Genomic DNA, 57,671 nt, shown 5'->3' with positions numbered 1-57,671 from the left:
AATTTAAAGGGCAAAGGCTTCGAACCTTGGGGCAGACCCGAACAAGTCACTGAAGTAGATCATAATGAGAAGAAGGGTAACCTCCCGGATGGTACTGTTCAGGCCGAGTATACTGTTGATCACACCTTGACCTTGCGAGGTACGTTTAAAGCCTATGCCGGTCACACCATTCCAATTGATATCAATGGCCCTTCACCAGAAGTACTGCCTATTCAGACCGAAAACGTAACGCTGGATGCAGACGGAAGCTTCAAACTGACGGTCAAGATAAATGAACAAAACACCAAACACCTCAATCTTTACTTGAATGTAAAAGAAGATTACTCCTACTTTATTCGTGTAGAGGAAGGAAAAATGGCAGTTAACGAATACACAGAGAGTTAAGAAATGTTAAAACAAGAGACATCGGATGATAATTCATCCGGTTTTTTTTGCGAAAACATAGTTGTAGATATTTAATAGAAAGGAATGAAGGGTTGTGAATTTCCAATCTATTCTTTTTTGCTGCGTTTTTTCTCCAGAGCATTCCCTACATTTTCTTCTACCCTGAATTCAACAATCTGGCGAATCAGCTCCTCCGGCAAGGGCTCATCCAGTGGAAACTGCACGGAGCCCTTTGCTCCCTTAAATCTGGAGAGCTGTTCCTTGAACGCCAGAATACCGCTGGGTGCGGGATAGAACCCGATATGTTTTGTGTATGCGGCAAAATGAACCAGATTCCCATGCTGCGCATAGGTAGGCATTTTGTAACTAATCTTTTCCTCAGCGAGCGGAGCCGCTTCACGAATAATCTGTCTTAACCTCTGTAACTTCAACTGCACATCCACTGGAAATGCTGCAATATATTCATTCACTAGCTCCGAGTACTGTATGTTTTGATCCATCTTACGCTCCTTCCGCCATACTTGTCTGAACAAGCAACATAGCGCATTTTTATTCACATTGACTCTATAAAGTCATAGCCCTTCCATTACGCATCAGATAATCTTCTTTTTCCTTGTAATCCGGCATAATGCTACCTAAACGCCTCCAGAACGAGCGGTCATGATTCATATGATGAATATGGCACAGCTCATGGATAATGACGTAATCAATGACCTCCAGTGGCGCCATGGCAAGGCGGTAATTAAACGTCAGCTTTTTATCCCAGCTACAACTGCCCCATTTCGTAGGAGACTCCACGATATCGATCGATTTCGGCTTCACCTTCAGCTCCTGCTGATAACGTGTAATGCGCTGACCTACCATGCGTTTGCATTCGGCAAAATAAAACTTTTTCAGATTCGCACGCAGCTCCTCTTCGGTAAATCCCTCTACCGGGATTAAATCTTGCAGGGCGTGAGCCTTTCCAAAGAGCAGGAATGATCCCTTGCCCTCTTTCTCGTATTCCTTGGCCTGGGGACCGTCCAGCACCTGCTGCATCCGGGCTGATTTTTGTATAATCTCGGCTCCATGCTGCATAACCAGTTGCTGAATCACTTCCTCACTCGTGCCGTTTGGTGCTTTAATGGTGACCATATAGGGAAGATCCATAGTGATGGACGCCTTTTTTCGTTTGCCGAATTCGATATGACATGTAACAATGTGCCCCTGGATCTCAATGGTAATCATGTTTGTGGTACTCCATTTCTACAAATTGAGCTGTTTGTCGATGCTTGCTTACAGCTGTGATTGTTCTTGTTTATCTATGATGAAGTGTTATTGTTTTTTTTCACGCTGTCTAGAGATTGTATACCAATATTCAGATCTTTGACATACGAATGGCCCTAATTGAATTTTTATTCAATTATATGTATTATTATTTAATTAATCATTACATCGTTAACGTATCTTACCGGGAGGTGAACAGAATGAAAGCAATACAGGATAACCATCGTCACATTGAAGAACTAACACTCAACCACTGGCAACCTTTATCCACCTCTCTATATGACGGCTGGGTGCTGCGTTTTGCCAGGGGATATACGAAACGTGCCAACTCCGTTCAAGCGATCTATCCTTCTACTCTGGATGTGTATGAAAAGATCATGGAATGTGAGCGAATCTATACGTCCAACCAGTTAAATACGATTTTCAAAATTACACCATTTGTCCAGCCAGCAGAGTTGGATCAGCTTTTGCAGGATAAAGGTTATGTCGTCGTGGATCGAACCCTCGTACAGCTTCGCAATTTAGAGAATCTGAAAGTGCCTGAGCTTTTGGAGGTCCACATTGAAGAGCAGCTAACAGACGAATGGTTGGAACATTTCTGCCGTTTGAACGCGGTCCACGAAGATTCTCAAGATACGATGACACAGATGCTCTTCAACGTTCGCGCAAAAACGGGATTCATCACGCTGTCTGTGGATGGGCTTGTGGCAGCCTGCGGGCTTGGTGTAGTTGAGCGAGGATACATTGGACTGCATGACATCATTACAGATCCATCCTATCGTAATCGTGGCCTGGCGGAACAGATGATCCTGCATCTGCTGCACTGGGGAAAACGCTATGGGGCTATTTCAAGTTATCTGCAAGTCGTCGAAAACAACGCACCCGCACGGCGGCTATATTCAAAATTAGGTTTTACCAATGCCTATTCGTATTGGTACCGGGTTAAAGAATATACCCGTTCATGTTCTAACGTCATATAAAAAAGAGCAAAGCAAAGCGCATTGCTTTGCTTTGCTCTTTTTTATATGAACCTGATGGAGGGTTACAAGCCCATAACGATACGCTCGCCATAAGTGGATCTCTGGATTATGGACTAACCGTACCACCATTAGCATTTAACGTCTCTCCGCTCACATAGCTGGATTCCTGGCTCGCCAGAAATACGTACGCCGGAGCCATCTCGGCAGGTTGTCCTGCACGTCCAAGCGGAGTATTGCTGCCGAATTCGGCCAACTTCTCAACGGGCTGCCCACCAACAATCTGAAGCGGTGTCCAGACTGGCCCTGGCGCAACAACGTTCACACGAATGCCTTTGCTGCCAACCTGTTGGGCGAGCGCTTTACTAAAGGTATTAATTGAAGCCTTCGTAGTCGCATAGTCCAGCAAAATCGGAGACGGTTTATACGCCTGAATCGACGAAGTATTGATGATCGAACCGCCGGCTTTCATATGTTTGACTGCCGCTTTGTTGAGCCAGAACATGGAATAGACATTTGTTTTGAATGTGGCATCAAACTGTTCTGTCGTTAGATCTTCAATCTGCTCGACAAACTGCTGTTTCCCGGCTACATTAGCTAAAATATCGATGCCGCCGAGTTCTTTGACCGCAGTTTCGATTAACTGCTCACAGTATTTCTCGTCCCTCAGATCCCCGGGAACGGCTATGGCTTTCCGTCCTGCTTCCTCGATTAACTGCACAACTTCCTTCGCATCCGCTTCTTCCTCTGGTAGATAGGAGAGTACAACGTCTGCCCCTTCACGTGCATAGGCTATTGCCGCCGCACGGCCAATTCCGCTATCCGCACCGGTAACGACCGCTTTACGTCCCATAAGTCGGCCGCTGCCTTTATAACTTTTTTCACCACAATCCGGAACCGGAGTCATCTCACGCTGCAATCCTGGCTCATCCTGCTGCTGTTTCCACTCCTTCGTTGCCTTCGGATATTGTGTCGTTGGATCTTGAATCGAATGCTGATCTTGCGTCGCCATAATTCATTCCTCCTCAGTTGGTATTTATGTGTTGTGAATTTTCGTTTGTGTAAAGGTTCACTCTTTCCTTTGTAACCGAGATGCCTGTCATTTAAACTGCAAAAAAACACTCCACGCACATATTGGACTCTTCACAGGTCACCCAATATGTTCAAGGAGTGCTTTATTGTCGCCACACAGGCGACTGTATCATTTGGTTAAACGTAATAACGGATCACACTACAGATGTAATTATTGTTTATTTGGGATCATTTACTTCGGATTGCCGGCTACCTGTGCCAAATACATAATATCCTACCACCACAATCGCCATAAACGTCGCCCCCACAATCAGCGGCAGACGTGTATCCGGATTGAAGGCCATACCGATAATGACCAGAATCAGATACACAATGATGATGTAATTGCTGATCGGGAACCACTTGGACTTGAAATTATGCTCCGCGAGTTCCTTCCCCCAGCGCTTTCTGAATCTGAATTGACTGAAAGCCAGCGCGAACCAAGGCACCATTCCCGGGAGTACACTTGCACTGTAGATGTAAAGGAACAGCTTCGAATCCGGCATCAGATAGTTGAGCACAACCCCAATCAGAAGCAGGGAAATAGTCACCACGATACTGTTGCGGGGAACCCCGCCTTTGGATAACTTTTTGAAAAACGCAGGTGCCTGCCCATTCTCGGCAAGCGTGTATAACATGCGTCCTGCGCTGTAGATCCCACTGTTACATCCTGACATCGCCGCTGTCAGCACCACGAAGTTAATAATACCCGCAGCTGCAACAATGCCGACTTTGGCAAAGGTCAGCACGAATGGACTTCCCGTCTCCCCTACCTCGTTCCACGGATACAATGTGACGATCACAAATATTGCACCTACGTAGAAAATGAGAATTCGCCACACAATATTTTTGATCGCTTTGCGCAGCGTATGTTTCGGATTTTCGGCTTCGCCAGCCGTAATTCCAACCATCTCCACACCCTGATAGGCTGCTGTTACAATACAAAGCGCAAAGAGGAATCCTTTGATGCCTCCAGGGAAGAAGCCCCCATGACTAATCAGATTAGACAGACCGATCGGTTGCCCTCCATTGCCCCATCCGAAGAAAATAAGACCTGTTCCGATGATAATCATAGCCACAATCGCGGTCACCTTAATCATCGCAAACCAAAATTCGAATTCACCATAGAACTTGACCGCTGCCAGATTGGCTGCCGCAATAATGAATACCCCGACCAGCGCTGGAATCCACTGGGGGATATCCGGGAACCAATATCCTACATAAATCCCGATTGCCGTAACTTCGGCCATGCCCACCGTAACCCACAAGAACCAGTAACTCCAGGCCGTGAGGAATCCCGCGAGGGGGCTGATATATTTGTGAGCAAATGTCGCAAATGAACCGGTCACCGGCTCCTGGATCAACATCTCCCCCATAATACGCATGACAAAAAAGATAATGATCCCGGCCAGTAAATAGGCCAGCAGTACAGAGGGCCCAGCCCATTTGATCGTGCTTGCCGATCCCATGAACAACCCGACGCCAATCGTACCGCCGAGCGCAATCAGCTCAACATGGCGGGGTTTCAGCCCTCTCGATAGTCCTTTTGATTCCAAGTGATTCTCCCCTTTTCTTAAATCCAGCTTCCAATTGTCATTCCATCCATCTGCTCACATTAACGCAATGCAGAATTACTTCATCAAATTGTACGAGATGTGAAGCAGAAATACAATATGGATTATGAGGAAGTAAGCACTCACAGGTACATATGTCAAAAATTGCTCAAATCTTCAATCATTTCTTTGTGATATGAGTAGCGCTTTTGTTCATGTTACCGGAACTTTTCCAGTAGAAGTCACGTATGATTTTTAATGCCCTTTACCAGCCGATCCATGAAAATTAAAATAGGAGGATAAAGATGCCAAACTTGTTATTGATCTTATTTCTGTTCAACCTTTCCCTGTTTCTACTGCATGAAATGGATGCGATCCGACGGTCCGAATGGAAATTGTTTATCGTGTTAAAAGATATGGAAGCAGAAAAAGCATATACATATTTCACCTGGATTCATCTTCCACTGTATACGATCATCTTCTCACTTCTTTTCAGTTCCTATCAGACCATAACATTCTGGGTACTAGATGTATTTTTTATCATACATACCGTGTTACACTTCTTTTTCGAAAAGCATCCTCAGAACGAATTTAAAAATAGGTTCTCCAGATCGTTGATCTATCCCATGGGATGCATTGCGCTGATTCATTTAATATTCCTTATGTTGAATTAACCATACTAATCATTAGGAGGGTTGCACATGCAACCAAAACTGCTGGAAAAAGCCGAATTATTCGTTTCTAACACCCTGATTCTCAAGAAACCATTCAAATGGCAGAACCCCATCATGCGCCGTTTGGCGGCGTTGCTATATGTAGTGGAGAATAAAAGTATAGATCCAGAAGCCATTCAGCAAAGCAACGACTTGATGAAGCAGCATACCAAACGTTTCTCTGCATTTAGGGGCCCTTCTTCCTTTCATTTTGCAGCTATGCTTTCTCTGACAACGGATCAACTTACAAGACTGCAACATACGATTCAAGTCCATGATTTGACGAAAGAAATCAAGTTCCGCAACTCCGATTACCTGGTGATGGCGGCCTATCAGATCGCTGCTCGAGTGCCGCCTGATCAATTTCAGCATACCGTGGAACGTGCCAAATCATTCTATGACCGTATGAAAAAAGAGCATCCCTTCCTTACGGGACATGATGACTATATTTTCACAGCGATGTTAGCCCTCTCGGATCTGGAAGTGGACACCGCTATCGCGCATATGGAGCAGCTTTATCGGGAGTTAAAACCTCATTTTTCCGCAAAAAACAGCGTGCAGACCTTAACACACATTCTCGTTATCGGGGATGGCGGGTCTCAGGTCAGTGAACGTTTGCTGGCTTTAAGCGAGGCTTTCCGTTCAAGGAATCTTCGGATGGATAAGACGTACACATTGCCTTCACTCGCACTATTCGCACTATTGCCAGCAGAGATCGATTTGCTGGTAGATCAGGTTATTGAGACATATGACTGGTTAAGAACTAAAAATGGTTTTGGGGCATGGTCCATAAACAAACAGGAATTGCTGCTGTTCTCATCTGCATTGACTGCACTTCAACATGTGGAGAGTCTACAGAATGACATACTCACATCTTCCATGTCCACAACGATTACCAACATTATCGTCGCTCAGCAAGCCGCCATGTCGGCAGCAGCCGCTGCAGCAGCAGCGACCGCTGCCTCTTCCGCGCAATCGTAGATGATATAGGTAGCGCAAAAATGAATATCGCTATAATAATTGATCATATCAAGCACCAACAGGTAAATAAAAAACGATTATGCGAGTAAACCCGCATAATCGTTTTTTAAGGACAGTTACTTTTTATTTCATATGAATTAGTTCACTACACAATACCCGTCTCACGAAACTCCTCAATAAAGTCATTCAGCCAATCCTCGCCGTAATCCAGCGCGCCCATATCACTATCAATAAAGGCCACATCCAGACCCATCACCCAGAACCTGCGAGCGATAATAAACAGGTCGACCGCCTGTTCATCTGCATCTGTAAAGTTCCGAACGGATCTGTATCCTTTCATCAACGCATTCCATAACTGCTGCTTCTTCTCCGAATCACCCGACTGCCGTTTCCGAATCTTCACTTGAGCCAGATCATACGCACGCCATCCCGGAGCAGCCCATTCGAAATCATAATGGATGAAGCGTTCTTGCTGCTCAAACACATTGTTGTTTCCATGCATATCGCCATGACACAAACCATAATCCAGCCCGGTACTGGAGACGGTAAAAATCTTTTCTTTTAACACGTTAGCAAACGTTTGCAGAAATGTTGCTTCCTCACCATCCTCTCCAATGTAACGCAGAATTCGTTCAAGAGGCTCATCGATGAGAAATTTCGTATTCAGCTCGAACCTTTCGCTACTCCGTTCCGGCTTCGACTTCGTGTCCGACTCTGACGCCGGTTCTCGCCCCTGTTCCAACTTCATTCGATCCATAGCCTGGTGCAGTTCAGCAGCAGATCGGCCAAAAGCGTAGCAGGAATTCTCATCCTCCAGATTATTTTCTGTTCCCTCAATATAGTGAAAGAGCACAGCTGCCCGCTTTCCTTCAGCCGCATCCAGCATCGTATACCCGGTCTGATCTTTCGTTGGGATAGAGCCTCCAACCTTTGTATGCGCACTCGAACCGAGACCTTCTTTTAGTGCGGTCAACACACCCAGTTCATAACGAACATCCGCTTCCACAACCTCGGTACGATATATTCGCAATATATAAATTCCTGTGCTTGTGCGTACCCGGTAAGTATCATTTAAACCTCGCAGCCAAAACCTGCATTCTTCCCACGTTCCGATATCATAACGTTCCTGTAATGCCCACTCCAGATATGCCGGACTGAGCACCGAACGCAAAGCTGTTGCATGATTAAACATAATCAAGTTCCTTCCTGTCTGATATGTAATGAATATAATTAATATATACCATTCAGGAATTTATTGGAACGGTTTTCAAGGAGCCGCTTTAGCGGTCACAACCTTCCATTTTTGCTGCTGCTCAGGCTTAGATTCCAATCCACAACCGGACAAAGCCGCACACTCCCGAAACGCAAAATGTTTGCATCCCTTACACTTCTCTTCGTTCAGATGCCTTAGTGCATAGGTAATCGCTTCTCCCGTATGTTCAAACCGATGTGCCGAATCTAACCGTTCCAGCAAACCCGTTCGTTTCAGCATTTCGAGCGGCTGCGCCTGAAGGCCCGACAACAGTACGATCCCGCCCGAACGTTCAAAATGCTTGATTAAACTCGCCAGATTAGCCTCGCCTGTTGTATCGATAAAAGGAACTTTCCCCATGCGCAGCAATAACATGCCCGGACGCTCCGGAAGTGAATCCATAACCGATTTTTCAAACATATCCGCTGCACCAAAAAATAACGGTCCTTCGATCGTATACAGGCTGATCTGTGGACAATCATGTCCCTCCCGTACCATGTGAGCCATAACCTTCTCATGTTTATGATCCGGATCGGGCAGTACTTTGGCCACTTTCAGCATCTCGCTCATTCGTTTCACAAACAGAATGACCGCCAGAATCAAACCCACTTCCACCGCAGTCGTCAGGCTCGTAAATACAGTAAGAAGAAAGGTCAGCAGCAACACAAGCGAATCCCCTGTTCTGGTTCGCAATACGTAAGCAAAGGATTTTCGTTCACTCATGTTCCAGGCCACCAACATCAGAACCGGCGCCATGCTGGCAAGCGGAATATGGGATGCATACGGTGCAAACAGAACCAAAACAAGCAGAACAACAACACCATGAATAACACCTGACAATGGAGATACCGCACCCGATTTAATATTTGTTGCGGTACGAGCAATCGCTCCTGTCGCCGGGATACCACCGAACAGCGGTGTAACAAGGTTGGCAACCCCTTGCCCGATCAGTTCCCGGTTGCTGTTATGGCGACTGCCCGTCATGCCATCGGCGACAACCGCGGACAACAACGATTCAATACCACCGAGCATAGCAATCACAAAAGCAGGCTGCAGTAAATTTACGATACGTTCCCATGTGATCTCAGGCAGATGAAACCCAGGTAAAGTCCCCGGAATCTCTCCGAAGGATGAACCAATTGTAGCCACCTGATCTTTGAAGAAGACGGCTGCAACAACGGTCGAGCATATCAGACCCAGCAGCGAAGCAGGCACTTTGGGTGCAAACTTCGGTACAAGCAGAAGAACAGCCAGGCACACCCCCGCTGTCAGCAAACTGTATATATTAACCGTACTGATGTGCATCCCGATCTCTTTCATATTGGAGTAAAAGTCCTCGTGTTTTGTTACTCCCGTAAGTCCCAGCACATTCACGATCTGTCCACTAAAGATCAGCACGGCAATACCCGCCGTAAAACCAATCGTCACGGGTCTTGGAATGAATTTAATTAATGCCCCCAGCTTGAACACACCCATCACAATGAGCATCAGTCCGGCCATCATGCCAGCAATCAGCAAATTTTCGTAACCATACTGCATGACAATGGCAAAAAGGATTGGGATAAATGCCCCCGTTGGGCCACCAATCTGAAATTTTGAACCGCCTAACAGTGAAATCAAGATTCCCGCAATGATGGTTGTATACAATCCATATTCCGGCTTAACGCCTGAAGCGATGGCAAAAGCCATACCAAGCGGAATCGCTATAATACCTACAATCAGCCCCGATACCAGATCCTTGCGAAAATCAGCCAATCGATAACCCGCATATCTCCCGATGCCTTTCATGCTCCATAACCTTCTTTTCTTCATATATTTGAATATTTGAATATAAAGTGAACACTACTCCCTGATATATGCTGTGTCAATCGCAAATATCACAATTCTGGCGGATTGTGCTCGTATAAAATGAAACCAAAAAAACGAGAGCCCCGTACAAACGCATGGTTGCTCTCGTTTCCTGTGTCAGCTGTCTTTGCGTATATCCTCCAGCATCGAAATCGCATCGACCAGGTGGTTGTCAAAAATTTGTTTGGCAACCCCTAGTAGATCTTTAATCAGCGGGTCACGCAGTGAGTAGGTGACGGTTGTACCTTCTTTAATTCCCTGTACTACATTTTTGCTACGTAGAACAGCCAGCTGCTGGGATACCGCAGAACCTTCCAATCCAAGAATACTCTGCAGTTCATTGACGCTTTTGTCACCTTCACTCAGCAACTCCAAAATGCGAATGCGCATCGGATGTGCCAGCGCTTTGAAGAAATCGGCTTTGAACTGCTGCACGCTCTGATTCATACCCTTTGCTCCTTCAATCGAACTCATCAACATGCTCATATCATACCATAGAACGGGGTTCAGGCTTCCATTCACATGATATGATATGATGAAAAAGCAAGTACATTATACGGTGTAAGGGAGCGGTATGCATGTCCAAATCATCCGAATATTCACCCTCCGGTGTCCCTATCCTTCGTCATAAGGATACGAATCGTGAGTGGCAGTCCACTTCTTACGCAAAAGACGAATGGCTGGAGCGAATAGAGCACCACGCGGATACATATCTCGGCGAAGCCGAATCTGTGTTCCATGAGCTGGTGTCAGATAAAGTTCATATCGATGTCCATATCATTCGTCCAACACCAGAACGTAATTATTATACGTTGTATACCACAGGCATGAGTGCCTTGCCGATGAACACGCCTGAAGATGCAGAGGATTATAAGTATGCAGAACTGATGATTTGTCTGCCACCGGATTGGCCTCTATTAGAGGAGGAACTGAAGGAATCGGATAACTACTGGCCGATCCGTTGGTTGAAAACGATGGCTCGCCTGCCGCATGACTATGATACATGGCTAAGCTGGGGGCATACGGTGCCGAATGGTGATCCGGCAAAGCCACTTTCCAATAAAACAGACATGTGTGCCTTTATTGTGCTGCCTCCGCTTGAGGTCGATGAGGATTTCCTGACACTCGACATGGAAGATGGACAGACTGTGCACTTCTACGCAATTCTTCCCATTTACATGGAGGAGCTTGAGCACAAGCTAGAATATGGCTTGGACGCCCTGCTTGACCAATTCGAAGCACATGACGTGAACGAAATTTTAGACGTAAATCGGGCCAATACCTGCGAGGGTGCCTGATATTCATCATTCGTATGATCTTCATAACGAACATAAAAAAGCTCAATCCTTTGCGCATCTGCTGCTGGATTGAGCTTTCTTGTGTTGATATTTTGTTAATCCTCACACATTAATACGAGCCATATTCGAACCAGTCAAAGTCGGCTACCTGATCGGACGAATTGCCATTGCCGCTGCTAAACATGCCGATACAGCAACCAACAAAACCATCAGCTACTTCCGTGCTCAAGCTGGTCGTATCCACTCGGTCTGCAACCAGATGATACTCACTGCCATCAGTACTGTAATAAAAGCTAAGTCGCTGTCCAAGTGCAGCCATCTTGATGTACACACGCGGAATATCCCCATCTAACTTAACTTGAGCAACCCGTGACTCCTCACCACCAAACCATGTCATGACACGCAGTAGCTGTTGTTCTCCTTCAAGTGCACGTTCAATTCGCACATGATACTGGTCATTCTGTATAACCACCAGACCTGCCGTCTCATGCTCATGCTGCGGCATAAATTCCATCGCCGTTGCTGCTACATAATTCATATGTCTCTGACGTACACAGACAAAGCTGGAGTTCTCGAGTTCCTTCAATGTTTGCGGTTTCAGCTTCAAGCGCAGATAACCTTTACGTTCAGTCAAGGAATACAAATCCGCCTGAGGATTACGCAGGAACATCCACTGCAAGCCCAATTCATCATTGTCAAAGTTTTCACAGCGCAAATCCGGTGCCACTGGCGCTGCTGGCAGATTCAGCACACCTTGCTCCTCCAGCTTACCCAGCCCCCGATTGACGACTGGCCAGCCATCTTCCCATTCCACCGAAGCAATAAATGTCTCCCGGCCAAGATTACTGAACGCACCACCATAAGGTCTGGAAGCCAGCATCACCATGAACCATTCACCATTAGGAGCTTGTACCAGATCCGCATGTCCTACATTAATGACTGGATAATGCTTGCCCATGTGACGATGGGTAATAATCGGATTATTCGGATTCCCGACATAACCGCCGGTCAAACTGCTGCTGCGTGCAATCGTAACCGCATGGTTCAGACCTGTGCCACCTTCTGCAATCATCAGGTAATAATACTCGCCGATTTTATACAAATGCGGTCCTTCTGGCCAAATCACATCTACCATCGCCCCACGCCACAGAACATAGCTGTCTCCGACCAGCTTCATGCTGCCCAAATCCAGTTCACGAAGCCACACTTCCCAGTTTCCGTTGTAACGCACACCTTCAGAACAAGGACGTGTTCCCAAGTAATACGCCTTCCCGTCTTCATCGAAGAATATCGTTGGATCGATACCTTCCGCACCTTCAATAAAATAAGGATCAGACCATGGCCCAGCCGGATCGGTAGCGGTTACAACAAAGTTGCCACCATGAGATACATTCGTTGTAATCATATAAAAGAGCCCATCGTGATACCGAAGCGTCGGTGCAAAAATCCCTTGCGAATGCCCTGCGCCCTCCAGATTAAGCTGAGACTCACGATCCAGCACATTGCCGATCTGTTTCCAATGAACCAGATCACGGCTGTGAAAGATCGGAACGCCAGGAAAATAGGCAAACGTAGATGTGACCAGATAAAAGTCTTCCCCTACCCGGCAGACAGACGGATCTGGATAAAACCCGGGCATAATCGGATTATTAAACGTGCATTGCTCGCCTTGATTAACATTGTTCATTCTTTTACCCCTCCAATGGTGAGTCCAGTGACAAAGTATTTTTGCAAGAATGGATAAAGCACAACGATGGGCATGGCCGTCACAATGGTGATGGCTGCCCGAATGGACACGGGGGTGACCATATTGGTCACATTTTTGTATTGATCCACATTGACCGTTCCCCCTTGTGACGTTGCCGAGGATAACAGCTTCATCAGTTCATATTGCAGGGTGGTCAAATTGCGGTTACCTGCCGTATAGAGCATGGAGTCAAACCAGGAGTTCCACTGACCTACAGCAATAAAGAGAGCCACCGTAGCCAGCACCGGTTTAGAGAGCGGAAGCACAATACGCATAAAGATGCGGAAATCTCCTGCACCATCCATTTTTGCCGATTCAATCAGTCCCTCGGATAACCCCTGAATGTAGGTACGGATGACGATCATATTGAATACACCGATCAGACCGGGAATGATATAAACCCAGAAACTGTTCAGCAATCCCACTTGTTTGATCAACATATATCCGGGGATTAAACCTCCGCTGAAATACATTGTGATCACAAAGAGTGTAGTGACGAATTTGTTAAACATGTATTCCTTACGGCTCAGTACATAAGCCAGCATGGCTGTACAGAAGAGCTGTACCACGGTTCCAATGACCGTTCTGGCAACTGAAATAAATGCCGCTTGGGTCAGATGTGGATTTTGGAACACGGAAACATAGTTTTGCAGCGTCCACTCTCTCGGCCAGAGATAGATTCCCCCGCGAATCGTATCCAGACCGTTATTGAAAGATACGGCAATGGTGTTTAAAAAAGGATATAACGTAACAACCATAACAAGCAACATAAATATGCCATTGGTGATCGAGAAAATTGAGTCACCCAGGCTTCGTTTTCCGCTAATTCGATTCACAGCGCTGCCCCCTTATCATATCAACCGCTCTTCCCCAAGAGATTTGGCAATCCCGTTGGCGATAAAGATGAGCACCAGACTGACCACACTTTTGAAGATGCCTGCCGCGGTGGCAAGTGAGTAGTTTCCGAGATTAATCCCGTATTTCAGGACAAAAATATCAATCGTCTCGGATACATCCTGCACCAGTCCGTTCCCCAGCAAATATTGAATCTCAAAACCTGCATTCAGTACGTTACCCACGTTGATAATCAGCAGGATAATGATGGTTGGTTTGATGCTCGGCAGTGTGACATTCCACATTTTGCGGAAACGGCCTGCTCCATCGATGGATGCTGCCTCGTACAAACTGGGATTAATCGACGCCATGGAAGCCAGATAAATAATCGTACCCCAACCGATCTCCTTCCACATGCTAGACAAACCTACGATGCCCCAGAAATATTTGGGTTCGGCAAAAAAATTGATCGGTGCATCGATCAGCCCCAGCTTGGTCATCAGCACATTCACAATCCCGTTTTCCGTTGATAGTACATTCGCAACGATACCTGTCACGATGATCCACGACAGAAAGTGTGGTAGGTAAGAAACGGTCTGTACGACACGTTTAAACAAAACCAGCCGTAGTTCGTTGAGCAAGAGCGCCAGACCGATTGAACCCACAAATCCCAGAAACAGACTGATCAGGCTCATCGCCAGTGTATTGCGAATGACACGTAAGAAAGTCGGGTCTGTAAATAACGTTCGAAAATGATCCAGCCCCGCCCAATCCTGCTCCATAAAACCAATGCCCGGTCTGTAGTTCTGAAAAGCCATAAGCCAGCCCCATAGAGGCCCATATGCAAAAATAGCAATAAACGCAATGAAGGGGAATGACATCCACATCAATTGGCGCTGACTTTTCATTCTGGACAAGTTATACCCGAGCCAGCTTTTCCCTGATGGGATATGACTGGTATTTACCGAAGGCTGCAACTCCTTTTTAGCCATGCTTTTCTCTCTCCTTGATTACGAGTTTTATCTATATCATCCGCTGCGGATGATTCGAATCCATTCCTGTCCAATGGGTACATGTTTATGTGTGGATTAAGAAAGGCTACAGGGTATCCCATAGCCTATCTGCCTTAAACCTAGCTATTAATTACTGGTATTGCTTTTCTTGCTGCTTATCGTATAACCTGTCTTACTACTTGCATCTGTTTTACCTGTTTAACCCCACAGCTCTACACGTCTGCGAACCTCTTCCGTAAGCGCATCCTCATACGCTTTGATATCTGCACTTTCTTTGAGTGTGGATTGATACTCCTCCCATGCCTGTTCGAACTCAGCTGGTGAGGTCATGATCACTTTAGGCAACCATTTGCGTTTCACATCGTCCATCTTCTGTCTGGCAATGGTCTCTGGTTTATTCGGTTCGAAATTGAACGTATAGATCGGGAACCATGGTTCGTTCTCTTCCGCTGGCTCCAGGAAATCCGTGAATTTGGTGTATCCGTAAGCCTTGAGCACTTTTTTATCAATGTCATTCAGTGTAGCCAGGTATTCCTCCGGCTGTTCTTTCGGATCCATCGCATTTTTACCGTCTGCTGTCATGCCTTCATGGTGAGGGAAATATACCAGCGGGCTTCCAGTGTTTGCGAGTACCCAGTCCGGATCTTTCGAATTGGCGCGTTGCTCCTCGTTACGGGAGAATACACCTTTGTCATCCACCTGATAATCCACATCTTTTTGTCCCCACGTTCTCAGCACTTCTGTCTCCGGATCAAGCAGATCGTTAATGTATTGAAGCGCTCCTTCAACATCTTTACAGCTCTTCGTGATCGCAAGTCCACCGTTGACGTTCAGAATCGGCTTATGCTGATAACGTCCTTTTACATCTTCGGACAACGTAATGGACAGTGGGACGTAGGTTCTTTCATACAGCTTTTGTTTAACGAGAGAAGCCTCTGCGTCAAGGAACTGCCATCCCTGATCGACCATGCCCAGTACGCGTCCCGTTGAAATTTTGGAAATGTACTGATCGTAATTCGCTGTGAACGTCTCATTGTCAACAAGCCCTTTGTTGTAGACCTCATTGATTTTTTTAAAATAAGCCTTGGCTTCCGGAATCGTATTGTAGTTTTTCGCTGTTAACGTAGCCTTGTCAACAATTGCGGCTCCTTCATTCGGATAACCGGCCAGGAACAACGGTGGATTCTCCAGAGCGAAGTAACGCCAGTCGTAAGAGATGATCTCAAAACCAATCGTTGGCTGACCATTAATTGTTGGATTCGCTGCTTTGTACTTTTCGATCAAGTCAAAGTACTGATCCAATGTTTTGATCGTCGGATAGTTAGCCCATTCCAGCACTGCTTTTTGAATCCAGAACGCTTCCCCATCATGGGATACTTTCATGGACTCGCCTTGTAAATTTCCGAATTGCGGAATGAAGTAGATATGACCATCCGTTGAATTCTTCATTTTCTTCCAGTTGTCACCGAGATAGTTTTTAATATTTGGGTATTTATCGATGTAGTCTTCAAGTGGCACAAGCGCACCGGCAGATACTAATTGCTGTGTACCATCACTGCCATCAATGAAATCCGGATACTCGCCGCCTGCAATCATTACTCCAATTCGTTCTTTGGCGGTCTGGCCTGTGAGCCAATCCATCGTGACCCGCACGCCTGTCTTTTCCTCAATAGCCTTCATCACCCGGTTATCATCAGGTGCGAGCTTGCCTGGTACAGCAAAAAATGCGGAAAACTGCTTCAGTTCTTTGCCGTCTGCCGTCTTCTCCTCCGATTTGGATGCCCCTGGTGTACAACCGGCGAGCACCACCGTAAACATCAACGTGAGTAGAACGAGCTGCCTTAATCTTTTTCTGACATCCTTTTTCATCATGACCCCTCCAGCGAAGTATGTTGAGAGACACTCTTTAGAAAGCGCTTTCCAAAGGTTGATTTAAAATTATCATTGTTGCCTGCTCTCCTCAACGGGACAAACTATAGGCCCCATCCGAATAATTCCAGATAAGCAAAAAATCCTGCTCCCCTTTCAAGGAGTGCAGGATGACGAATCTGAGGTAGGCATCGCTTGAGCCCTTTTCCGATATTGGGCCGGTGTCTCTCCCCTGATTTTTTCGAAGCGGTTAATAAAATAATCCGAATCCCGATATCCCACCATCGCTGCGATCTCATACACTCTGTAATCCGTTCTGCGTAGCAGCCGGGTGGCCTCTTCGATCCGAATCTGATTCAGGTAATCACTGAAACTCACGCCGTAATGCTTTTTGAATATCTGGCCCAGATACGCACTGTTCATGTAAAAATGCTCTCCGAGCAATTTCAGGCTCATATTTTCCATATAGTGCTCATGAATGTAAGCCTCGACTCGGGCCAAGACCCCCATCGCGTTCCACTTCTGCCGCTCTTTCAGCTTCTCCGCACATATATACGAAAACTCGCACAGATTCTCGATATTCTCTTCCATGGACAGCATGGCGTAGTTCTGCTGAAGAAACGTCGACTGCATCCATTGCTCATCTGAATTCAGATCGGATTCATCACTGTTAACCAGCCCCAGCAACGTGTAAGCCAAATAATGAAGATGAATGCCCACGATGCCCGGCTCGATACGCTGCTCCAGAAAAAATTGAAAGATGGCCTGCGCATGACCTCGCACATCCTCAATTCGTTGCTCCTCTATGGCTTGAATCAGTCCGTCGAATAGCTGTTTCTCCCTCCCGGCGGGCTGATTGGTAAACACACTGGTGTCCATATGCTCAAAATAGTAGATTGGCCCGTATGCGCTAAAGAAACGCAAACTTTTGATCTTTCCGCAGGAGTAGTAGGACTCATGGAGTTCGTCCAATCTGCTAACCTCTTTCCCCGCATAGATTGCAATCGCTGCACTCTGAATTCGGCCTAACTCGTTATAAATCCGCGTGACGTATTGTTCCAGTGATAATGCCTCACGCTTCAGCAACAGGTCGGTTACAATATGCAGCAACCTGTTTTTCTCCCCTGTGAAGGATTTCAGGACATGTCCTGCGTAATTCTGGTTTATATGGGCTTCCACGAGCAGACTCCCATCGTTCTGCTGCTGTTCGCGCTCCGACTCCGTTTCAATCATCAAACATCGCAATTTCGTTGCTTCCCCATAATGGACTCGCACATGGTCAAGGGTCTCTTGATCCGCCGTTCCAAGCAAAATAGATTGCACATGCTGAGTAAGTACAATCTGTTCCTGTTTTTCCTGATGTCGCTTCTCTTCCGTTCTCTCCAAAAAGGAGACTTTGAATGCCTCCAGCACTTGCAGCAGCTCGTCCCTCACAATTGGTTTAAGTATATAATCGTTCACCTGATACTTGATTGCTTGTTTGGCGTACTCGAACTCATAGAACCCGCTGAGCAGCACCATTTTCATCTCGTCACCGTACTCTTCATATACCATCTTGGCCAGCCGCATCCCATCCATTTCCGGCATTTTAATGTCAGATATGACGAGATCAGGCTTCATGGTACGGATACAATCGAGCGCCTGCAGCCCGTTCGAAGCCTGTCCACAAATCTGATATCCAAGCGCGTTCCAATCAATCAGCAAAAGAAGTCCTTGGCGAATAAATGGCTCATCGTCCACAATCAGCACGTTGATCATATCCTCGCTCCTTATCCCTGAGATGCTTGCACAAGCGGAATCTGTATGCGAATCGTAGTCCCCTTGTACCTTTCACTGTCAATGCTTACTTGCACACGTTCATCGAAATACATCCGAAGCCGAATATATGCATTCATCACCCCAATACTGCTCAGCTCGCTAAGCCGCTCCAGACTTGGATCAAGTAGCATATTTCGAAGCATAGCCAGCTTTTCATCCTCCATACCGACCCCCGTATCGTGGATGAGGATGTGCAATTGGTCATTCTTTTTCTGGAACTCTACTTCCACCACACCATCATTCAAACTGCCCTCAATACCATGTATACAAGCATTCTCTACAAATGTCAGTACGGTCAGCTTGGGAATCTTGATTTCCCAAATGTCTGCATCCTCAACGTTAATAACGAATTGAAGTTTCTCGCCAAAGCGGTATTGCTGAATCACCAGATAACTCTCGACAAAACGAATCTCATCCTGAATGGTAACGAGATCGTTGCCCCAATTAATCGTTTGCCGTAACAGCAGCGCCAGCTTCTGAATAATGTCAGAGGTTTCAAGCTCATCCTTGATCAGACTGCGCATGCGGATCGTTTCAAGGGTGTTAAACATAAAATGTGGATTGACCTGGCTCTGCAGTGCCTTCAATTCAGCTTGTTTCTTCGAAAGCTCTAACGCCTGCCGTTCGACCTGTCCTTTGAACACAATCTCGATCAGATTCCTGATCTTAATGACCATCATGTTATAGCTATGGGTCAGGCTGCCGATCTCATCCTTGCCCGCGGGTTCTGCAATGACCTCGAATTGCTCCTGTTTAACCTGATCCAGATGTTTGGCAATCCGGCCTACTCTGTGAACGAGGGATCTGGAGATTAGCCAGATGAGCAGTGTCGGCACCAACAGATTAAGAATAATCAGCAGCATCAGATTAAATCTGGAATCCACAATCTCCGTCAGAAAATCGAGTTTCTCTCCACGCACGATAATTTGCCAGTTTTCCGATACAACCGGGATCAATTCCGCTGATTGCCCTGCATCCTTCGCCATACTCGACATCAGGTGAAACGGCTTCCGCGCCTGATTCATCTGTGCATCATTGGAAAAAATAATCCGGTCATTCGAAACGATATATATTTTTGCGCCCGCTCCTTCATTCTTGAATGACTTGTTAATAAAGGCGTAGTCGAGGTCTACTTTTAACACTTTCTCTACTTGCTGTTTCCCGAAATAATCAAGCTTGCGAATAATGCTAACCTTACGACCACCCTGACTCTGCGACATCTCTGCCTGTTGCTTGTCAAAATAGGAATAGATCATCATCTGATCATCCGTATTCATCAGTGCTTGATACCATTCACTCTTGCGGATATCATCGTTCAACTTGATGAAGTTGCCACCATTTACGAACGTATCGTTGTCCACATAAAACGTCACCTGATTCACTTGCTGGTAACTGTAATAATAACGAACCAGATTGTTGCCGCTCAGCATATCATAGTATGCAAAATAATAATCTTCCTGATTGTTGTATTTGGACTCCATAAACCGATTGAGCGTGGCGTCCGTGTACAAAAAATTGGATACGTACAAGCTGTTGTCCAAGCTATTCCGCAGATTAAAGCGAATCCGTTGCTGCATTTCGTTGATCCGGCTCTGCTCTTTGCCTTCAATCTGTCCCTTGATGCTTTGATAAAATACCGCATTCGTTGCAAGTACCGGAACCAGCACACAAAAAATAAACAATATGTATAACTTCGTTCTAAGACTCCAATCATCCAGCATCTGAATGCGCTTACAGTTTAACTTGCGTTTCATGTCCGCTGTTGTCTCCCCCACCCGTGTCATCCATTACCACCATTATAACGAGCCATGGTGATAATGTCTCATTTGAAGTCTATAACATTCGTGTGGCTATAATTACACCCCCTTTTCAGTCTTATTTTAATAATTTCATTCGTACACATCCGCAGAGATTGTGAATTTTTATGTGATTTTCAGTCGTATCCAATCTTCTCAAAACAGATACGAATCTTGTTTGGTATGAAAGGATTATATCAAAGTAGTTGTTGTTGATATCAAATTCTCAGGTGTGTTGTACACATTTTGGTATAACACCGATAATTATCGTCACAAATATTCAGTTTTGGGTGAAAATGTCGTTAATTGTTATCTTGTGATTCCAAAGGAAAGCTAAGAAAAGAGACCGGCTAATTGATCGGTCTTTCCATATGTATGTCAGCGTGCCCCTTAAAGTATAAACTAATCGTAATCACCTATGTTTACATAAACTATTCGTAGATACCACAAAACCCTTAAAAAATAAAATTTATTTTCAATTTTTTTACATAATGAGTGTATACATTTTTTTCAAAAAAAGTATAATGAGAGAAGATTTGAGTTGGCCAACTCCAATACTACCATTAAACTACTAAAAGGAGCTTTCAAATGAGAAGGATTTTCACTGTTTTTCTTACAATTTGTTTATTGGTATCAAGTGTTCCCCTAGCAGCATCTGCAGAAAACAACGAGAAGGTTTCTCCTGTTCTTGATGAACGAGTAATCAATATTTTAGAACAAAATAATATTGACTATCAAATTCAAGATGGTACTCTTAAGTTAAGTGAAATTACACCTGAAGCTATTGCTACTGTAAACAAATTACTTAATACAGAGTTCAGAACAGAGTCCAAAAATAGCCTCGCTGCTACTTACCCAACTCCATATACACATATGAAAAATTATGATATTTATACTTCAGAAAAGTTCCAAGCAGCAACAAAAACTGCTTTAGGAGCAGCCGTCGTTGAATGGGCTAAAGGGAAATTCATTCCTGATCCATGGAAAATAAGTATTGCGGCAATTGGAGGCTTTGGGGTTTACTATTTCGTTACATCCAACAAAGAGAACTTATTTATTTCTATTAAATACTACTACAGAGCATTAGGGCCAGGTTTTTTTACTGAAAATGGTAATTTTATTGGAGACTATGAAATTTTGAAAGAAATCAGAGTTACAGCTAATTCTAATCATACTGGCGGTAACATTGAACACGACGCAAGAAAGTCTAGTGTAGTTGAACCTTGGTTCTGAAATGAGATGATACTATTTTTGGGTACTTAATTACTTTTATATTAAACTTTATACTCGCTTACTTTATCTACAATGACCCAAGTTACATTAAGCCTGTTGTTCATTCTATTCTTATAACAATTGTAATTTTTTCAATTGATATAATTAGAAAGAAACACAAAAAACATCTAGATAAAGAATAGGAAATTAGCCCCAGACAGCGATCCGAGTCTGGGGCTAATCACATTTAATATTCTGTGCATCAAAATATGCTTAATGAACTTTTTGACAAAGGATACTCTCAAAGTACTATAACTGGGGTGGATTTAAAGAGAATCATGGAAAGAGTAGGTCATGATGATGCAAAGACCACACTCAAAATATTTACTCACGTTAAAAAATCACAAAGCATTTCTCAGACATCATAAAAATATGAGTTTTGCAGGAAATGTGATTCTTATATGATTTTCAGTATTATTTTGATATGTAGACAGCCATAAAATACTTGAAATTATGGCTATTTTCAATAATTTTGCGTGCCATAGTGATAATGGAATACACGTTTCGGACTAACATCTTACATATTTACGTTTGAAACCGAGCTGATTGCGATCCAGCGCTTTTTGAATATTGTCGAAAGCACTGATCTGCTTGCTTTTCGGCTTGCCCAGACCTACTTCAAGCGGACCAACCCTTTTGGCCGTTTCCACCGCTAGCTCATGCAACGGAACGTAAGACATGGCGACCGTATAGATAAATAGATTCATGGCTATTTTTGCCCGTTCAGGCGCGCTGTGAATCGTTTGTTCTACCTGCTCCAGCATCTGTCTAAGTTTACTTTCCTCAAACTCGGTATCTTTACGGCTACCCAAAAGCCAGCAGTAACAGCTCCATCCACCGGACATTCGCAGCTCTTCTCCGCTAGCAATCCAGGTGTCTGCGACCTCTTGGGCAATATTCGTCTCCGCTAAAGTTACAGCAACAATATAATCAGACACCATGTAGAAATACGCCGCATCCATCCAGCGATCAAAATCGGCATGGTTCATCACTTTCGGATCAGCGATAACACCTGCAAAATACATGGCATCATAGTTGCCTGTTGCATACAATTGCTCAGCAAGCGGCTGATTTTTCTTGATTTGCTTCGCCATCGGTTTCATGGCTCCTGTAGCAACACCAAACAAGGGTTCATGCGCACCACTCGCCAGATAGATCTTTTTCGTACGTTCCTTGCCCAAAGCCTCAAGTTCTTGCATAACCTCGTTTACATTCATGTGAGTAGCTCCTTTGGAAGGATTAAGTTTACACGGACAAGCCAAGGACATCTGTGTAAATGAATCGTTTCGTCTCATCGTAATTTAAAGCAACTTGCGCTATACATAGCTTCAAGTTTGAAATACTTTTTATCAGTCTAGCACATCAGGGCGTATGCCCATACATGTAACGTATGACATCCAGCAATAAAGTGCTGCATCGGTTATAGCAAAAAGCCCAAAGCTTTGCAGCGTATGCGCTACAAGCCTTGAGCTATACTGTGTCGAACGATTCATTTACACGGCAACGCCGATAACTGTACAACCTGGAAAGTAGCTGATGTTACACCGAAGCCTGCGCTCCAATCCGGGTAATCATTGTATCAAATGGAGCAATATGCAACGTCTGCATCCCATGCTCCGTGTCAATCGTCGTCGTCTGTGCTTGATCACTGTTGTTAATCACAACCAACTTGCCACTCTCGGGATAATACGCACATTCGGTAAGCACATTATCCGTAATATACTTCGTATTATGCTGCTCGTTACCTGCAAAGCGGATCAGATTCAGCAGCAGTCTTGCATTCGCCCAGCTGAATTCGAACGAAGACAGATAGATTCCCTTTCCTTTGCCAAAAGCATGTACAGACAACGCAATTTCGCCTTCTATTTCCTGTACTACCTCAGCCGTTCCATCGGTTAGATAGAGTTGCGGCTTACCTCTCACTGTTGCACCTTCCGGCATAAGCCCATGCCGATCCTGCACATCATAGGCCCATTTTCCATGCACCACGCGCGCACCTGTATCCTCATCCACCCCAAGCACATGAGCCATCCGGAAAAAGGTATCATAACCCTCCACCGCCGACGGCTGGTTGATGCCAATGAACGTACCTCCTTCGTGTACCCAACGAGTAAGCAGATCCACACATGCCGTGTCATGCCAATGCTCGCCGCCGCTCCATGCAGAACCTGCCCTGCCCGCATTAATGACCACATCCACCTCGTTCAGCACACCCTGGCGAATATCTTCAAAATCGATAAACCTTACGTCTACCGGCAGCCCGGATAACGCCTCATTTACCTGAATCAAATCATGCATATACGTCTCATGGAAATGTCCAGACAACGTCCACGATCTCAATCGGCCCCAGCTATGGAGCACCGCTACCCGGGTCTGAAGCTGAACCGGCTGACCGGCCTGATGCAGCTCTTTGATCTCCCTGAACTCATCCGCGACCTTCTCGATATATTCCACAAAATCAGGATAAGGCTCTACCAAATGCAGGTATCCACCCAGGCCAATCCGGTCGATTTTCTCGCGCAACAATGCGCGCCGGATGTTAATCCAGTAGTTTTTGGCATCAAGCGTTGGGTTCCCTCCCTCCTTGAAGGTAGGTAATCCACCTAACCCGACAGGGAATAGATAAGGATGCAAGCGAATTTCATGTGTTTCAGCCTTGACGCCTGAACACATTCTGGCCTCATAGCCAGAGAACACACATTTGATCATGCCATCGAAGCCAAACTCTTCAAAGCGGTCATTGTAAGGCTCCATGCCGACCCAGCTATCATCGTAAAATACATAGGCCAGCTTGCCATGCTGATGCACGATATCAATCAGTTTTTGGCCAAAATCAATGACAAAATCATTGATAAACGCCATCCAGTCCAGCTTACGCTGCCCCGCAGGCATATGGCTGACCTGGTATTTCCCGCCATTTACAAAGTCCTCTGCTGTGAGTGCATAGCCATATTTTTCAGCAAATAAATCGAGCCCTCTTGAACTCACCGTGAAATCATAGGAGCCCCAGTCCGAGAACAAATGGCGGTTCCGCTCATCACTGCCCCAGATCCAGGCAAAATTATAGAAAAGCGACGTAAATCGAACAACCGTTGTTTCCGGGTGAGCAACGCACCACTTTTCCATCCAATCCAGCAGATAGGCCTGCGTGTCCGCATAGATTGGGTCGATCTGCATTAGGTGCTCCTTATCCCAGTGGTTGGTCGTATGGTTATACATGGAGATCTCTTCCCATATGCGATAAACCATGAAACTTACCGTGTATTTATGCCAAGACGTAATGCCGGTAATGACCACGTTTCCGGCTTCCCTTTCGTAATTCCACTGGCTTCTCGGCACTTCCTGTCCGGTCGTACGATCGTACACCTGCCAATACTTCAGCGCTTCCTTCGAATCGTTCACTCTGAACTGTTCGGCAAAAAAGTCCTCCATCAGATAGATGGAGATATAATCCTGCACAGCCACCTTGGGCTGGGTAACCAGAAAACATTGCTGCAGCTTATCGGAATTCCTCGATGCCCACTCATTATGATCCCGGATGATGCAGATGGTCGAATAAATGCCGTAACCTGCCTGAATGATCTCATCCGACAACTTGGTCCCGTCACTGTCACGGATGACATCCGCTCCCCACCGTTTGGCCAGTTCCAGCGTTAACGCTTCGTAACCCGATTCTCCCGGTAAAGTGAACGAGCCTTTGGTTGTTTTCGGCAATTCGGTTTCCTCCCCCTTATCTCAACATGTCTGACAGAAATGCGAGTGCCAGTCCTTGTCCCCAACCTTGGCTCCAATCCTTCGGAATGTTGCGGTACCCATCGCGATCCTTCATTACAGCCGTTCCACCGGATACTCCTAACACACGCCCGTCTTCACTGATATGGCTCAAAACGCCTTGCAGCGCCTTCTGCACATATTTCGTATGCAGCGGGTTCCCGTTATTGATCATAGCTGCGGCAATACCGCACGACGCGGAAACTTCCTCATACGATTCCGGATCATCCAGCACGGTACGCCACAAGCCGTTTTCCGTCTGCAGCAACTTGAGAGCCGCAAGCTGATCGCGCAAGGAACACTCTACGTCCATACATTGTGGATACAAGTACCACTCTTTAAGCTGCGGTTTCACTTGTGACATGGTGTAAGCGCCCCACGCATTCGCCCGTCCCCAGTAAAATCCGGACATTCGGTCCTTGTTTACGTTGTTATAACCGTGGTACCACAAGCCTGTGCCAGGATCTTGGAGGTATTTGATATGCCAGTAATACTGATTCAGGGCATCCTGAATCATTGCTTCGTCTTGCAGCTTGCTGCCCACCCGGAGCAGGAAAAAAGCAGCCATAAACAGCGTATCTGCCCAAGCTTGTTCGGGAAAATCATTCGATGTCGACACCGTGTGCTGCAGCACGCGGTCGCCAAAGCGGAGCGCATGATTTTGCAGATAGTCCACCTTGCTCATCACGATATCCCAATACTTCTGATCCCCGGTCTCTTCGTATAACGTGATCAGCACATGCCCCATCGCACATGTATTCACCGTCCAGCTAGGCAAGCCGAGCTCTATATATTCATCCGTCCACTTCACCAGCCTGTCCAGGATCTCTTGATCCCCTGTCGTCTGATAGGCTCGCGATACCCCGTAATAGGCTACGCCGCATGGCCAATCCCAAGTCAGATCCATATCCAGTGTTTTGCTTGTTACGTTCTGAATCACCTTTAAAATAAGTTCACGGTCGTATTTCACTTGCAGCATTGAACTTCCCCTCTCATACGCACACTTCTCTAATTGAGTACAAGAAGTGACCGCCCTGTGATGTAAACGCTTTACTTATTTCATTGTACGCAGTAAAATAGTTTGCATCTAAGCATATTCGCAACAAAACTGCGCAATTTCGATCATTTATAATCCGACGAATGGGAGCAGCCGAACATGCCCAAACCGAAGAAACCTGTCATTGAATACCGTCACTATAGCTTGCCCATTGATTTTCCTGTTCTACTGCTCAGCGGGGAGCGCTGGAAAATCTCTGATATCAAGAGTAAACATCTGCATTTCCATAACCATATGGAGATCGGCATCTGTTATTCGGATGGAGGTGTGATGGAGATTAAAGGAGAACGTGTTCCTTTCCGAGCCGGAGACGTCACATTTCTGCCTCGTTATCTGCCCCATACCACCTATAGTTCACCTAATACGGCAAGCAGGTGGGCTTATCTCTTTTTTTCACCGGAAGAGCTGTTTCAACATTCATTAAAAATGCCGCAGACTACCATGGAACCGAATCTGCGCGCAATTCAAGCAAGCCGTTGTGTGTTACATAAAGATCAATATCCAAAGGTATATACGCTGGCAATATCGATTGTGGAAGAAATTCAGCGTCAGTCCCCTTTCTACCGGGAAAGTGCATACGGGTTGTTAATGTCGCTGTATATCGAATTGCTGCGTATTCAATCGAGCGATGAGAACATCCACAGCCGAGATCCAAATCAGTTGGAACAACCACAAGAAACGGAGCTTCAGAACCGTCAGCATGATCTTGTTATATCTCCGGCCCTGGAGTTTATCACGAGAAGTTATATGATGCCGGTGACGATTGACGAGCTTGCAGAGCTGTGTCATCTGAGCACCACCCATTTTCGCCGTAAATTTCAAGAGATTATGGGCACGACACCGCTTGATTTCCTGAACAGCACACGTGTAGAAGAGGCCTGCAAACGATTAAAAAGTACCGATGCCTCCGTGCTATCGATCTCCGAGCAGGTCGGTTTCAGATCCATCTCCAGCTTCAACCGCTGCTTCGCCAGATTAATAGGCGAGTCACCGAAAGCATGGCGGACAGGAGCTCATATGGAAGCCCAATCTGCCAAAGCATCCATTCTGGCATTTACCGGCTGGGTGTAATGTGCATCAAAAAGCCCGAAAGTCATTCATGACTTCCGGGCTTTTTGAACGTTTAGTTTTGTTTCATTTAATCCTCTGCTCCGTATAATTTTAAATTACTTTTACAGATTCTCCGTTGCAAGCGTGAATCCCTCAATTACCGCATCTTCATCCACTTCGATCATGATACAACGTCTTCCTTGATAATTGACTTGTCTCACATATTTGAGATCCTGCGGACTGATGGAGATGGTAGCCACCTTGGTATCAATCTTGATGGATTTGGAAGTGTACTTCGGCATCACACTGTTTGCCTTAAGCTCATAGTTTTTATTGTCTACGATCGTCTCAAAAGCACGCTCCACCTTCTCGGTGGTCAGTTCTTCCACGCCGCTCGCCGTAAGCAGACGTTCCACATCTTTGTAATCCAGTTTAGGCGGCTCTTCCTCATGTGATTCCTCGTTCACTTCAATGACCCGGTTAATCTCTTCATACACATGGGCCAGCGTGGTGGCATCCATCTGCTCACCCGTTATCTCTTTGACGATATCTTCGAATATCGCCCGCTCCTCCAGTGCCGTTACAGAGCGCTCACCATTAAGCACATTTTCTACAAAATGAGGATCCGGGAAATTGGATTTACCGGTGCAGTACAGCACACGGTTTACATCCGAATAGTTGTCCGTCACGCTTGGATACAGGAATCCCTGCTCAGGCGTACTCAATTTGATGATCGGATCAACGATGATGTTATATTTAAATTCCCTTTCCACATAATCAAACAGCATCGTCTTCCGCTGTTTCTCCGTGGAATTCATGCTGCACAGGATGAAGGGATGAGCGAACACCTCATTTTTCTCGCTTTCCTCCGTTGCTTCATTCCTCGCTTGGGTTGGCAGATAATACTGCCCTTTGATAAACGTAACGACCATATCCCGTTCATATTTGGCATCGGCCATCATACGCTCCACGAGTGTGAGCATAAGATCCTGCCACTCATCCGGGTCACCCGTAACCAGCGCTTGGTGAAGCATGACCTGTGCCGGCTCCTCCGCTTCTTCCTGGAATTTCAGTTCGAACAGTTTCTGATCGAGTTCACCTGTAAGCAATTTTTTGAAATTGCCCATGTATAACTCTTGTTTCTCCCGATCCACCAGTTCAAACGGGTGGCGTTCCCAGTGATAGACTTCATTGGTCTCTCTCGTAATATAGACATTCAGGATGTCGTAAATATTCAGCAGGTCGTGATCCAGCTTGAATTGTTTGCGAATGTGCGCGACTTCTTTTTTATTCATGATTCGTTAGACAACTCCTCAAGTAAATTGGCTTTACAAGTATAAACGATAAAAAAAAGCTTCGCCAGAAGGAGGTTTAATGTTAGAGGTTTTGTACAGGACATAGCGCTGTAAAACAGCAAAAAACACACCTTTATAGGCGCGTTTTTTAGACGGTTCATACTTAAACTGTATTTGCTTGTTAGCGGTTCAACTCGGTGATGCCTTGTGACAGTATTTGAATCCTTGATGCTGATGCTTACCTTTGGTTTGCTTATTACAGCACTACTGTCCAATAAAGACAAGTAGACCGCCCCCCCAGCTAAGGATGCGGTCTACCAATTGATTCGTACCTCTGCTTGAAAGCCCACCGCCCTTAAAAGCGGCTATTGCATGGAGAGTCGTGTTAGCGCACGGCTCTTTCTGCCCTTATTATAACATGGTGATTTGATATTTCAATTGGTACAGCACCATTGATTCCCAGCTCACTTCCTTTCAATTGATTAACCTAAACAACATATGTCCATGTCCAAGCAACGTGAAGCTATGGTTAAAACGCCCTTAATCCGTTAAGTTCATGATAGTTATTTATGATCATTAATCCCCCTATTTAAAGCACGGAAAAGATGAAATTACGTTATTTTCAAAAAACAGGACGAGGAAGGAAGCGAGCCAAATCATGAGCGCTAACACAAATGCATTAATGGGATTTGCCCCTGCGTTAGGCTGGAATTCATGGAATACGTTTACGTGGGATATCAATGAGCAGTTGATTCGGGATGTTGCCGATGTCTTTGTATCGGAGGGATATCGGGATGCCGGATACGAGTATATTGTCATTGACGATTGCTGGAGCTTGAAGGAGCGGGATGCGGAAGGAAACTTGGTCGTTGACCCTGCCAAATTCCCGAGTGGAATGAAGGCGCTTGCAGATTATATCCACGACAAAGGCCTGAAGTTTGGCATGTACTCCTGTGTCGGTACCCATACGTGTGCCGGTTATCCAGGCAGCTTCGAGCATGAGTTTCAGGATGCGGCGTTATTCGCCGAGTGGGGCGTGGATTATTTAAAATATGACTACTGCTTCAAGCCACGTCATATATCTGGTGAGCTACTCTACAAACGCATGAGTCTTGCGCTCAAAAACTGCGGCCGTGATATTCTTTTCTCCGCCTGCAACTGGGGAGAGGACAATGTCTATGAATGGATTCGTGAATCGGGTGCACATATGTACCGTTCCACCGGAGATATCCGCGACAACTGGAATTCGGTCAAAGAACTGGCCCTTTCACAGCTAGGAAAACAAAGCTACACGGGTTCGTTCTGCCACAACGACATGGATATGCTTATCGTAGGTATGTATGGCGGCAGTAACAATGACTTTATCGGCAGCATCGGCGGCTGCAACGATATGGAATACAAAACCCATTTCTCGCTCTGGTCGATGATGGGTTCACCCCTCATGATCGGATGTGATGTGCGCAAAGCCAATCAGGTCACCAAGGACATTTTGCTAAACACCGATCTGCTTGCGATCAATCAGGATGCAGAGGCACGCGGGGCTTACCGCATCAAACCTGAGCCGCAATGGTTCCATACCGATGATGTATTCATGCTGGTGAAGGTGCTTACGGGCGGTGATCTGGCGATTGGTTTCTTCAATCTGAGCGACAGCCAGCGCGAACTCTCCCTGCAATTCTGGGATATGGGACTGCCTTACGCATCAGGTTACTCTCTGTCCCTCTATGACTGCTGGGAGCATAAGGAGCTGGGTGTATTCCGCGAACGTTATGCGCCCGTAGTGGCGGCTCATGATTGTCTGATCGTACGGGCCAAGCTGGTGAAATAAATGGTGCAAAGCCGGCTGTGCACCACCTGTCAGGTTCCGCTCACTTCCGACGATGTCGGCATCTATCTGAAATTAGTCTCGTTAACAGCCCAGCAATATGTCTGCATTGATTGTCTTGGGGTGAAGTTGAATTGCGGGCGGGAGCCGATTGAAAAGCTGATTCGATACTTCCGCGAGTCCGGAAATTGTGCTCTTTTTCGCTAATCCCGATCTGTAATCTGTCTGACTATATAAGCTGAACTGAAGATTTTACACAGTCCACTCCGATGACAGAATAACCCTTCAATTGCTTTTAGCGTCGTACCGACTCACTCGCGTACTGATCCGAAGCTATCTTAGCCTAATGTTTTGCTTGTTTCTGGTGCAACATCATGTAGGCTGATGGCGTATGTGATGTTGCTTTTTTGAATACTCTGGAAAAATAAAGCGGATCATTATATCCCACCGAATATGCTATGGATTGAATGGACAATTGGGATGACTTCAGCAGCTCGCGGGCACGCCGGATGCGGCATGCCGTGATATACGCGGACACCGATTGACCTGTGGCTTCTTTGAATCTGCGAAATAAATAGCTTCGCTCCAGATTCACGGCCTGTACAATCTCTGCCACCGTTAAGGACGATTGCCAGTAATTTTGCTCAATATAGGTTCTCGCCAGCCACACGTCATCTCTAACTTCCTCCTGATCGCTCGGGAAAAATTCCATGTAATAGGAAAGTAACAGCTGCAAGCGTGCATCCGCTCTTAGTACTTCGCTTGGTGATGCACCTGCATTCCAGGCCAAATGAAACCATGGCTCCATCGTTACCGGTGCGACTGGCAGTACAGGGTGCTTAACCGATAGTTGTGTCAAATCCACGAATCGCCCCGCGTCTCGTCCGCTGAACTCGATCCATACGTACTCCCACGGGTCCGACGGGTCGGGGTAGTAATAGATTTCCTTTTGCGGAAAAATGATAAAACTCTCTCCGGCACCCAGCTGAAAATGCTGGCCTCCGGTTTCCAGTGTGCCCTGCCCTCGAATGATAAAATGCAGTGCATAGACGTCACGCACGCCGGGTCCCCACTGGTGAAGATTGACCGGTTTATGTCCGCCGCTGATAAAATAAATCTGGCTCGCCCTGCTCCCGTCTCGCCATAATGAGTCCACTCCCAGCACCTCCATTTGTGATAACAGTCATTATATATCATTATGAGTGGTTATTGGTTTAATTTCGATGCTGGAAACAACGCTTCAAGTTGCTTATGATAGAGATAGAGGGCACATCACCCAACATAATTGTAAGCGCAACCACAAACATCTTGGATCGACATATATTAATGATGTTCAATTCAGAGAGGAGAATGTTGTGTTGCTTAGAACTGTTACGGTCGAAAATGGTCAAGTTCAGGGACTGCCTGCCGCAGACCCTCGTATTACAAGCTTCAAAGGTATCCCGTTCGCTGCTCCCCCGGTAGGTCAAAACCGCTGGCGTGCGCCGCAGCCTGCATCCGATTGGGAGGGCGTCCTGCAAGCCTTTGATTTTGCGCCAACCTCCATGCAAGCGCCAACTGTCATCGACGATAATAACATCTACACAAGAGAATGGGCTGTTGATCCCGACCTGCCGATGAATGAGGATTGTCTGTATTTAAATGTATGGACACCTGCCAAGCGAACGGATGAGAAGCTGCCTGTCTTTGTCTGGTATTTCGGTGGTGGACTCCAAGTCGGTCACACGGCCGAGATGGAATTTGACGGTGAGCGTATTGCTCGGAGGGGCATTGTCGTAGTTACGATCAATTACCGCCTGAATGCGTTTGGCTTCCTCTGTCACCCCGAGATCAGTGCCGAGTCTCCGCACGCACCAGCGAATTTTGGGCATCTGGACCAGCAGGCAGGAACAGCGTGGGTGAAACGTAACATTGCTGCGTTTGGCGGTGACCCGGATCAAATTACAATTGGGGGACAGTCTGCTGGCGGTGGCAGTGTTCTTAGTCAGATGACTTCTCCGCAAAACAAAAACCTCTTCCAGCGAGCTGTCATCATGAGTGGGATTGCAACCGAGCTGTACCCGAACGTACCTGTACCTGCTGTTCGCAGCACACTGCGGGATGCCGAGCAGAAAGGCGTTGAATTTTTCCGTTTTCTAGGCGTATCTTCACTGGAGGAAGCCAGACAGCTGGATGCCGTCACTTTACGGGATAAAATTCTGGAATATCGAAGCTTCTGGGGAACGGTCATTGATGATCAGTTCTGCGTAGGTGATCCGTTCACCCGGTTCATGCAGCATAAGCGTGAACTCGTGCCCGTCATGCTTGGGCATACGTCATCTGAATTCTGGACCAAGCCTGCGGTAAGCAGTGTGGAGGAACTGAAACAGATGGCGATTGAGCTATTTGGTGAGGATGCTTCTGTCTTTTTAGAGCGATGTGAAGCCGATAACGGCGATCTGGATCATACCTTGCAGCGGGCTTCTGTGCGTATGATTGAACATGCGATTCAGCTGGTAATCCGCTCGAATAGTGGTCATCCGTCAGAGACTCCGCTCTATTATTATAATTTTGATGCAGAGATTCCAGGCTGGGATCAGCCAGGCACGTTCCATTCCGTCGATCTGTGGTTCTTTTTCGAAACGCTTGCCAAATGCTGGCGCCCTTTCACGGGCAAACATTATGATCTCGCACGCCAGATGTGTAATTATCTATCGAATTTTATTACGACAGGTGATCCTAACGGCTTGGATTCCACCGGTAAACCTCTACCCTACTGGATTCCGGGCAGTACCGAGCAGCCTTATCGTATGGAATTTGGTGATCTGGCCCAGCTGCAGCGTGCCGTACCGGAACCTGTGCTTGAATTGATCATTGGGCAGTATTTTAAAAAGCAGAATGAACCTGTCGTTTGATGCAGACGATGTACACCACATGGTTCTTGAACAAGCATCGGAGCATCCGTCTTAATCGCATATCTGCTTCTTCCTTCAGCAAGTATCTGTCCTACAAAAAAAGAGCCTCGCAATATGCGCGAGGCTCTTTTGGTCTTGTCTATTTCTATTTCACTATTCCGCTGTTGTTGTTTTGCCAGAGTACTCTCTGGATCAGTCCCATTAATCCCACTCAAAAGCTCCAGTATACAATTGATAATACGTACCTTTCGCTGCTAGCAGCTGTTTGTGGTCACCACGTTCCTTGATGTGACCATGTTCCATGACCATAATGGCATCGGAGTTCCGCACGGTGGATAAACGGTGTGCAATGACAAATACCGTTCTGCCCTGCATCAGATTATCCATGCCCTTCTGAACCAGCGCTTCGGTACGTGTATCGATGGATGAAGTGGCCTCATCCAGAATCATGACCGGCGGACTCGCAATCGCTGCCCTGGCAATCGCCAGCAGTTGACTCTGCCCCTGTGACAGTCCATTGCCGTTGCCATCCAGCCGGGTCTCATACCCATCAGGCAGACGTTCAATAAAACTCGCCGCATACGACAGCTTCGCAGCCTGGATCACCTCATCGTCACTGGCCTCCAGCCTTCCGTATCGAATATTCTCAGCTACCGTACCCGAGAACAGATGGGTATCCTGCAGGACAATTCCCAGAGAACGCCGCAAATCCGCTTTTCGAATTCGCTGAATATTAATGCCATCATAGATGATCTCGCCTTCTGTAATATCGTAGAAACGATTGAGCAGGTTGGATACGGTAGTTTTGCCCGCACCCGTTGCGCCTACGAATGCGAGTTTCTGTCCAGGCATGGCATATAACGTAATATTCTGGAGCACTTGTTTCTTTCCGTCATACGTAAAGCTGACGTCCTTAAACTCCACTTTGCCTTTCAGAACAACGCTTGTTCCGTCCTCCAGTTTCCAGACCCATCCGGCCTGATCCTTGTTTTTCTCCAAGGTCACACGGCCTTCATCTGCCTCAGGCTGTTCATCCATCATGTTAAATATCCGCTGAGCCCCTGCAACAGCTACGACAAACATGCTGACCTGCGAGGAGATTTCGGCAATCGGCATTGTGAAATTACGGGATAAACTCAAAAAAGCTGCAATAATCCCCAGACTCAGACCGGCGTTCCAGCCCGATATGGACATAGCTCCGCCCGCAATAGCCACAAGCACGTAGATTAATGTCGACAGATTCTCATTGATTGGCATGAGGATATTCGAATATTTGTTAGCTGTCGCCGAGTCGTCAAACAATTTATCATTCAGATGTGCGAATTGTTCCATCGCTTTTTGCTCGCGACCAAACACCTGCACCACCTTTTGCCCATGAATGATCTCCTCGATATATCCATCCACAATCCCGATGGACTCCTGTTGCTGAAAAAAATGCTCGGTTGCCTTGGTACCGACGGTTTTGGTAACCCAAAGCATCGCGAGTGCACCTAACACAACCACGATCGTTAAAGGCACATCCAGAAACAACATCGTACCGAGAACGACCACCACTGTCACGGCAGTGGACAACAGCTGGGGCAATCCATCCGTCAGCATCATGTTCAGCGTATCCACATCGTTCGTGTAATGACTCATAATATCCCCGTGGGCTTTACGGTCAAAATATTTAATCGGCAACTTCTGCATGTGATCGAATAAGCGGTCACGAATCCTCTTCATAATCTGCTGTGAGACGGTAATCATCAGCCGTTTCGAGACAAATGTACTGATGACTCCAGCAGCATAGATCACAGCCAGAATGATTAAAGCCTGTAACAAGGCATCAAATACTGGATTTTGATTTCCAAGTAGCGGCGTAATAAAGTCGTCGATCAGCAATCGCAGAAAGGCCGCTGAAGCAACAGAGACGGCAGAACTCACCAGCACCAGGATCAGCGCTAGTGTCGTTCTGAATTTGTAATATTTAAAGTAGGTTAGCAGACGTTTTATCGTCCGGCCATATTGAATGTTATCCATCCAGTGCTTCACCGCCTTTCGTCTGTGTATAATAAGCCTCTTGATAAATTGTATTTCGACCCAGCAGTTCCTCATGGGTTCCGATATCTACCATCTTGCCTTCATCCAGCACTACAATCTGATCGGCATCTTCCACAGATGCAATACGCTGGGCAATGATAATTTTGGTTGTATCCGGTATGCTTTCTTTGAAAATGTTGCGAATTAACGCGTCGGTCCGTGTATCTACCGCGCTGGTAGAGTCATCCAGAATCAGAATCTTCGGTTTTTTGAGCAAAGCTCTGGCAATACACAGTCTCTGCTTCTGACCTCCCGAAACGTTCGTACCGCCTTGTGCCAAATGAGTGTCATATCCATCCGGAAACGTGGAAATAAACTCATGTGCCTGCGCCGCTTTGCACGCTTCAATCAACTCTTCATCGGTAGCATGTTCACTGCCCCAACGCAGGTTCTCCTTAATCGTGCCTTCAAACAGGACGTTTTTTTGCAATACCATCGCGACCTGGCTGCGAAGCAAACTTAGATCGTATTCCTTCACATTGACTCCACTGACAAGCACTTCACCCTCACTGACATCATACAGACGTGGAATCAGTTGCACCAAGGTGGATTTTGCACTGCCCGCAGCCCCAATAATACCAATCGTCTGTCCCGAAGCCATTCGCAGATTGATGCCAGACAGGGCATAATTCTCGGCTTTTCCTGAGTAACGGAAGGACACATTGCGGAATTCAATCTCTCCACTGTGCAGCTCTGTAACTGGTGATTCGGGGCTGGTGATATCTGGCTGTTCACTTAACAGGTCATTAATCCGCCCCGCCGAAGCGCGAGCAATGGCAACCATAATGACAACAATGCCCAGTGTCATCAAACTCATTAGAATTTGCATGGAATACGCGAATACACTCGTAAGCTCCCCGGTGGTCATGTTTCCGCCCACAACCAGTTTGGCGCCAATCCATGAGATCATCAGCATCACGGCATACATCACAATTTGCATCAGTGGAAGTTCATACGACAGAATGCGTTCTGCCTTGGCCATCTGTGCAAATATTCGCTGGGATACGACCTGAAACTTGGATACCTCACGTTCTTCTCGCACATAGGATTTCACAACCCGGATGCCGCGTACGTTTTCCTGAACAACTTTATTCAGATCATCGTAACTGTCAAAGGCACGCTCAAATATCGGAAAAGAATACTTCATGATGATCACCATGCCAATCGCCAGCACGGGTATAACAATCACGAACCACGTTGCGATAGCCGGGCTGATGCGGTACGTCATAATCGTTGCAAAAATCATCATGACCGGGCTGCGGAAGGCAATCCGGATAATCATCAGAAATGCATTTTGCACATGCGTAATATCCGTCGTCAGCCTGGTGACGATCCCTGAGGTTGAGAATTTGTCCATATTGGAATACGACAGCTGCTGCACATGACGGAACAGATCGTAACGCAAGTTTTTTCCGAACCCCGACATCGCAATCGCAGAATGCTTACCCGCCAGCGCTCCAAAGACCAGAGACACCAAGGCAAACAACACCAGAATCAAGCCATACTTGGTCACCTGATTCATCTGGCCTCCCGTGATCCCCTGGTCGATCAATTCAGCCATAAACAGCGGAATAATAACTTCCATAGCCACTTCACCTAGCAAAAACAAGGGCGTCAGCCACGTATCCTTTTTATATTCGCGTACACTTTGCAGTAATTTCCTGACCATAAGCATTCTCCTCATCTAAAATAAACACCCTGATCTGCGATCTAAAAAGTAGACCGTCGATCAGAACAGCTGTATTATAAACTGTATAGTAACTATACAGTCAATCACCTTTTTTGGATCTGGAGGTACGCATGCATCCCAATGAAATGTTGTCCATTAGCGCTTTTTCCAAGCTGTCCGAGGTTTCGCGCAAAACCCTCATTTACTACGACCGCATTGGTCTGTTCAAGCCTGCCTATGTTGCAGATAATGGTTATCGCTTTTACAGTCACAGCCAGTTTGAAACGATCGGCGTTATTCATATTTTCAAAGAGCTGGGCATGTCCCTGGAGGAAATTCAGCAGCATCTCGGTGATCGTTCTCCGGAAACCACCCTTCAACTGTTGCGCAAACAGGAAGAAAATCTGCAGCTGCAGATTGCCAAACTGACTCAGGCGAAACAAATGATTATTCAGCGTGCGGAAAATTTAGAGCAATCCATGCACCTGGACACCAGCCAAATGCATGTCATCTGGCAACCCGAAACCCCTTTGTTGCTGAGCCGCCGCATCTACTCATCCAAAAAGGAGTTTCCTGAGGAACTATGGGAGGATTTTCGAATGCGTTTGAACAAGGAACATGCACCACTCGGTTATCCCGGCGGAGTCATCATCCCCAAAGCGGATCTGCTACGCAAGGATGGAGATATGATCTCTCATATGTACAGCTATATGACCACAGAGCATCATGAACAGGCGTATATGCCGGAAGGATTCTATCTGGTGTCTTATGCCAGAGCCGACTATGGAGATACCGAGAAGTTTTTTCCGCAAATCTTTGATTATATTGAAAAGAAACAGTATGTCATTAAGGGTAATGCCTACGAGGATTACATGCAGGATGAGATTGTGTTGCAGCATGCGGAGGATTACCTGGTTCGGGTTATGGTGCAAATTGAGAAGCCGAGCGACAATGAAGATATAACTCGACTTAACTTAACTTAATTCAAATCAAAGAAGGAACCATTCGCAGCCTGCCGAATCGTTCCTTTTATTATAGTTGGGACTGCCCTATTTCATCTAACCTACTGCAATCTAGATTTCATTTATACCCTTAACATACCACGGAAACCTCTTGCAGCGTAATAAGACTCCGCGCCATTATGGTACATAAAAATGGTATCGTAACGGCGGTCGCAAAAAATAGCTCCCCCCCGCTGTCTTATAGGTTCAGGTGTCACTACCCAGCTGGATGTTTTCAGATCAAAGTTTCCTAACTGCTGCAGCTCCCGATACTGAGTCTCACTTAGAAGATCAATGCCCATCTCGATGCACATCTGAACCGCGCTGTGTTTGGGTTTGTTCTCTTTGCGAGCGTCCAGTGCGGCCTGGTCATAACACACACTGCGACGACCCTTGGGACTTTCGGCTGAACAATCTACAAAGATATATTCACCTGTCTCACTGTCCAACTCCACAACATCCGGTTCGCCGCCGGTTTTCTCCATCTCTTGCAGTGACCATAGTTTGTCCGGGTGCGCTTCCAGTTTATCCTCTACGTTAGTCCATTCCAGATCGGGATGACGACTCATATTCTTTTCAAAACGGGTCTTTAATGCCTTGAACAATTCATCACGTTGTTCCGGTGACAGTTCTTTTTCATTTTCAATGGAGTTCGTTGTCATCCTCATTCTCCCCCGGTTCATCATCGGAATTTGTATTACACTGATCTTACTGATTGTATTGAAAATAAAAGCGAAAAACAACCTGTCCCGTTCACAGGTTGTTTACCTCGGCATCCAGCTGCTGAGCCAGCCGGGTTATGCCAAACACCGCTGTCTTGCTCGTGCCCCCGAGAGACTCCGTATGAAATCCGATTGGTAGCTGCTCCCCCACAATAGGTAGATTTTCGAGCTGTACCCCCGCTGTATCCAGCAGATATACTCGTTTGGCAATCCGCAGCATCTCATCCAGAAACACGACTAACAGTGTAAGCGGAATGACTTTCCAGATATCTGTAACGATTGCCGTCTGGTACGTACCTTCTTCACAAAAATTGACAAACCCTGCTTTGTAGGCCGTATGAATGTCTGGTCTCTGTGTGCGCATAATCTCGGTATTCTTCTGATTACATGCGAATACATCGGTGATATTTAATCTATCTGCAAACGCCGGAGTGACATACCCGACTGCCAAATGTCTGCCTTCTTCCTGCAAACCAAGTTGGGCCGGATCAAGATCTTCGTAATCTTGCGGCAGGTGTTGATCTGCAACATTAAACTGTGCAAGCAACATTTCATAAATAAAGTTTTCATTCACATAGGACAGCTCCACCGGAAGTTCCTGATGTAGCTTCACAAAATGCAGATGATTCTTTCGGCTAGTCATCTCTACCGGATTAAATTGCTCATGCGGCAAATGTAACGCACGGAGTGAAGGGTCTGCCCGGAAATGAAATCCTGCCCTCCAGAGACGGTAACCCAGCTCCAGATCCTCATGTCCCCAGCCGTGGAACGACTCATCGAATCCGCCCACTTGTCTCAGCAGACGGGTCTCCACCGAGACCATGCTTGTCCAAAACATCGTCCACGGGGCAGAACTGCGATCCAGATCATTTTCATAAAAATCAAACTGCAATTGTCTGGAGTCAGGATAAGCCTTCAGCATCGGATTCCGCAAACAGGCTTCAGGATGCTCCGAGGAAGCAATGGTTTGCAAGTATTTGGCGAGCGGTTGCTCGTGATCCTTTTGATTCATGCCATGAACCGTGCCGAGTCCAACCGTATGTTCGTGACATTGATGAAATTGAATGACATTAAGGATCAGATCCGCACCGATCAGTACGCCGGTATCCAGGAATACACATATTTCATGTTTAGCCAGATGCAGCCCCATGTTCCGCGCTGTCCCTGCCCGAAACCCCAAATCCTTCTGGTAACAGTATCTCAGATCCAGATCGTCTTCAAAGGAACAGGCGACATCCTTCGTATGATCACGTGACCCGTCATCACATACAATGACCTCAAATACTGATGTGTCCGCTTCCTGATGCTTCAAGCATACAAGCGTGCGCTCCAGCAAATCGGAGTGATTATATGTAGGAATGATGACGGTGACTCCCCTGGTCATCTAACATGCCCCCTTCCTGAACTTGAACGATCCCATGGTCTGTGAACGTGACGAGTTTCATATTTTGGTGCATGACATCCACGATGTTGTATTCAATGTTTCTGCCCAGCCTTTTCAAAGAAGTGAGGACTGCGAGCAGAGGAAGAAATTCCGTCCTTGGGCTTAAGCAATAACATACAGACGAGGTTCTCAACGCTTCCATGAGGAGATGAGGAATCATCTCCGGTCTATACATCGTCCACACCGGAGTGATGATACACACGTCGAAAGATAATGCATCAAACGGCATGCAGCTCCCGGCAAGCCTGTAGACTTTTTTTCCGGAAACGTTCATTCGTGCTTCGCTCATCTCTCTGGGGTCGATCAGTGTGCTCACTTGCGGTAAGGCAAACAGTCCGGCGTCATAACCTACCAATAAAAAGTGAGTACCATAGCTTAAAGTAACCTTCTGTAAAACAGTCTTCATCACATGGCTCATGGCCTCTTCCTCTACGTGGCTGTCGGTTATGGCCGTAGCTGTGCTTGCCGCGGCGGTTGTAGCTGTCACTGAATCCTTCTTCCAGTCATGCAGCTTGAGAAGGAATAATTCAATCTCCATCGCAGGATATTTTCGCAAAAACATTCTGGCATTCACCGCCTGATCCCGCATTCGCTTCGCCTCATCCACTTCATGTGGCACATGTACAGCCCAAGCCGACCGGCTTAAATGGAGTGTATAGCCTGATTGAACAAGTCTGTAACCGACCTCGATATCCTCAATGCCCCAGCCTTTGAACCTGTGCTCAAATCCGCCTGCGCGCTGTAACGCTGCTCGGGAAACAGAGATATTTCCTGACCAGAATACGGCCCAAGGCCACTGCAATAACATTAGCTGATCCTGCACCGGCTTATAATATTTCTCACGCTCGTCTGGCATACGCCCGGATTCATGTTCGAACCATCTCATAAAAGCTTCTAGCTCCAGCTTCCCCTCATAATTCAGCTCTTCCCGGTGCATGCCCTTCTTCCCATAGATATAACCAATCACCACATCATGCCCAGCACGCTGCATGGCCATATGTTCACCAACAAAGTCAGCGCACACAATCGTATCTGCATCCAAAAAGATAACCACATCCTCCGCGGATTCACGAATCGCCCTGTTTCGTTTGTCGGATACCGTTGTATGTGCCGGAGTGTCCATGTAATGAATACGCAGCTTGTCCTCAAAGGCATCCCTGAGCGGTTCAAAAGAAATCGTTCCGCCCTGATCCACCAGCCAGACGGAAAAGTCCGAGTAATGCTGACCAGCGAGTGCTTGCAAAGTCAGGTGTAACACATCCGGTTTGCCATACACCGGGATGATGACCGTCACGTTCATAACAGCTTCTCCGCAAGCTGAAGTGAAAAGCTTTCCAGAACGCACGAGGTCAGATGATCCAATGCTGTACCATCGTAAGCATAGGTTTGAAGCTGTATCTGACCACGCAAAATCTCACTCGCATACGTAGCAATCCGGCCTTGATCCAGCTCGGACTCCTCCAGCCACCGGACATAACCTCTCTCTCCCATCTGCCGGGCATACAAAATATTATAGGGATTCACTTCTTCCTGCCGGGGAACCGCGATAGCGGGTACACCCAGCGAAGCCAATTCCCACAACGTTGTATGACCACCTCTGCACACCACCAGGGAGCTATCTCTCACTTCGTCCATAAAAGAGCCCGGGTCAGCAATAAACTGTGTCGTTTCATCCCCGAGCCGCTGCAATGATCTGGTCAATGTGCCGCTGTACACCAGCTTGATATAATCCGTTTCCCCATTCAGATCCGCTATCGCTTTTTTGAAAAAGGGAACGTCTGCAATCGTCGCTGAGCCTGACGTAATGATAATTTTTTTCTCTCTGGCCACCGTCCGTTCAGGCACCTCGACCACTGGGCCTACAAAATGCAGCTTCTCCCGAATCGAGTCCGATGTAGGGAACAGCCAGTGTTCCTGCTGATCCACAATCGCGATTCGATCTGCCATATGCAGATAACCAAGCGTCTCCTGTTCATCCTCCATCCAATTGGTGATGAAGCAGGTAGGGATGCCCAAACTTCGGGCGAGTGGTAATACAAGTAGCTCTTCATCCACCACGATGCCGCCCGGTTGTATGCGGCGTATTAAGTCCAGCAACTTCAGGATTCGCTCGGCACTACTGCCAGCAGACGGCAGTTCGAGATCAATCAGAGGGCCTGAATACGCCCTCTGTATATATTGAAATCCGGAGGAATAAGACGCAATAATGACCTCATGATTTAACTGAATAAGCCGCTGGGCAACAAGCAAATCGCGCTTCGCATGTCCAAATCCGTTTCCACGTGAGACAACGAGTATCTTCATTGATTTTTCCCCTTTCCCTGGCTTTCCCCTATTATCCGGCGGACGCGGCCATTCCCTGCTTCCTCAGCAAAGCCACCTGCGCACCGTACATATCCCGAAATACGCCATCTTCCTCCAGCAGTCTGAGCGGTGCACCTTCTTGCACAATCTGTCCGTCCGCCATCACATAAACCCTGTCACAATGCATAACGGTGCTGACTCGATGCGCAATCAGCAGAGCTGCTTTACCCTGAGCTGCAAATTGTTTGACACTCCGAACGACACTTTCCTCCATCACCGGGTCCATTGCAGCCGTAGGTTCATCCAGGATGAGCATGGTCCGGGTATTAGCCATCGCCCGTGCAACTGCCACACGTTGCCATTGCCCGCCCGACAGCTCCGTTCCGTCTGTATATCCTGCACCCAGTCGTTTGCCTCCACTTCGCTCGGTGATATCCTGTACAAGCTGCTGCGCGGCTTCACTCCACTCCCGATGAAGCCCAACATTTTGCTGAATACTCAGCGGGAATCGGGCAAAGTCAGCATAAGCAACAGAGATTGTCCGCAGTCTGTCCGTATGCAAGCTCGGTTTTCCATCCACCCAAATCTGACCTTCGGAAGGCTCAAGCAAACCACAGATCAGATTACATAGCGTTGTTTTACCAGCCCCGTTCTCCCCAACCAGCCCGACAAGCTCTCCCGTTCGAAAATGCATCGTGACATCTGTCAGCACAGGCTTGCTGCTATTGGGATAGGAGAATCCAACACCGTTCAGTTCAATCTCTTTGTCTGCTTCCACAGAAGAAGTTTCTGCTTGATCTGCCGTATCAGCAGCCAGAAAACGCGTGAGATTGGATGCAGCGAGTAATTCACTCGTAAACATGCGAAGCTCCAGTACAAATGCATTGGCTTTGCCAAGCAATTCATCAATCAGTTGAAAGGCGATGATTAAACCGCCGATGGAAGAACTCGCTGTCAGAATGGATACCATATAGGCCGCAGAGATGAGAAGAAGCTGACCGATCTGCATCACTCCTGATGTCTTTTGAGAGGTAAGGAGAAAGGATTGATTGGTCTTGCTGATGTCAGCAAATGTATCTTTCCATAGACTCACGATATAAGGGGAGTACCCAAACAACTTACGTTCTTTGCCCAGTTGAAAATCCATGACGGTGCTACGGTAATAATTTTCACGGATACGCTGTCCCGACAGCTGATTCTCCACGTTAAACATCTGACGGCCCAGCTTGTATTGTTTGAATACAACAAAAGCAAAGGTCACCATCATCACCAGACACCCGATTTTCGTAACAAACCATAGCGCTGTACCCAAGCTGATCAGGGTTACTGCGGCACTAAGAACATCCAGGGCAAGTGTGAGAACGCGATGGCCACGATCCAGACCGTTCGCTGCCTTCTCCGCAGATTCGGAGAACGAAGCATCGAGAAGTTTCTGGTAGGGCACTTTATTGTATTGATCAATGTACAACTCTTTGGCGGCTCGCCCCAAGTGAACACGTAGTCCCTCCAGTGCAATGCCGTATAATGAATCCATGACTTTCTCTCCAATGGTTGCCGCCGCGAACCAGGCCATCAGCATAATCATGCGATCGAGATCCACCCCGGTAATCACCTGCTGAACGGCATATCCGAAAAGAAAAATGCGAATGGCCGGCAATATCCCTTTGAACAGGGTCACAGAGAGAGCAAATGCAATCCACGGTAACAGCTTTCGTTTATTCTTTACCTTGGTCAACCACATTAGGCTACGTCCCCTCCTTCCTCTTCCTTCATCGTCTCCATAAAAGAAGAAGAGGCTTTCCACATCGCCTGATAAGCTTGGCTTCTTTCGAGCAGTCCGTCATGTGTCCCATAGTCCCGAATTTCCCCCTGATCCATCAGGAGAACCGTATCGGCAAAAGCACATCCTACCAGGCGGTGGACAACGAATAATACGGTGTACCCCTCCAACCGATTAATAATGGACTCCAGAATGCTTAATTCATTACTCGGATCAAGTTTGGACGTCGGTTCATCCATAATAATGACTGAGCCTGCCCGATAAATAGCCCGGAACATACTTCTGGCTAACGCCAGCCGCTGCCACTGGCCCTCCGACAGATCTGATCCCCCGACTTCCGGCCATAACTCCGTTTGCTGTCCTTGGGGCAGCATGTTCACAAATTGGGCATTGGTTAACTTCAACGCTTCCATCATGTCATCCGTATGCTCCTTGCGAGTGATATCCCCCAGATACACATTCTCGGCAGCGGATAGCTTATAACGTCCGTAGTCTTGCAGGCAGAAGCCCCCTACATCCTCAGCCACTACAGAACCCCGATCCGGCTTCAACAGCCCCGCAAGCATCAGCATCAAGGTGCTTTTGCCTGAGCCGTTGGCACCAACAATGGCCACCTTGGCTCCGCGTTCCACATCAAAGTTGATGTTTTTCAGCACATCATGATCTCCGTCATAACTGAACGTTAATTGGCGAACGGATATCGCATAGACAGAATGGATATCGTTATTTGTGCAGTCAACTGTGCCTGTGACTGTGATTGTATCCATCCCCGCATTTGGGCTTGAATCTGCACTTCTGACAACAGATGTGTCTGCCACTTTCTCCGTAACCGGACTTGCTGCTCTGTCTGGCTCTTCCTCTACGGGCTGCTGAATCAGTTCCGCCAAAAACATTTTCCGTCCCAGCCAGTGCTTGCCTTGGGTGAGAACCAGACCCAGCAACTGTTCCAGATGCAGGCCTCCAATAAGTAGTGCTGCGACTTCTCCCGGATGTAAAGTACCTTGCCACAGTTTCCATAACCCCACCATTAATACAATGGTTGTCACAACCCCACTGCCAAGTTGACCTGCCAGTCTGTAAAATCCCGTCTTGACTATTTGTCTGATCGTTAACTGCGCGATTCGAATCTGTTCGGTCTGCCACTTGCCTTTCACCCAACCGGATATGCCAAAAACACGCATTTCTTTGGCAGATTTAAACGTGGTCAGCATGTCCAGAAACGTTCCTTCCAGCCTCGTTGTTTCCGAGATACTTTGCAGAAAATCCGATTCAGTAGCTGCTGCCTTTTTCATGAGCCACACATTAAGCACGGTTCCAGCCAGAATCAGCAGAGGTGCCCACCATGCCACCACCAGTAGAATCCATGTCAGGGAGAACCCCGTTATAATGACTTGGAGCAAGGCTGTTAGTCCATCCAGTCCGCCGTGGTAGATCGAGCTGACCGAATCCGAAGTGCTTGAAATTCGGTTTCGCGTTGCCGCTCGAAGCAGTTCATTTTCTGTTCTGCGATTCACGTTATCAAATAACCGGATCGATAGATTGTGATAGACGTGATCTTTTACTTTTCTAAGAAAATAGGGCTGAATCACGTTGAGCAAAATCGCAATCGTGCCAGCCCCAGCAATAATGCCTATGTAAGCTAACGAAGAGTTACGGTCCCCGCTAGCCAGTTGATTCACTGAATGCTTGATCGCCCATACCATGAAGCCAGGCCATACGCCGAGTGCAAAAATAAGTGCTAACAATACCCATATGGCCCGATCCCCTGCCCGGACAATCATCCATATCTGGGCAAATCCGGCATGTATACGGCTCATAATATTCTCCTTCCCGAGGCAGAATCTACGAAAGCGATCGGTGTATGAATCTGTGACAATACGGAAGTCTCAATGTAATAACCTGGTTCCGTCCGAACGGAAGGACATAATAAAACAAATTTCCAAGAGGCTTCGGCATCATGGTCAATGAGCAGACAGATCGTGTCTGTCGTATCGAATTGCTTCTGTCCTGTTGTGTGGTCATAAGTCACAGCGGCTTCATGATGACTGTGCTGGATATGATGCCTGGAGCAGATCTCTGCAGCACCTTCTGCATTCCAGGGTAAGACCAGAAACGGATATGCTCTGTCCAGTCCGCCTTCATCCTCGGCATTGGCAATATCATAATAATCAGCAATCCATCTGGTGTTTGCCAAAAGATTGTACGGGTCGCTTATGCTAACACGAACCTTCTTCTGGATGGTATGTACAACCGTCATAGGGATGTCATGACGAACCTCTTCCAGATGCGGAGGAGGCCAGTGATCATTCAGACTACGAACATATTGAATCAGATGATCCCCGAACCCCAGCTTGCCATCATATTGCGAGAGTGCCCACTGGTAGATTAATTTGTCCTCTTCATGGAAAACCAGATCAATATTCGTACTGAAGAAGTGATCTACTTCAACCAAAATAATCGCCGAGACCAGATTAATCAGATACGGTTTCAGGCCCTCCTTCACTTCTCCATATTCGCCTTCGTGAGCAAGCAGCCATTCTTTAACGAGATAATGAATACCACCTCGCGCGAAGAAAGATACCGTCAGGTTAAAGTCATCCCACAGATGAAGCGGCGGTGCACCAAAGGCCAAATGTACGGAGGTGGACGTTGCTTTGCTCAGACTGGCTCCAAATCTCCCGATCTGCGGGGGAGGCATGGTGGATAACGGATACAGCTTTAATTCCACAACCTCGGCAATGTCAAAATTCTGTATTAACGGTGCAATATATTCCCGAATGGCTCCACATTGTAAAGCCAGGTGATTTTCATATTCAGCCATAACTTCATCCGCTTTTTTATCGGCAGATGCACCTAATATGCGCTTGACCAACTTCACTTCTGGCCCGGTCTGGACAGCCAACATATCTTTCAGAAGCAAACTGCCCCAATATCGATAAACATTAGAACGCAGACCGCGATTACGAATAAGATTCAAGAGCGCAGGTGGATAGTTCCGTTTCTGGGGAACTGTCCACAACTTATCTTGTCTTAATTCATTAATGGCTCTGCATAACTCCAATAACAGCGGATATTGCCCAACTCGTACACGAAGTGTCGGCATCGCATTCCGGCTTCCCTTCTTCCCTGGTACTACATGTCAACGCAAGCCTTATCCGCCTTGCGCTGACACATGCAGGTTATGGTTATGATGGCGTGACTACGTGAGAAAAAACAATCGATTCTCTTCAATGCTGCTTCTCCATTGCTTCGGCACGGCGCTTTCTGGAAAAATAGCTGCCACAGGGCAGGCCAGATCACACAGGCCACAATCGGTACATACCGATGGATTAATATAATATTGCTTGGCATCAGGAGATGTCTGAATGGCTTCTTCGGGGCAAGCCACGATACATTTAGCCAAAACCTCTCCTTCGCATGTGGCGGTAATTACCCATGACATATACTTGTCCCCCTCATATGAAAACCTATAATCGCTGCAATGCTGAGTTCTGCATGCAGGTTATTCCAATACTGGGTGGCTGTTCGAGCCACAAAGTCCACATCACTCATACCAATAATACCGGCAGATTCATCCCTATCCCTCGCCACCTCATAACCGGCAAAGATCACAACGCTGCTAGCAGCATGCGGCAGCTGAGATAGATGCTGCCTTGCACCTTCATGAATGACAACAGATATCCATCCCTTCTCCCGCATACTTATAAGCTGGCTGAACGGGTTTTCCGCAATGATGATATCTACACCAAAGGCACGGGATAACACTTCACCATGTGAAGTACCCATGGCTTCAGGATGAACCACAACCTTCATTTCAGATGATGACCCATGTGAATGAGCTAAGGTCGGGTGACGTTCGTCGGGATTTTGATCCGGGTTCTGATGGAGCATAGGATCTTCCGGTATGTCCAGCCGTCCCAAAATATCATCTCGCCTTACAGGAGGATCGGACAAGTGATTGCGGTCACCTGCAGTAACAACGAAGTCATGTCCCAGACTGATAATACGATGAGCCAGAAAGCCGTTCATCTGGTCACGAACCAGCACAACATCGCCTTCTTTGATCTCCTCCAGCAATGGATGAACAGCAACGCGTTGCCCCTGAACAAGAAGAGGATACATACAGTTGCCATCGATCACGATTGGGATAGACTTTCCTTGCTGCAATGCGTGAATCAGGAAATCCTGTCTGCGGGTACTAAGCATTCGTTCAGAACTCCCATTTTGGATAATGCCGTTACAAAATCCCGGATATCGTCCTCGACATGATCTTCTTCGCTAATATTAAATTTCAGTTTGATCTGCTGACCCATCTCCTCAAGAGATTGCGCAGAATTTGCAAGCATATTCCACACCGCTTTACTGACATCGTCCTCCAAGACAAACACCTCGCCAGAATCCGAAAGAATGAATATTCCCTCTACATTCTCATCAAAAAAAACATCATCGGCTATTTGAAACCACTGGCTCATTGGTTTTACCTCCTGCCATTTTGAAATAAGCGACCATTTTTCTACGAATACCACGTCTGATGCCTGAACAATCCTGCGAATCGGTTCCATCAACATCACCTGTGGCTCCCCAATGGAATGCACGGCAACCCCCGCCGCAAGATTCCCTGAACGTACACTTCATGCACTCTGGCAACGTGTGTACCGTCCTGTTCCGCGAGCGTTCAAACACCTCCGACGTCTCCCATATTTCCCGAAGTGATTTCTCCCGAATCGATCCAGCGTGAAACATCGGAGAATGCATCAGCTTGCAGGGGAAAACGTTACCCTTCGCATCAATTGAAAACTCACTCGTGCCGTGACCGCAATGCCGTCTACGCTCATATTGCCTTACGTTTAAGGCATGGCAGTCTTCATGGGCATCTCCCATCTCAATATCCAACATCCGATCTGCGATACGGCGGCGTTCACCAAAGTTCAATCCTTGCATGCGGTCATCTCCGCGGCCAAGCGTTGCTAGCGGTACAATATTCAAGCGTACCGAACGCTCCGTCGCGAACTCCAGCATGGGATCAACCGAATCCCGGTTATGCTTGGTCACCGTTTGGTTAATCTTCAATTTAATTCCGGCTTCCAGGATCAAATCGATGGCTTTACGCGCTCGTTCCCACGTATTTATACCACGGTTGGCTTCATGCTCCTCTTTATCGAGTGAGTCAAAGCTGATCGTAAACAAATCCACCAGTTTGGCAATTTCGTTGACCTTTTCACGGCTGTTAATCAACGTGCCGTTACTGATTACATTGACTCGTAATCCGATTTCCTTACTGTAGGCCATAAGCTCCATAATATCTTTGCGGATAAATGCCTCACCGCCCGTAAATACGATAGTACTGGTGCCCAGTTCCTTGATCTGTCTGATCATGTCTTTGGCTTCTTCGGTATTCATATCCCCATTCATCGAGCGCTCCGGGCTGCTGTCCGCGTAACAATAAATACAACTCAGATTACATTTGTAGGTGGTAACAAAATAAACAGCGGTAGGCGGTACCTTGCCTATTCCCTGCTTCTGCATCACATCCAGCAAGTGATACTCGGCAGGTCTTTCTCCTTGATAGGCCACACGGTACATCAGCATTTTTCGAGCAACCTGTTTCACCTGCTGAGGGTTCAGACCGGATTCAATCAATTCTGATGCCGACTTCCCGTCATATATCAATTCCGACGCAATCTCATACTCGCTTGGTGAGTACACAACCCAACAGTTGAGTTGAACGTTATGTACGACATAATGACCATCCTCGTAGTACACTGCGACATCCGGAATATGCAATCGTTCCTCTATTTGCATGAACAAGCCTCCAGTAATCAAGATAAGAGGCCGATAAACAGGCCTCTTTGTGTGTTCATGAAGAATAAATGATTAACATCCGTAACCGCCGCCCACTGAAAATGCACAGCCACAGCCGCAGCCTGCTGCAACAGCAATCGCTGCAGATTCCAATTTGCGGAAAGTTGGTTTTTTGTAATTCGTCATATTTTCTCACCTCCTCTCATATAACAACCAAAAGTAAGCGCTTGCAAAAATAAAACGAAAAAGATGTATTACAAGAGGAAGCTGTAAGAGAAAACAAAGAAGCTGAACGAATCCATCGTTAAAAAAATGGGGTGAAGGCTTGTCTAGCACAAAAATTGTACTTTCAAGTCTAGTTGAAAAAGAAAGGAGGAGATCAAGAGGTTTCTAAGAAGTGAATGTGAACAGTATGTTCCTTCACATTGGGTTTCATCATCGATATGTTTGTAGAATTCATGTGTGTGACATGTCTATGTGTAAGTATCCGCTGGATTAAATGTAATTCATTTCATTTAATTGAATTTTTTTCTAGGATACTTCCATTTTTTTGTTGTGTCAACTACTTTTTGAATATTTTGTGAACAATTCATTCCTGTTGTACAGCTTGATTCATTGCAATGTCCTGAAGGGCCTGTTCAAAACGCGCAGCGATATTTTGAACCGCATACCTTCTCACGGATTCTCTGCATGTTTCAGGTAAAGGAAGCGACAGGTCACCTTGCATAATGCCGTCCAAAATAGCCGTCAATTGTTCCAGATTATCAGGCTCATACAGCCAGCCATTGCTGTCATTCACAATCTCGCCTGGCCCATACTTGCAGTTGCTGGAGATCACCGGAATTCCCCTGGAGAGCGCTTCAATCAGAACCAGCCCAAACGGTTCCGTATCGGATGACAGGATTAATGAAGTAGCACTGTGCACCGTATCCCACGGCTTTTGCTGCCATCCATGCCAAACGATATGATCTTGCAGCTCCAATTGGCGGGAAAGTTCTACTAACGATTCATATTGATTACCGTCACCAATGATGTGTAATTCAAAGCATTCCTTATGCAAAGGAGAAAACGCCCTCAAAATCTGATCCACATTTTTCACCTTCGCCAGTCTTCCAACAACCAGAAACACGGGATGTGATGCTCTGTTCACATATGGAATGTGATCAAACTTCACGGGATTATAGACTAACTTATTTTGTTTTTCGGGAAAAACAAATTGCAAATCTCTCCAATTTCCTTCGCTGATCGCCAGATGGCCATCCGCAGCCCGTAAATCTTCGAAGAATTGATAGTAAAAATCCAGATTAAAATGAAGCCAGCTAACCACCGGCACTTGCATATCTAACCGTTTCACCGCCATCGTTGAAGCTTTCACGCCAATAGCTCCCGTCGAGACGATAATATCTGCTCTCGGAAGATCTTTCATGACGTCCGCCAATGCAGCAGAATACATATTGAACAAGATATGCTTCGGGATAAAATCGTTGATCTTGGCAGACAAAGTGATCGTGTTTATTCCCTCTTCCCAGGCATCATCTTCCGATTCCCTTCTTAAAATCACGGTCATATCATGCCTCTGTTTGAGTTCATGATAGATTAACGAGAGGACGGTTTCCATTCCACCTCGGCCACTGAGCACAATATCCACGACAAATATAATGTTCAATACGGGATGCCTCCTTCAGTGCAGAACATTCATAAGCAAAATTCATGCCATTTTTCTAACATTTTCCACCAAATAGTAACACTTCTCCGCTTTAAAGTAAATTGAATTTTCAAACCTTTTACTGGTGCGTAAAAAGCAGCCATCGATAACGCTGTCGAGAGCACTCGATCGCCACTCATCGCTGCTGCTGTTACTTTTGCTTCTGATCTTCTTTACCGAGAATAACGGGCAATTCAATCTGTAAGGTAAAGGTGTCCTCTTGCTGAGATATCTTCAATGTTCCATCATGTTGTTCGATAATCTTCTGACAGCTGACCAGTCCAATCTCGTTGCTGTCCTTGGTTTTGTCGACTGGTCTAATCCGGTTCCCAGCAGTCATGATTAAGCTTTGCTGCCTGATGGACAATTCGATATCAACGGGATAAGATGTATCCGCATATTTCTTTATATTGGAAAAAACATTATCAAACACTCGGCGAATAGCTACAAGATTCATCTCTAGCAGAAAAGGTTGCTCCGTATGTTTGGGCTGGATGCGAACATCAAACTCTTCCATTACGGCGAGCTGCTCATCCAGCAGCTGATCCATTAACTCCCGCCCATCATAGATTTCGAATTCTACTTCCTCTCCCTCTGATGCAGAAGATACGGTGAAGTACTCAAACAGTTTGTCCGATAAAATTTTGATCTGATAAGCCTTCTCCCGGCTATTGTGAATATACTGGTGCAAATCCTCTGGTGTCTTGTACTTGCCCAGTTCAATAATGTCCATATATCCAAGCAGAATCGTCAGTGGTGTACGCAAATCATGAGATATCGCAGTAATCAACTCTCGGTTCGCAGTCCTTACCTTCTCCTCACTGTCAAGCCGTTCCACAAAGGATTTCCTCATCTCATCAATACTGGAAGCCAAGGAGGATAACTCATCTTTACCAGATACCGTAATTCTGTAATCCAGATTGCCTCCTTCCAGTATTTTAATCTCACGCTCCAGCTTGCCAATGTAGGATATTTTCTGATTTATGATGAGCAGGAAAGCAAGAATGAACGCAATCAAAGCGATGAACACCGTCAAGATCAGAAGCAGGTTATAGTATTGATATTCATAGAAACCAACCAGATAAATCTGTGCAGTCTGATCCGCAAACTGAACCGTTGTAATCGGTGTTCTGGATGGTAAAAACTGAGTTATTAGCTCTTTGTTTATCGCAGGATCCGCTTCCGTGTTGGAGGCATAAATCAATTTATCTTGTTCAAATATGAATAGCTCCAAGTACCGCTCCCCGCGAATCCATTCCTTGAGCCTTTCATGATCCTTCGTGGACAAGTGCTCACTGCTCACCATGGTCTGGAATCGTTTCAACGCATCCTGCTGCCTGTTTTCGATAAACGTCGATTTGCCGAGATAACTGTCCAGTGCCGTTTCACCAACGACCTGTAAAACGATGAATGTACCTACAGCAACGAACAGCGAGAGAATAATCGCAAGCACCAGCTTGAGCTTCAGTTTTTTTCCGATGAGCAGTTTATTCAATTTTGTACCCCTTCCCCCAAACCGTCTTCACATATTTAGGTTGCTGCGGGTCATCTTCCAGCTTGTTTCTCAGATTACGAATATGAACCATCACGGTGTTATTGCAGGTATAAAAATAAGGCTGCTGCCACACGCTCTCATAGATATTTTCGGCTGAAAAAACCTTTCTGCGTTTCGATGCCAGCAGCATCAAAATTTGATACTCAATGTCGGTTAGAGAAATTTCCTTCTCTCCTATATATACAGATTTAGAATCCTGGTGGATGGTCAGATCCTTCACCACAATGTGCTCGGACTCCTCAATCTTCTCCTTGCCCCGATACACATAATATCGGCGAAGCAAGGCTTTGACCCTTGACACGAGTTCGGTGTAGGAAAACGGTTTGGACAAAAAGTCATCGCTCCCTGACGAGAAGGCCAATTGTTTATCCGAATCCTGTGTTTTCGCTGTAAGGAACAGGATCGGTGCACTTGTTTTTTCGCGAATCTCCAGACATGCCTTGAGTCCCGACTTGTTAGGCATCATCATATCCAGAATGATCAGATCGGTCTCTTCCGTCACTTTATCAATCGCATCTTGCCCGTCTACGGCTTCAATGACTTCATAATTTTCACTCTCTAATAAAATCTTGACGATTTCACGAATCTCACTGTTGTCATCTGCAATCAAAATCTGCTTGTTGTTATTCATTCGAAATCCCTCCGTTCATCCCAGTATAGTTTGCGAATCTCACCAGAGCCAGCAGATCAGGATTGTCTTAAGAATTCTTCAGAAGTTAAGTAGGTATCTCTTCATGATTTCGTTTTATAATGTTAATAGTCAAAGTCATTACAAAAAGGAGTCCTCAGCTATGCCGCAAACTTCAAAACGTATTGCCATGAAAGTATTGCTTGGTCTGATCGCTGTTGTGTCCACAGGTCTACTGATCTATTATGCACCAGCTATCATTAAAATCATGTCGTCCATGGACAATTTCAGAGCTTATATTCATTCAACGGGACATTGGGGCCCGATCATGTTTATTTTATTTCAAATTCTACAGATTGTCGTTGCACCTATTCCTGGAGAGATCGTACAGATAGCCGGGGGATATATTTACGGTACTGCACTCGGTTCCTTCTATACAACGGTCGGCCTGATCTTAGGGTCAGCCATCGCCTTCTATTTCACTCGTTTTATCGGCCGTGATTTTGTATCGCGCCTGCTGCAGAAACAAAATGGGAAATGGATTTCTTTCATGCATGATGAGCGCAAGTTTGCTATCTTTTTATTTATCTTTTTTGTAATTCCGGGGTTACCAAAGGATATGCTGGTATTCGTTGCCGCGCTGACCTCCATTAGCTCCTTGCGTTTCTTCATCATTCTGCTGGTAGCACGAGTGCCATGGATTATTGGATCGGCTATGGTAGGTTCAACGATTCAAACACAGCAGTATACGATCGCCATCATCATATCGGTTATTGCTGTTGTCGGTTTTGTACTCGGATATATCTACAAAGACAAGTTAATGAACCTGTTCTCCAAAGCGGATAAAACGAATAACACCACCGAGATCATTGAAACAAAAGAAACGAAAGAGACAAGAGAAGCAAAAGAAGTCAGCACAACGATCAAAACCAAAGCTGCACCTGCTATCGTGAAGCCGAGAGACTTGGCAACGAAAAAGGGATAACCTGTATTTCATATTTATTATCCAACATTTTTGTACCATTCAAAATACGAAATAAGGAGCAGATGCCTTTCATCTGTCTCTATCATCATTGGAGGAACACTTATGCAAACAATCGAAACGAGTCGCCTGATTTTACGGAATTTTTCCCCGGAAGACGCTGCTGGATTATTGGAGTATACGGCGAATCCACGAGTGAATTGCTTTATGGATCACAAGCTTACTACGCTGGAAGACGCAGCTGCAGAGGTCGAAAAGCGAAGCAAAGATGACTCCCATATTGCCGTGTGCCTGAAAGACAGCAACGAGATTATTGGAGAGCTGTTTGGCATGACAGAAGGTCATGATCCAGATTCAGAATCAGAATCAAGTTCGGAATCGGGTTCAAAATCAGATTCGGATACGTATAGTGTCGGCTGGAATTTCAATGGAAGGTTCGAAGGAAAAGGATATGCCAGTGAGAGTGCTCGTGCTTTCATGCAATATCTCTTTATGGAACAGGGAATTCGGAGAATTTATGCTTATGTGGAAGACGATAACTACCGTTCCCAGAAGCTGTGTGAGAAGCTGGGCATGCGTCGGGAAGGTCTGTTCCTGGAGTTCATTTCTTTTGTAAAAAATGAAGACGGCACGCCGAAATACGAGAACACGTATCAATATGCGATATTAAAAAAAGAATGGCTGGCACAACAGGCTGCTGCCGAATAGTAGAATCAGTCCTTTCATCGCGTGAGTTGATTCATTGAGCGGATCATTCCTGTATGGGCAACAGCACCATTCAGCCATAAAAATAAGCGGCAGCCTCTCCCCGGTGTTATTTCGGGACAGGCCGCCGCTTCTTTATGTTTACCCTGGGTCCAACAATGTGCTCAGCACTTTCTCCGCCATGGCCTTCCCTTGAGAGATACAATCGGGTACGCCAATCCCTCGATATCCTCCGCCGCCAACGTAAACACCGGGCATAACGTTCGCAAGCATCTGCTCCACCTCAGCGATGCGTTTCAGATGCCCGACTTGATATTGGGGCATGGAGAGCGGTAATCGGTTAATCTCTGTAAAAACAGGCTGCGCGGATATACCCATCGTCTCCTGTAATTCTCGGCGTACTTCTGCAATGATCTCTTCATCATCCAGCTGGTGACTTGCCGGATCACGACCGTATTTCCCTACATATGCTCGCAAAAGAATGTGGCCTTCCGGCGCTGTATGCGACCACTTGCTTGACGTCCAGGTGCAAGCCGTAATTTTGCGTTCTTCCTTACGTGGCACGACAAAGCCGGATGCATTCAGATCCACACCCACATCCTGCTTGCGATAAGCCAGCACAACGTTCATTACCGAAGCATACGGGATGGAACGCAGCCGTTCTGCAATCGGCTCATGCTCATGTGCCAGGATGTCCGCTGCTGCATATGCTGGAGTTGCGAGCACTACCGCATCCGCCGCAAGCATCGTTCCATTGCTAAAATGAACCGTGTAACGCCCACGATCTTTCTCTTCCACGGTTCCTTTATTCTTTTCTTTGGTTTGCTCTTGTTCCTGCTCTGTCTTCGTCACACGAGAGATTTCCGTATTTCGAATCACATGTGCTCTGGATGACAAGGCTTGCTCAAGCTGTGTTACAACACCTTCCAGTCCGCACCGTGCACTCATAAACATACTTCTTACAGCCGTACCCGCTGGCTGTGATGTAGTTTGTGATGCGGGATGAGAAACGGAGCGGGCTACCGACTGGGTTGTAGGTTGAACTGTAGGCTTAGCTCCTTGCTTTGGAGCACGGCTTTTTCTCATACCCAGCATACCCACAATCAGGCTGCGATGTTTCTGCTCCGTTTCCTGTAACATCGGGAACGTTGCCTTCACACTCAGTCCGTCTGCGTTGCCTGCGTATATCCCTGCTAGCAGCGGCTCAGCGATCTGTTCCAGCACTTCATCGCCAAGTCGTCTACGCAGCAGTTGCCCCAGCGATTCATCTTCTTCGCCTGATTTACGTGGCAGAATAAGATCCGCCGCTGCACGTACTTTGCCACGAAAAGTTAACAAACGGGTCGTCACAAACGGCTTCCACTTCGTCGGCACGCCCAGCATAAAACCATCCGGAATCGGATGTAGTTTATTCCGGTAGGCAATATAGCTATGCGACACCCCTGACCGGGTACCGACGAGTTCTTCACCCATGCCGAGCTCCTGCATAAGCTCAATGATGGATGTTTTCCGTGCGAGAAAAGAATCGGGGCCCCGTTCGATCACAAATCCATCCCTTTTACCGGTGTGCACATGTCCGCCGAATCGATCTGTTTTTTCTATAATAGTAAGTTCAGCTGCAACTTCGTTCGCTCTGCACAACTGCTCAATGTAATATGCTGCGCTTAATCCTGTGATTCCGCCGCCAGCGATGACGACTTGTTTAATGCGT

48 protein-coding genes (2 of these 48 running past the window's edge) are annotated in these 57,671 nt (G+C 46.5%); 13 read left to right on the top strand and 35 right to left on the bottom strand.

Translation table 11 applies throughout. From position 1 onward, the window contains the following. On the top strand, positions 1-384 hold the 3' end of the coding sequence (locus ACUTVW_RS18090; RefSeq protein ID WP_445647072.1) for an S-layer homology domain-containing protein. Its footprint begins 1,848 nt before the window's first position; the window shows 384 of its 2,232 coding nt (coding positions 1,849-2,232); its start codon lies off the left edge, out of view; its stop codon occupies positions 382-384. A 107-nt stretch (positions 385-491) separates the two neighbouring features. On the opposite strand, the gene ACUTVW_RS18085 is transcribed toward ACUTVW_RS18090, so the two are convergent. After that, on the bottom strand, positions 492-884 hold the full coding sequence (locus ACUTVW_RS18085) for an iron chaperone (protein ID WP_445647071.1): 393 nt from the start codon (positions 882-884) through the stop codon (positions 492-494). Between the two features lie 64 nt (positions 885-948). Next, positions 949-1,608: a M48 family metallopeptidase gene (locus tag ACUTVW_RS18080; protein ID WP_445647089.1), complete on the bottom strand. Its 660-nt coding sequence runs from the start codon at positions 1,606-1,608 to the stop codon at positions 949-951. Positions 1,609-1,850: 242 nt separating this feature from the next. On the opposite strand from ACUTVW_RS18080, the gene ACUTVW_RS18075 reads away from it, so the two are divergent. Next, positions 1,851-2,630 carry a GNAT family N-acetyltransferase gene (locus ACUTVW_RS18075; RefSeq protein WP_445647070.1) on the top strand — a complete coding sequence of 260 codons (780 nt, stop codon included), beginning with the start codon at positions 1,851-1,853 and terminating at the stop codon, positions 2,628-2,630. Positions 2,631-2,736: 106 nt separating this feature from the next. On the opposite strand, the gene ACUTVW_RS18070 is transcribed toward ACUTVW_RS18075, so the two are convergent. Together ACUTVW_RS18070 and ACUTVW_RS18065 are read right to left on the bottom strand one after the other, a co-directional pair. Then, positions 2,737-3,639 carry an SDR family oxidoreductase gene (locus ACUTVW_RS18070; RefSeq protein ID WP_445647069.1) on the bottom strand — a complete coding sequence of 301 codons (903 nt, stop codon included), beginning with the start codon at positions 3,637-3,639 and terminating at the stop codon, positions 2,737-2,739. Positions 3,640-3,877: 238 nt separating this feature from the next. Then, positions 3,878-5,254 carry an amino acid permease gene (locus ACUTVW_RS18065; RefSeq protein WP_445647068.1) on the bottom strand — a complete coding sequence of 459 codons (1,377 nt, stop codon included), beginning with the start codon at positions 5,252-5,254 and terminating at the stop codon, positions 3,878-3,880. A gap of 302 nt (positions 5,255-5,556) precedes the next feature. On the opposite strand from ACUTVW_RS18065, the gene ACUTVW_RS18060 reads away from it, so the two are divergent. Continuing rightward, on the top strand, positions 5,557-5,925 hold the full coding sequence (locus ACUTVW_RS18060) for a DUF6713 family protein (protein ID WP_445647067.1): 369 nt from the start codon (positions 5,557-5,559) through the stop codon (positions 5,923-5,925). 27 nt (positions 5,926-5,952) lie between these two features. Continuing rightward, entirely contained in the window at positions 5,953-6,945 is a 993-nt protein-coding gene (locus ACUTVW_RS18055) for a DUF4003 family protein (RefSeq protein WP_445647066.1), read from the top strand. A 145-nt stretch (positions 6,946-7,090) separates the two neighbouring features. Here the strand turns inward: ACUTVW_RS18055 and ACUTVW_RS18050 are convergent, their stop codons facing one another. From ACUTVW_RS18050 to ACUTVW_RS18040, 3 genes are all read right to left on the bottom strand, one after another. Next, on the bottom strand, positions 7,091-8,137 hold the full coding sequence (locus tag ACUTVW_RS18050) for a phosphotransferase (RefSeq protein ID WP_445647065.1): 1,047 nt from the start codon (positions 8,135-8,137) through the stop codon (positions 7,091-7,093). A gap of 75 nt (positions 8,138-8,212) precedes the next feature. After that, positions 8,213-9,985, bottom strand: a complete 1,773-nt coding sequence (locus ACUTVW_RS18045; protein WP_445647064.1) for a SulP family inorganic anion transporter — start codon at positions 9,983-9,985, stop codon at positions 8,213-8,215. Positions 9,986-10,162: 177 nt separating this feature from the next. Further along, positions 10,163-10,492 (bottom strand): ArsR/SmtB family transcription factor, encoded by a 330-nt coding sequence (locus ACUTVW_RS18040; protein ID WP_445647063.1) that lies wholly within the window; start codon positions 10,490-10,492, stop codon positions 10,163-10,165. Positions 10,493-10,623: 131 nt separating this feature from the next. Between ACUTVW_RS18040 and ACUTVW_RS18035 the strand changes: the two genes are divergently transcribed. Next, entirely contained in the window at positions 10,624-11,343 is a 720-nt protein-coding gene (locus ACUTVW_RS18035) for a suppressor of fused domain protein (RefSeq protein WP_445647062.1), read from the top strand. A gap of 109 nt (positions 11,344-11,452) precedes the next feature. Here the strand turns inward: ACUTVW_RS18035 and ACUTVW_RS18030 are convergent, their stop codons facing one another. The 6 genes from ACUTVW_RS18030 to ACUTVW_RS18005 form a co-directional block, all read right to left on the bottom strand. Then, on the bottom strand, positions 11,453-13,030 hold the full coding sequence (locus ACUTVW_RS18030) for a glycoside hydrolase family 43 protein (protein WP_445647061.1): 1,578 nt from the start codon (positions 13,028-13,030) through the stop codon (positions 11,453-11,455). Beyond that, positions 13,027-13,926, bottom strand: coding sequence for a carbohydrate ABC transporter permease (locus ACUTVW_RS18025; RefSeq protein WP_186375587.1), 900 nt, complete (start codon positions 13,924-13,926; stop codon positions 13,027-13,029). The genes ACUTVW_RS18030 and ACUTVW_RS18025 overlap by 4 nt, the downstream gene beginning before the upstream one ends. A 15-nt stretch (positions 13,927-13,941) precedes the next feature. After that, complete coding sequence (locus tag ACUTVW_RS18020) at positions 13,942-14,916, bottom strand: ABC transporter permease (RefSeq protein WP_434752859.1); 975 nt, start codon at positions 14,914-14,916, stop codon at positions 13,942-13,944. A 219-nt stretch (positions 14,917-15,135) separates the two neighbouring features. Then, positions 15,136-16,809 (bottom strand): extracellular solute-binding protein, encoded by a 1,674-nt coding sequence (locus ACUTVW_RS18015; protein ID WP_445647060.1) that lies wholly within the window; start codon positions 16,807-16,809, stop codon positions 15,136-15,138. A gap of 153 nt (positions 16,810-16,962) precedes the next feature. Continuing rightward, on the bottom strand, positions 16,963-18,564 hold the full coding sequence (locus tag ACUTVW_RS18010) for a response regulator transcription factor (RefSeq protein WP_445647059.1): 1,602 nt from the start codon (positions 18,562-18,564) through the stop codon (positions 16,963-16,965). An 11-nt stretch (positions 18,565-18,575) separates the two neighbouring features. After that, positions 18,576-20,378 carry a histidine kinase gene (locus ACUTVW_RS18005; protein WP_445647058.1) on the bottom strand — a complete coding sequence of 601 codons (1,803 nt, stop codon included), beginning with the start codon at positions 20,376-20,378 and terminating at the stop codon, positions 18,576-18,578. 630 nt (positions 20,379-21,008) lie between these two features. Between ACUTVW_RS18005 and ACUTVW_RS18000 the strand changes: the two genes are divergently transcribed. Next, on the top strand, positions 21,009-21,653 hold the full coding sequence (locus ACUTVW_RS18000; RefSeq protein ID WP_445647057.1) for a hypothetical protein: 645 nt from the start codon (positions 21,009-21,011) through the stop codon (positions 21,651-21,653). Positions 21,654-22,201: 548 nt separating this feature from the next. Here ACUTVW_RS18000 and ACUTVW_RS17995 read toward each other — a convergent pair. The 3 genes from ACUTVW_RS17995 to ACUTVW_RS17985 form a co-directional block, all read right to left on the bottom strand. Further along, positions 22,202-22,909: a DNA alkylation repair protein gene (locus tag ACUTVW_RS17995; RefSeq protein WP_445647056.1), complete on the bottom strand. Its 708-nt coding sequence runs from the start codon at positions 22,907-22,909 to the stop codon at positions 22,202-22,204. A 322-nt stretch (positions 22,910-23,231) separates the two neighbouring features. Continuing rightward, positions 23,232-25,406: a 1,3-beta-galactosyl-N-acetylhexosamine phosphorylase gene (gnpA, locus tag ACUTVW_RS17990; protein WP_445647055.1), complete on the bottom strand. Its 2,175-nt coding sequence runs from the start codon at positions 25,404-25,406 to the stop codon at positions 23,232-23,234. 16 nt (positions 25,407-25,422) lie between these two features. Beyond that, complete coding sequence (locus tag ACUTVW_RS17985; protein WP_445647054.1) at positions 25,423-26,442, bottom strand: glycoside hydrolase family 88/105 protein; 1,020 nt, start codon at positions 26,440-26,442, stop codon at positions 25,423-25,425. A 177-nt stretch (positions 26,443-26,619) separates the two neighbouring features. Between ACUTVW_RS17985 and ACUTVW_RS17980 the strand changes: the two genes are divergently transcribed. Then, positions 26,620-27,591: a helix-turn-helix domain-containing protein gene (locus tag ACUTVW_RS17980; RefSeq protein WP_445647053.1), complete on the top strand. Its 972-nt coding sequence runs from the start codon at positions 26,620-26,622 to the stop codon at positions 27,589-27,591. A 101-nt stretch (positions 27,592-27,692) separates the two neighbouring features. Here the strand turns inward: ACUTVW_RS17980 and ACUTVW_RS17975 are convergent, their stop codons facing one another. Continuing rightward, positions 27,693-28,865, bottom strand: coding sequence for a DUF4317 domain-containing protein (locus ACUTVW_RS17975; RefSeq protein WP_445647052.1), 1,173 nt, complete (start codon positions 28,863-28,865; stop codon positions 27,693-27,695). 207 nt (positions 28,866-29,072) lie between these two features. On the opposite strand from ACUTVW_RS17975, the gene ACUTVW_RS17970 reads away from it, so the two are divergent. Beyond that, positions 29,073-29,153 carry a putative holin-like toxin gene (locus tag ACUTVW_RS17970; protein WP_353056773.1) on the top strand — a complete coding sequence of 27 codons (81 nt, stop codon included), beginning with the start codon at positions 29,073-29,075 and terminating at the stop codon, positions 29,151-29,153. Between the two features lie 370 nt (positions 29,154-29,523). Next, entirely contained in the window at positions 29,524-30,693 is a 1,170-nt protein-coding gene (locus ACUTVW_RS17965; RefSeq protein WP_445647051.1) for a glycoside hydrolase family 27 protein, read from the top strand. Positions 30,694-31,033: 340 nt separating this feature from the next. On the opposite strand, the gene ACUTVW_RS17960 is transcribed toward ACUTVW_RS17965, so the two are convergent. Further along, positions 31,034-31,846, bottom strand: a complete 813-nt coding sequence (locus ACUTVW_RS17960; RefSeq protein WP_445647050.1) for an AraC family transcriptional regulator — start codon at positions 31,844-31,846, stop codon at positions 31,034-31,036. 202 nt (positions 31,847-32,048) lie between these two features. On the opposite strand from ACUTVW_RS17960, the gene ACUTVW_RS17955 reads away from it, so the two are divergent. Beyond that, positions 32,049-33,584 (top strand): carboxylesterase/lipase family protein, encoded by a 1,536-nt coding sequence (locus tag ACUTVW_RS17955; protein ID WP_445647049.1) that lies wholly within the window; start codon positions 32,049-32,051, stop codon positions 33,582-33,584. Positions 33,585-33,785: 201 nt separating this feature from the next. Here the strand turns inward: ACUTVW_RS17955 and ACUTVW_RS17950 are convergent, their stop codons facing one another. Further along, positions 33,786-35,603: an ABC transporter ATP-binding protein gene (locus ACUTVW_RS17950; RefSeq protein ID WP_445647048.1), complete on the bottom strand. Its 1,818-nt coding sequence runs from the start codon at positions 35,601-35,603 to the stop codon at positions 33,786-33,788. Next, positions 35,596-37,332 carry an ABC transporter ATP-binding protein gene (locus ACUTVW_RS17945; RefSeq protein WP_445647047.1) on the bottom strand — a complete coding sequence of 579 codons (1,737 nt, stop codon included), beginning with the start codon at positions 37,330-37,332 and terminating at the stop codon, positions 35,596-35,598. The genes ACUTVW_RS17950 and ACUTVW_RS17945 overlap by 8 nt, the downstream gene beginning before the upstream one ends. A gap of 131 nt (positions 37,333-37,463) precedes the next feature. On the opposite strand from ACUTVW_RS17945, the gene ACUTVW_RS17940 reads away from it, so the two are divergent. Further along, positions 37,464-38,315, top strand: a complete 852-nt coding sequence (locus tag ACUTVW_RS17940; RefSeq protein WP_445647046.1) for a MerR family transcriptional regulator — start codon at positions 37,464-37,466, stop codon at positions 38,313-38,315. A 101-nt stretch (positions 38,316-38,416) separates the two neighbouring features. On the opposite strand, the gene ACUTVW_RS17935 is transcribed toward ACUTVW_RS17940, so the two are convergent. The 14 genes from ACUTVW_RS17935 to ACUTVW_RS17870 form a co-directional block, all read right to left on the bottom strand. Further along, positions 38,417-38,995 carry a DUF4256 domain-containing protein gene (locus ACUTVW_RS17935; RefSeq protein ID WP_445647045.1) on the bottom strand — a complete coding sequence of 193 codons (579 nt, stop codon included), beginning with the start codon at positions 38,993-38,995 and terminating at the stop codon, positions 38,417-38,419. 91 nt (positions 38,996-39,086) lie between these two features. Beyond that, on the bottom strand, positions 39,087-40,439 hold the full coding sequence (locus ACUTVW_RS17930) for a glycosyltransferase (RefSeq protein ID WP_445647044.1): 1,353 nt from the start codon (positions 40,437-40,439) through the stop codon (positions 39,087-39,089). Next, positions 40,402-41,799, bottom strand: coding sequence for a glycosyltransferase family 2 protein (locus tag ACUTVW_RS17925; RefSeq protein ID WP_445647043.1), 1,398 nt, complete (start codon positions 41,797-41,799; stop codon positions 40,402-40,404). Before ACUTVW_RS17925 ends, ACUTVW_RS17930 begins: the two co-directional genes overlap by 38 nt. Further along, positions 41,796-42,803, bottom strand: a complete 1,008-nt coding sequence (locus ACUTVW_RS17920) for a glycosyltransferase (protein ID WP_445647042.1) — start codon at positions 42,801-42,803, stop codon at positions 41,796-41,798. Before ACUTVW_RS17920 ends, ACUTVW_RS17925 begins: the two co-directional genes overlap by 4 nt. Positions 42,804-42,834: 31 nt before the next feature. Further along, positions 42,835-44,544: an ATP-binding cassette domain-containing protein gene (locus ACUTVW_RS17915; protein WP_445647041.1), complete on the bottom strand. Its 1,710-nt coding sequence runs from the start codon at positions 44,542-44,544 to the stop codon at positions 42,835-42,837. Then, complete coding sequence (locus ACUTVW_RS17910; protein WP_445647040.1) at positions 44,544-46,400, bottom strand: ATP-binding cassette domain-containing protein; 1,857 nt, start codon at positions 46,398-46,400, stop codon at positions 44,544-44,546. Before ACUTVW_RS17910 ends, ACUTVW_RS17915 begins: the two co-directional genes overlap by 1 nt. After that, the gene (locus ACUTVW_RS17905) at positions 46,397-47,686 is read right to left on the bottom strand and encodes a hypothetical protein (protein WP_445647039.1); all 1,290 of its coding nucleotides are present in this window, start codon (positions 47,684-47,686) and stop codon (positions 46,397-46,399) included. Before ACUTVW_RS17905 ends, ACUTVW_RS17910 begins: the two co-directional genes overlap by 4 nt. Positions 47,687-47,782: 96 nt before the next feature. Further along, a complete protein-coding gene (locus ACUTVW_RS17900) occupies positions 47,783-48,025 on the bottom strand; it encodes a 4Fe-4S dicluster domain-containing protein (RefSeq protein ID WP_445647038.1) in 243 nt (80 codons plus the stop codon). Beyond that, complete coding sequence (locus tag ACUTVW_RS17895) at positions 48,013-48,789, bottom strand: S24/S26 family peptidase (RefSeq protein ID WP_445647037.1); 777 nt, start codon at positions 48,787-48,789, stop codon at positions 48,013-48,015. The genes ACUTVW_RS17900 and ACUTVW_RS17895 overlap by 13 nt, the downstream gene beginning before the upstream one ends. Next, complete coding sequence (locus ACUTVW_RS17890) at positions 48,759-49,055, bottom strand: PqqD family peptide modification chaperone (protein WP_445647036.1); 297 nt, start codon at positions 49,053-49,055, stop codon at positions 48,759-48,761. Before ACUTVW_RS17890 ends, ACUTVW_RS17895 begins: the two co-directional genes overlap by 31 nt. Then, entirely contained in the window at positions 49,027-50,385 is a 1,359-nt protein-coding gene (locus ACUTVW_RS17885; RefSeq protein WP_445647035.1) for a radical SAM protein, read from the bottom strand. The genes ACUTVW_RS17890 and ACUTVW_RS17885 overlap by 29 nt, the downstream gene beginning before the upstream one ends. Positions 50,386-50,974: 589 nt before the next feature. Further along, the gene (locus ACUTVW_RS17880; RefSeq protein ID WP_445647034.1) at positions 50,975-52,051 is read right to left on the bottom strand and encodes a glycosyltransferase; all 1,077 of its coding nucleotides are present in this window, start codon (positions 52,049-52,051) and stop codon (positions 50,975-50,977) included. Between the two features lie 190 nt (positions 52,052-52,241). Beyond that, a complete protein-coding gene (locus tag ACUTVW_RS17875; protein ID WP_445647033.1) occupies positions 52,242-53,585 on the bottom strand; it encodes a histidine kinase dimerization/phospho-acceptor domain-containing protein in 1,344 nt (447 codons plus the stop codon). Further along, positions 53,578-54,276 (bottom strand): response regulator transcription factor, encoded by a 699-nt coding sequence (locus ACUTVW_RS17870; RefSeq protein WP_434752887.1) that lies wholly within the window; start codon positions 54,274-54,276, stop codon positions 53,578-53,580. The genes ACUTVW_RS17875 and ACUTVW_RS17870 overlap by 8 nt, the downstream gene beginning before the upstream one ends. Positions 54,277-54,436: 160 nt before the next feature. Between ACUTVW_RS17870 and ACUTVW_RS17865 the strand changes: the two genes are divergently transcribed. Both ACUTVW_RS17865 and ACUTVW_RS17860 read left to right on the top strand, forming a co-directional pair. Then, entirely contained in the window at positions 54,437-55,258 is an 822-nt protein-coding gene (locus ACUTVW_RS17865) for a TVP38/TMEM64 family protein (protein ID WP_445647032.1), read from the top strand. Between the two features lie 102 nt (positions 55,259-55,360). Continuing rightward, a complete protein-coding gene (locus tag ACUTVW_RS17860) occupies positions 55,361-55,963 on the top strand; it encodes a GNAT family N-acetyltransferase (protein WP_445647031.1) in 603 nt (200 codons plus the stop codon). A gap of 138 nt (positions 55,964-56,101) precedes the next feature. Here the strand turns inward: ACUTVW_RS17860 and hemG are convergent, their stop codons facing one another. Beyond that, a protein-coding gene (gene hemG, locus ACUTVW_RS17855; protein ID WP_445647030.1) for a protoporphyrinogen oxidase crosses the window boundary here: on the bottom strand, positions 56,102-57,671 show its 3' portion. Its footprint extends 11 nt past the window's final position; the window shows 1,570 of its 1,581 coding nt (coding positions 12-1,581); its start codon lies beyond the right edge, outside the window — the gene reads right to left on this strand; its stop codon occupies positions 56,102-56,104.

This window comes from Paenibacillus sp. TSA_86.1 (assembly GCF_052691815.1).
The sequence above is the reverse complement of the archived record's forward strand: the minus strand, read 5'-3'. Positions and strand labels throughout refer to the sequence as shown.

Bases quoted from the DNA above. Each gene is read 5' to 3' on its own strand.
- ACUTVW_RS18085 (WP_445647071.1), bottom strand. From the start codon at position 884: ATGGATCAAAACATACAGTACTCGGAGCTAGTGAATGAATATATTGCA.
- ACUTVW_RS18075 (WP_445647070.1), top strand. From the start codon at position 1,851: ATGAAAGCAATACAGGATAACCATCGTCACATTGAAGAACTAACACTC.
- ACUTVW_RS18070 (WP_445647069.1), bottom strand. From the start codon at position 3,639: ATGGCGACGCAAGATCAGCATTCGATTCAAGATCCAACGACACAATAT.
- ACUTVW_RS18060 (WP_445647067.1), top strand. From the start codon at position 5,557: ATGCCAAACTTGTTATTGATCTTATTTCTGTTCAACCTTTCCCTGTTT.
- ACUTVW_RS18055 (WP_445647066.1), top strand. From the start codon at position 5,953: ATGCAACCAAAACTGCTGGAAAAAGCCGAATTATTCGTTTCTAACACC.
- ACUTVW_RS18050 (WP_445647065.1), bottom strand. From the start codon at position 8,137: ATGTTTAATCATGCAACAGCTTTGCGTTCGGTGCTCAGTCCGGCATAT.
- ACUTVW_RS18045 (WP_445647064.1), bottom strand. From the start codon at position 9,985: ATGAAAGGCATCGGGAGATATGCGGGTTATCGATTGGCTGATTTTCGC.
- ACUTVW_RS18040 (WP_445647063.1), bottom strand. From the start codon at position 10,492: ATGAATCAGAGCGTGCAGCAGTTCAAAGCCGATTTCTTCAAAGCGCTG.
- ACUTVW_RS18035 (WP_445647062.1), top strand. From the start codon at position 10,624: ATGTCCAAATCATCCGAATATTCACCCTCCGGTGTCCCTATCCTTCGT.
- ACUTVW_RS18030 (WP_445647061.1), bottom strand. From the start codon at position 13,030: ATGAACAATGTTAATCAAGGCGAGCAATGCACGTTTAATAATCCGATT.
- ACUTVW_RS18020 (WP_434752859.1), bottom strand. From the start codon at position 14,916: ATGGCTAAAAAGGAGTTGCAGCCTTCGGTAAATACCAGTCATATCCCA.
- ACUTVW_RS18015 (WP_445647060.1), bottom strand. From the start codon at position 16,809: ATGATGAAAAAGGATGTCAGAAAAAGATTAAGGCAGCTCGTTCTACTC.
- ACUTVW_RS18010 (WP_445647059.1), bottom strand. From the start codon at position 18,564: ATGATCAACGTGCTGATTGTGGACGATGAGCCATTTATTCGCCAAGGA.
- ACUTVW_RS18005 (WP_445647058.1), bottom strand. From the start codon at position 20,378: ATGAAACGCAAGTTAAACTGTAAGCGCATTCAGATGCTGGATGATTGG.
- ACUTVW_RS18000 (WP_445647057.1), top strand. From the start codon at position 21,009: ATGAGAAGGATTTTCACTGTTTTTCTTACAATTTGTTTATTGGTATCA.
- ACUTVW_RS17995 (WP_445647056.1), bottom strand. From the start codon at position 22,909: ATGAATGTAAACGAGGTTATGCAAGAACTTGAGGCTTTGGGCAAGGAA.
- ACUTVW_RS17985 (WP_445647054.1), bottom strand. From the start codon at position 26,442: ATGCTGCAAGTGAAATACGACCGTGAACTTATTTTAAAGGTGATTCAG.
- ACUTVW_RS17980 (WP_445647053.1), top strand. From the start codon at position 26,620: ATGCCCAAACCGAAGAAACCTGTCATTGAATACCGTCACTATAGCTTG.
- ACUTVW_RS17975 (WP_445647052.1), bottom strand. From the start codon at position 28,865: ATGAATAAAAAAGAAGTCGCGCACATTCGCAAACAATTCAAGCTGGAT.
- ACUTVW_RS17965 (WP_445647051.1), top strand. From the start codon at position 29,524: ATGAGCGCTAACACAAATGCATTAATGGGATTTGCCCCTGCGTTAGGC.
- ACUTVW_RS17950 (WP_445647048.1), bottom strand. From the start codon at position 35,603: ATGGATAACATTCAATATGGCCGGACGATAAAACGTCTGCTAACCTAC.
- ACUTVW_RS17945 (WP_445647047.1), bottom strand. From the start codon at position 37,332: ATGGTCAGGAAATTACTGCAAAGTGTACGCGAATATAAAAAGGATACG.
- ACUTVW_RS17940 (WP_445647046.1), top strand. From the start codon at position 37,464: ATGCATCCCAATGAAATGTTGTCCATTAGCGCTTTTTCCAAGCTGTCC.
- ACUTVW_RS17935 (WP_445647045.1), bottom strand. From the start codon at position 38,995: ATGACAACGAACTCCATTGAAAATGAAAAAGAACTGTCACCGGAACAA.
- ACUTVW_RS17930 (WP_445647044.1), bottom strand. From the start codon at position 40,439: ATGACCAGGGGAGTCACCGTCATCATTCCTACATATAATCACTCCGAT.
- ACUTVW_RS17925 (WP_445647043.1), bottom strand. From the start codon at position 41,799: ATGAACGTGACGGTCATCATCCCGGTGTATGGCAAACCGGATGTGTTA.
- ACUTVW_RS17920 (WP_445647042.1), bottom strand. From the start codon at position 42,803: ATGAAGATACTCGTTGTCTCACGTGGAAACGGATTTGGACATGCGAAG.
- ACUTVW_RS17915 (WP_445647041.1), bottom strand. From the start codon at position 44,544: ATGTGGTTGACCAAGGTAAAGAATAAACGAAAGCTGTTACCGTGGATT.
- ACUTVW_RS17910 (WP_445647040.1), bottom strand. From the start codon at position 46,400: ATGAGCCGTATACATGCCGGATTTGCCCAGATATGGATGATTGTCCGG.
- ACUTVW_RS17905 (WP_445647039.1), bottom strand. From the start codon at position 47,686: ATGCCGACACTTCGTGTACGAGTTGGGCAATATCCGCTGTTATTGGAG.
- ACUTVW_RS17900 (WP_445647038.1), bottom strand. From the start codon at position 48,025: ATGTCATGGGTAATTACCGCCACATGCGAAGGAGAGGTTTTGGCTAAA.
- ACUTVW_RS17895 (WP_445647037.1), bottom strand. From the start codon at position 48,789: ATGCTTAGTACCCGCAGACAGGATTTCCTGATTCACGCATTGCAGCAA.
- ACUTVW_RS17890 (WP_445647036.1), bottom strand. From the start codon at position 49,055: ATGAGCCAGTGGTTTCAAATAGCCGATGATGTTTTTTTTGATGAGAAT.
- ACUTVW_RS17885 (WP_445647035.1), bottom strand. From the start codon at position 50,385: ATGCAAATAGAGGAACGATTGCATATTCCGGATGTCGCAGTGTACTAC.
- ACUTVW_RS17870 (WP_434752887.1), bottom strand. From the start codon at position 54,276: ATGAATAACAACAAGCAGATTTTGATTGCAGATGACAACAGTGAGATT.
- ACUTVW_RS17865 (WP_445647032.1), top strand. From the start codon at position 54,437: ATGCCGCAAACTTCAAAACGTATTGCCATGAAAGTATTGCTTGGTCTG.
- ACUTVW_RS17860 (WP_445647031.1), top strand. From the start codon at position 55,361: ATGCAAACAATCGAAACGAGTCGCCTGATTTTACGGAATTTTTCCCCG.